Here is a 48684-nt window from a genome sequence, read left to right as displayed (position 1 = left end):
CACACCAGAACTGACTGCGGAAAAAGAGGAAGGAGATCTCGTCCTCACACCAGAACTGACTGCGGAGAAAGAGGAAGACGACCTTATCCTCACACCAGAACTGACTGCGGAAAAAGAGGAAGACCTCGTCCTCACGCCAGAGCTGACCGCGGAAAAAGAGGAAGACCTCGTCCTCACACCAGAACTGACCGCGGAAAAAGAGGAAGGAGATCTCGTCCTCACGCCAGAGCTGACCGCGGAAAAAGAGGAAGGCGATCTCGTCCTCACGCCAGAGCTGACCGCGGAGAAAGAGGAAGGAGATCTCATCCTCACGCCAGAGCTGACCGCGGAAAAAGAGGAAGACCTCGTCCTCACACCAGAACTGACTGCGGAAAAAGAGGAAGACGACCTTATCCTCACGCCAGAGCTGACCGCGGAGAAAGAGGAAGGAGATCTCGTCCTCACGCCAGAGCTGACTGCGGAGAAAGAGGAAGAGGATTCTGCGGCCTCTTTAGCAAGTGTCATCAGGGAAGAGTTCGCAAAGTTATCACCAGAGGAAGCAAAGCCTGTTAATAGTGAACCCACTGAAAAACAGACAGAAGAACTCCGGCTGATTGATGAAGCTCCTCCGAGCATCCGCGAAATATTGCTTCAGCTCTATACTGAAAAGGCGTCTTTATCTGGACTGGAAAGTAAAAATACTATAGAAAATGAGGCTCATGAAGATCGGGCTCATACCAGCAGCAATGTTGACGAACACGATCATAATATAGCTCAGGATTATAATGTAGTGCGGGACGATACAGGACAAAACTCTTTGCCTGAAAATGCTGTTCAGGAAAATACTGCAAGCGCTCTCTCTGTCTCTAAGCCACGAAATGTCAGTAAGGGCGGGGAAGAAGAGGGTGACTATGGTTCTCTGTCTATTCCGCTCAATGTTGAGACTATTGCAGATACTGACAGTTCGTTCGCTATTCTGCAAAAGACCCTTCAGGAAAAATATCTGCATGAACATGAGGAGAGAAGAGTGGCTGTGAATAATCAAGGTTCTCTGACAATTGAAGATATCGTACGTCAGGAAGTCCGGGTAATGCTCAAAAAATGGCTGGATGCTAATCTGGCCGGTATCGTTCAGGATTCTGTTAAAAAAGAAGTTGAGCGTCTCTCTCAGCGTAATCCCTGAGATTCATCTCCTCTGCATTGATATAACTGTATACGCTATTATAACATGCAGTTGTGAAACTCTCTCCTTAAAGGCGGAAGGCATTTTCATGCCTTCCGCTTTTTTCATGTGGCCTGGTTAATTATGACACTCAGCAAAACCTTTGATCCTACCTCAACAGAAAAACGTCTTTATGCCCTGTGGGAGCACAATAAAGCTTTTTCTGCCAACCCTGAAAACACGCAGAAACCACCTTTCAGCATTATGATCCCGCCGCCCAACGTCACAGGCACGTTGCATATGGGGCATGCTTTAACCATGACCTTGCAGGACACGCTGATACGCTGGAAACGCATGCAGGGGTTTGACGCGCTCTGGCAACCCGGGACTGATCATGCCGGCATTGCAACACAGATGGTAGTTGAACGCTCTCTGGCCAGTGAGGGGCTTTCGCGTCAGTCAATGGGACGCGAAGCTTTTACCAAACGGGTCTGGCAGTGGAAGGAAGAGTCTGGCGGAGGCATTACAAAGCAGCTCAGACGCCTGGGGGCATCGCTGGACTGGCCACGTGAGCGCTTTACAATGGATGAAGGCCTGTCACGGGCCGTGAAAGAAGTCTTCGTCGCTCTCTATAATCAGAAACTTATTTACCGCGACAACCGCCTGGTGAACTGGGACCCGGTCTTTAAATCAGCGATCTCGGACCTGGAAGTAGAGAACAAAGAGGTTAATGGTTCGTTATGGTATATTCGTTATCCTGTTGACGGGCTGACAGATACCACCCTGACAGTTGCAACGACACGCCCGGAGACCATGCTGGGTGACGTTGCTGTTGCCGTAAACCCTGAAGATGAACGCTATCGCCATCTTGTCGGCAAGCAGGTACGCCTGCCTTTAACCGGCCGTCTGGTTCCGGTTGTTGCTGATGCCTATTCTGATCCTGAAAAAGGAACAGGCGCCGTTAAAATCACACCTGCACATGATTTTAATGATTTTGAGGTCGGGCAGCGCCACCAGCTCCCGATGATATCGGTACTTGATGCAGAAGCACGCATCACCCTGGATGAAATTAAAGAAGATCTTCAGGCTGTTGCTGGCCTGGCTGACCCGGCCTTTGTAAACGGCCTGAACGGCCTCTCACGCGAAGACGCGCGTAAAGCCATTGTTGCAGAGCTGGACTCCCTCGGCTACCTGGAAAAAATCGAACCTCACAGACACCAGGTTCCACACGCTGAGCGTGGTGGCGCAGTGATTGAGCCTTTCCTGACCACTCAGTGGTATTGTGATGCGGCAAAGCTTGCCGGCCCTGCTGTTGAAGCTGTTGAAGACGGACGTATTACGTTTATCCCGAAACAGTGGGAAAATACCTTCTTTGCATGGATGCGTGATATTCAGCCCTGGTGTATTTCACGCCAGCTGTGGTGGGGACATCGTATTCCGGCCTGGTATGGCCCCGATGGTCATGTGTTTGTTGCTCATGATGAAGCTGAAGCACAAACTCAGGCTGATAAACATTATGGCAGTGCCGTTGTTCTGACACAGGATGAAGACGTGCTCGACACGTGGTTCTCTTCTGGTCTGTGGCCTTTTTCAACGCTTGGCTGGCCTGACAAAACGCCTGAACTTGAACGCTATTACCCAACAAGCGTGCTCGTAACCGGCTTTGACATCATTTTCTTCTGGGTTGCCAGAATGATTATGATGGGACAGCACTTCATGAATGATGTGCCGTTTAAAGATATTTTCATTCATGGCCTTGTTCGTGATGAGCGCGGACAGAAAATGTCTAAAAGCAAGGGCAACGGTATCGACCCCCTGGAGCTTATTGATGATTATGGTGCAGATGCCCTGCGCTTCACCATCTGCTCACTGACCGGGGTAGGGCGGGATGTAAAACTTGGCCGTAAAAAGGTCGAGGATTACCGCACGTTTGTAACCAAACTCTGGAATGCCGCACGCTTTTGCGAGATGAACGAAATTCGTGCGGTTGAAGGCTTTAAGCCCGAAACAGTTCAGTCTGCTCTGGGTATCTGGCTGTTGTCAGAAACATCAAAGGCGGTGGAAGACGCAACGAAGGCGCTCGAAGCCTATCGCTTTGATGAATACGCTCTGACCTGTTACCGCTTTGTCAGAGGTTGCTTCTGTGACTGGTTCCTTGAGCTCGCCAAACCTGTTTTCGCTTCAGAAAATCAGGATGAAGCCAGAGAGATCCGTCATGTAGCCGCTCATGTTCTCGGACAAATTCTTCGTCTTCTCCAGCCGGTTATGCCTTTTGTTACCGATGATCTGTGGCATGCCTTTGGTTTTGGTGAGGAGGGGTCTTTAATTTCTCAGCCCTGGCCTGAACCTGTTCAGTTATCTCAGGCAGATAATGCCCGGGCAGAATGTGAACAGATGATCAGGTTAATTTCTGAAATTCGTGCGGTACGTTCTGAAATGAATATCCCGCCCTCACAAAAAGTGCCTGTCTTCCTTAAAGATGCCAGCACTGAGATTACAGAACGGGCACAACGCTGGCAGGAGGCAATTGGTCGCCTGGCCCGCGTCTCTGAGATTGATATTCTCGAAGGTGAGCTGCCTCAGGGCTGCGCGCAGGCTATTCTTGAAGAGGCAACTCTGGTTTTACCTCTTGAAGGTATTATCGACCTGTCGACCGAAAGAAAACGCCTGCAAAAAGAGCTGACCAAAGCCGAAGAGGAAGAGGCCAAAACGGTCAAAAAACTCTCCAACGAAAACTTCATTGCCCGTGCTAATCCTGAAGTCGTGCAGGAGATGAAGGACCGTCTGGCTACGCAGAAGGAAGAATGCGCACGCCTTAAAACCGCTCTGGCGCGTATTATCTAAGATATATAAAGCATATGCAGAGCCTTCACTCTGCATATGCTTCAGCAACCGGAGTATCTTATATGTCTGATCCTGTTTATGCCGTTCTGGGGGGCGGGTGTTTCTGGTGTCTTGATGCTGTGTTGCGCGATATGAAGGGTGTAAAGTCTGTCATTCCTGGTTATGCAGGCGGGCATACTACAAACCCTACATATGAGCAGGTCTGCACAGACACGACGGGACATGCAGAAGTTGTAAAAGTTATCTTTGACCCCGAGATCATGAGCTACGATGATCTGCTCAGAATTTTCTTTACCATGCATAATCCAACAACACTCAACCGTCAGGGAGATGATATCGGCACGCAGTACCGCTCATGCATTTTCTATACAAATGATGTGCAGCAGCAATCTGCTCTGACAATTAAAAAAGAAATCGAAGAGGCTGATATCTGGGGTAACCCTCTGGTCACAGAAATTACGCCTCTGAGCACGTTCTGGCCGGCAGAGGAAAAACACCTCAACTATTACAACAATAACCCACAAACCGGTTATTGCGCTGCTGTCATTGCGCCAAAAGTTGTTAAAATGAGAAAGCTGTTCGCAGAACGCTACCGGTAATATCCGGAAGGAAGGTTAATCACCTTCCTTCTCATCCGTATAAAAACGATTACTTTCTTCATCATAATCAAAAAGCTCAGCAAAGCGGGTCCAGCCGATCAGCGTGTGTAAAGTCTGCCGGGCATAATCTGGCGACATACCGGCTTCCAGCTCGCTGAGAAAGCGTGTTGCATCTGCGCTGTGTGACGGACGTTCATCAAGAACAGCTCTGATTGTTTTAATCAGAGGCACATTATGAATAAGCGCATAGCCCATAATAGCCTTACGCTCTTCATGGTCACTCAGTACAAAATGCACCCCTTCATCTGTCAGAAAAATATCGCCATCCTCAAGCTCTGCAAGTCCCAGCAGCTCAAGAGATTCACCAAGAGGGAAAAGATCATCAAGCTCAAGCTGCAATTTTTCTGCCAGCACGGGCAGATCAGCACGGCCATTCAGAGGGGCGGCGGCGAGGGCTTCCATCATACCTGTCATCATAGCGACTGAAACCGGCGGCAAAGTCAGAACCGATGGCGCAGGTGCAGACGGTGGTTTAGGCATTATTGAGATATCAGCCTCTGAAATAACAGGGGCGCGTTGCGTCATGAGCGCATAAATATGATCAACTATCCCTCTGAATTCCTGATCTTCTCTGCTGCGCGGATGAGAAAGCGTTACAGGCAAAATATGCGCCACACGACCCGGGTTAGACGAAAACACCACGATACGATCACATATCAGCACAGCTTCTTCGATATTATGTGTCACCATCATCAGAGACTTAACCGGGAGCTTATCCTCGTTCCATAACTCCACAAAATCAGTTCGAAGGTTTTCGGCAGTCAAAATATCCAGATCAGAAAAAGGTTCATCCATACAAATCAGCTCAGGCCTGATAGCCAGCGCACGGGCCATACCAACACGCTGTTTCATGTCAGGGGCAAGTTCTTTGGGCCAGGCATTTTCATAGCCTCCCAGGCCCATAAGTTCTATGGCTGCGGTTACCTGCGTTTCTTTATCTGTTTTTGAAAGTTTCTGCCCTTTAAGGCCAAGTGCAATATTTTCTTTGACGGTCATCCAGGGGAAGAGGGCAAAAGACTGAAACACCATTGCCACATCTGGCCTGTTTTTTTCGGACTGGCGTTTCTCATTCCAGACAACTTCTCCTGAAGAGGGAGAAATAAGCCCTGCCATGATGCGAAGAAAACTTGATTTCCCTGATCCTGCACGCCCCAGAAGACCGACTATTTCACCCTCGTAAATATCGAGTGTCACATCATCAAGAACCTGCAAATCAACAGCACTATCTTTATGATAGACCTGTGAGACAGCACGGCTGCTCACCAGGACTGTTTTTGTCTCTGATATCTGGTCATTTTCAGATGAATAAGACATTCTGCAGGCAGTTCCGTCAGTTGATTTTCAGAGTACGATAGACATAACTGATCAGTGGTCGCCATAACAGAAAATTAACTACCATGGCACAAAAGACCATCATCACTATTCCCAGCATTAAACAAGACACAGAGCGCGCCTGAAATGCCTCTGCCAGATAAGACCCCACACCATAAACAAAAAACTCTGATGTATGCCCCGGCAGCCATTCAGCCGCCACAACGACGCACCATGATCTGGCTGCGGCTTCTGCCAGACCAGATAAAAAACCCGGGATGATGTATGGCAGAATGATAGTACGAATCAGAAAAAAACCACGCGTATGGAAAGTCTGAATCACATCTGAAAAACTCTCTGGAAAAGCCATCATACGATGGACAACATGCAGCAGGATGCTCCACTGCGCGCCCGCGATCAGCAGAAAAAAACACCAGCTTTCAGGCAGAAAAGAGCCAGACCAGTACAAAGCCGGGACAAAGCAACACAATATAACAACCGGAAAAAATGATAAATAACTTACTGTTTTTAAAATAAATTCTCTTCTTTTTACATGCAGCGCAAGCCATATACCAAACGGAAGCCAGAGCAATGATGCAAAAAACAGCACACAGCCAATGCGCAGAAGTGTCATGACACAGCGACACAAAACATCCAGATACTGGGTAAACTGATACAGGTGGAAGCTTACTGTAAACAGAGTAAAGCATATGACAATCGGAAGCATGACAAAGCTTATAAAAAACAATGTTGAAAGCTGCATTTTCTTCAGAAAAATATTTTTCTTAGAAAAACAACGATAAAAATATTCGGAAAATAGTCTGAGGCATTTTTCATAGAACGAATTAAAATTTAATTTTCTTTTATTTACAGGGAGATAACTCTCCTTAAAAGAAATGATCTCAGCACCATCTTCATGCGTATCCGCTCTATAATCATCAGCATAGTAGCGTGCGACCCAGCCATTAAGAGGGCGAAGCAGGATAGACTCACTCCCTGCCATCAGCAGAATAATAGCAACCAGAACACACAATGCGGGCAGAAGGTTTCCCTGAAACGCAGCTGAAGCAGCATAAGAACCCAGCCCGGGTAAGCTGCTTTCATTATGATTCACACTGATAATCTCAGCATATAAAATCACAATAAAACCACCGGACAATGCATTTCTTAAATCATGCAGAAACCCGGGAATAACTTTTGGCCAGTCAAGTATCAGAAGTTTCTGCCATGCAGTTAATTTAAAGCATCGTGTTACTTCACTCAGTTCTGATGGAATATTTTTAAGGGCATAACAAATATTTTCAGCACTTTTCTGAGCCATGGAAAAAACTGCGGAGAAAAGTACGGCGCCTTCCAGCAGGAATGTCACGCCTGGTGCGTATGCCCCAACAAGCAACATGGTCAGAAGTAATATACTGAGGGAAGGGACGAACCTTGTTACACCCAGGAGAGGCGGTAAAAAGCGTTCTCCAAACCTGGTTTTTGTCGCAGCAAAACCGTAACACACGGCAACGCAAAACGATAAAATAACAGCCGAGATCAGACGCGCCACAGTGAAGAGCGCGCACAGAAAGAACTCTCCCGGTGAATTGATTATAAAGTATTTTTTTTCAAAAAAGCCGGGGGACGTAAGCCCTGAAATATAGTTCCCCCCCAGCAGCAGCAAACCAGACAAACAAACAAAAACAGTAAACTCTACGCTCTTATAAAGTCCGCTTTCCTGTCGGATACGGTGCACCGCATAAGAAAATGTAGTGTCTGTTTGTCCTGCTTTCATGCCGACGTTGTTCCGGTACTGCCAAAACCACCTGCACCACGCTCTGTCTGCTCCACAATCTTTTCCTCATGCCACTGCACGCACATAACCGGTGCCACAACAGCCTGAGCAATACGGGTGCCACGCTCAACGATATAAGGTTCCTGCCCCATATTCATCATAATAATCCCAATTTCACCCCGGTAATCCTGATCAATGGTACCTGGTGAGTTAGGCAGGACAAGACCATGCTTCAATGCAAGACCTGAACGGGGTCTTACCTGCATCTCGTAGCCGGCAGGGAGGGCCACCTTAAGGCCTGTGGGAATCAAAACCCGTTCACCAGGCTGAAGCACCACATCTTTTTCCACGGCGGCAAGAAGATCCAGTCCGGCAGCACCAGAAGTCGCGTAGCCTGGGAGCGGGAGGTCCTGCGCATGAGGCAGACGCTCAATCTGCACAGTCAGAGCATGCACAACCGGGGATAAACTTGACATATTTTTTTTCCAGAACGCGAATTATAAAGAACGAGAAAACCAGTCAGCGATCGCCACGGCCAGTTTACGGGCGACCTCTGTTTTTGAGAGTCTGGGCCAGGCGTCAGAAGTCTGAGACGTAATCAGCATAACTTCATTTTCACTTCCGCCCATGACATCAGAATTTGCACCAACGTTATTGGCAACAATCCAGTCACATTGTTTACGTTTTAACTTTGCCTGAGCGTATTGCGCGACGTTTTCGGTTTCAGCGGCAAACCCGACAACCAGCTGAGGCCGGATAGGAGAGGGCTGAGATAATTCAGCCAGAATGTCAGGGTTCGCGGTCAGGGCAAGCGGAGGCGGAACATCATTACGTGATTGTTTTTTAAGCTTTTGTGTCGCCTGCGCAGCAGGGCGCCAGTCAGCTACAGCGGCTGTACAAACGGCAATATCCTGCTGTTTCAAAGCATGAACTGCTGCCTGCATATCACGTGCAGTTTCGCATCTGACCACCGTCATGCCCGCCGGGTTACGCAGCTGTGTGGGGCCACTCACCAGTGTTACATCAGCTCCTAAATCAGCAAGAGCTTCAGCAATAGCATACCCCTGCAAGCCTGAAGAACGGTTTGCAATATATCTCACAGGGTCAAGCGGTTCATGGGTTGGCCCGGCGGTAACCAGAGCGCGCCTGCCAGCCAGCGGAGCACGACCCTCACGCAATTTCTGCCTGAAAAACCCTACGACAGTATCACTGATATCCGCAGGTTCTGCCATACGCCCCGGACCAGACTCACCACAGGCCATCACACCGTCAACAGGAGCAATAAGCTGTACACCACGCTGCCGGAGCAACGTAACATTAGCCTGTGTCGCTGCGTGCTCCCACATACGCACATTCATTGCCGGTGCAACCATGACAGGCGTATCAGTCGCCAGCAAAAGCGTACTGGCTATATCATCTGCCAGGCCATGTGCCATTTTTGCAAGAAAATCGGCAGAGGCAGGACACACAAGCACGAGATCAGCAGAGCGGGAGAGGGCGATATGCCCCATCTCCTGCTCGGCGGTCAGAGAGAAAAGGTCGGTATGCACCCTCTCTCCGCTGAGTGCCTGTAATGTAAGAGGCGTTACAAACTCAGCCCCGCCTTTTGTCAGCACACAGCGCACTGCTATGCCCGCAGCTCTTAGCATCCTGATCAGCTCAGGCACTTTAAAAGCCGCTATACTGCCGGTAACAACCAGCAGAACAGAACGCACAGGCGGGATCTGGCTCATATCTTACAGACGCCAGCCTGAATGAATAGCTGCGATGCCGCCTGAGAGAGACTGATATTTAACATTCGACAAGCCAGCCTCACGGAACATCTCCGCCAGAGTTTCCTGGTCAGGGAACATTCTGATGCTTTCTGCCAGATACTGATAGCTTTCGCGATCTTTCGCTACGAGCCCGCCCATCACAGGCAGCACTTTAAAAGACCAGGCATCATAGACAGGTGCGAGAGCCGCGACCTGAACACGGGAAAATTCAAGGCACTGAAACTTACCGCCGGGACGAAGAACACGACGTGCTTCGCGGATAACAGCCATTTTATCGGTGCAGTTTCTCAGCCCGAACGCGATAGTGACGCGGTCGACAGACATATCTTTAAGCGGAATAGCCTCAGCATCGACCACACAAAAAGACAGGTTCGACACCAGACCTTTTTCAATAGCCCGGTCACGCCCGACTGAAAGCATGCTGGCATTAATATCCGTCATAATAGCGGGGCCACCACCACTGCGCATCCACCCGAAGGTAATATCGCCTGTGCCACCAGCCAGATCAAGCAGCTTAAGGCCTGGCGCCGGAGCAAGTTCGGTAATGAAAATACGTTTCCAGACACGATGAATGCCCAGAGACATTAAATCGTTCATTACGTCATATTTGCTCGCCACACTGTCAAAAACAGCACGCACAAGCGGCTTTTTCTCTTCTTTGGGAACAGAACGAAATCCGAAATCCGTCTCCTCAGCGCTTGCGTCATGAGAAGAAGAGGGGGGCATGGAGCTATTGTCGATCATGGCACCATTCTATACTCTGCTTTTTTGTCATGCCAGAGCTACCCGAAGTTGAAACTGTTATACGAGGAATGCAATCTGCTCTGCAGAATCGCATCATCCAGACTGCTATCGTAAAGCGACACGACCTTAGACGGCAGATTCCTGCCGATTTTACCCGTCGCGTCAAAGGTAAAACTGTTAAAAATTTTCAGCGGCGCGGAAAATACATTCTCATAAGATTATCCGGTGACCTTACGATTATCATGCATCTGGGCATGTCAGGGCGTGTTACTCTCGATTCTCAGAGCCATGACGGAAAGCACGATCACGTTGTCTTTATAACAGACGATGATAAGGCCTGTGTTTTCACAGATCCGCGCCGTTTTGGTTTTGTCGACCTCATACACACAGCAGATGAAGAGCAATATTCTTCATTTCGCACTATGGGGCCAGAACCACTTTCCTCTCAGTTTACGTGGCGAACACTTGCTGATGCTTTCAGAAATAAAAACTCACCTGTAAAAACTACGCTCCTTGACCAGGGAAACGTTGCTGGTCTGGGCAATATTTACGTCTGCGAGGCTCTGTTTTATGCGGGCATTGACCCGCGCACGCCGGCGGGGAACCTGACAGCGCAGCAGCTGCGTCCTCTCGTTACGGCTATCCGCAAGGTTCTGAACGAAGCCATAGCCGCCGGCGGATCAAGCCTGAAAGATTATGTGCGTCCTGATGGTGGGCTTGGCTATTTCCAGCATGCGTGGGCAGTGTATGGCAAAGCGGGTCAGCCGTGCCCTGCCTGCCCTGATGAAGAAGACTGCCCTGGCATACAACAGATTCAGCAAAGCGGCCGGTCGACGTTTTTTTGCTCTGAAAAGCAACATTTCTGCGAAAAAAGCTCTATTTCGTGTGATGAAGCTTGACGAGTGCCACACCTGTGGATTACAGCTCCGCTACTCTTTCTGGCTGGTCGGCCTGTCAGCCATCAGCTCCATTCTTTTATGCTGGACAACACGAAACTCATGGCAAATATTGCATCAGCCCGCAAACGTATCAGACAAACAGCAAAGCGCACTGCACGCAACACAGCTCGCAAATCTCGTATGCGTACTTTCATCAAGAAAGTTGAGCTCGCAATCACATCGGGCAACCAGGAAGAAGCACGCGAAGCTCTGCGTCTCGCTCAGCCTGAAATTCAGCGCGCTGCAAGCAAAGGTGTTGTTCACAGCAACCAGGCGTCTCGCAAAATTGCGCGCCTTTCTGCCCGCGTTAAAGCTCTTGCCACAGCCTGATTTTAAACTTTTTTAAAATCAACGCAGTGAAGACTGAAAAAGCCGGATCATCCCGAGGATGATTCGGCTTTCTTTTTCAGGAAGGCATGCCCCCGGTCTCAACTATCACGAAACTGTCTTTTTTGTTGCTCGTGCACAGGCTCTGCGTTATCGTGAGCGAAGTGTTTAACGTTAAGTTGCAAAAACCCTTCTGACAGTTTTTGCCTCATCTTTTTCGGTGCAACACTCTGAAAAGAACCCGACTGATATGCCATCATGGTGTCTCGTCAGGGGCTGATATGCTTTTTTCCGGGGCGTTTCCAAGGCCATTTATTTTGTTCAATCACCTGGGAGTGTAAATGAGTATCGGGGTGGACGATGACAAAAATACCCTTGCACCTGATGACGATGGTAAGGCTCTCGAAAAATCATGGCTGCGCATCTGCTCGCGCTTAAAGGGAGAAGTGGGCGAGGTTGAATATCATACCTGGCTGACAAAAATCGCGCTTGGCCCCGTTGATGGCAATGAAATTACGCTTTTGCTGCCAACACGTTTCCTGCGTGACTGGGTCCGTAGTCAGTATGGTGACCGGCTTAGTGAGCTCTGGAACCAGGAAGTTTCCTCTATTCGTCATGTTGAGCTTCAGGTTGCCCGCCCTGGTGACCCGGCTGCTCCGGTCATTACCAGTGAGGTTGCGGCTGTATCAGCACCGACGCCGGCTCCGCTCTCTCCCGGCCTGCCAGCTGATGCTGACGATATCGGCCGTCTTGAAAATAAAAATGATATAGCCGCGACACTCGATACCCGTTTTTCTTTTGATAATTTTGTGGTCGGCAAACCAAATGAGTTTGCCTATGCCTGCGCACGCCGCGTTGCCGAAAAACCATCAAGCGTCGGTTTTAATCCGCTCTTTCTTTATGGTGGCGTTGGCTTGGGTAAAACGCACCTGATGCACGCCATTGGCGCTGAACTGCTGCAAAGAGGCAATGTCTCTGTCGCTTATATGTCAGCCGAAAAATTTATGTATCGTTTTATCGCTGCGATCCGCTCTCAGTCGACGATGGAGTTTAAAGAGCAGCTCCGTTCAGTCGATGTGCTGATGATTGATGATCTCCAGTTCCTGATCGGGAAAGATAATACGCAGGAAGAGTTTTTTCATACATTCAATGCGCTGGTTGATGCCGGGCGTCAGATCATTGTCTCTGCCGATAAATCACCTTCTGATCTGTCAGGCCTTGAAGACAGGCTGCGCACGCGTCTTGGGTGCGGCATGGTGGCAGATATTCATGCCACGACCTTTGAGCTGCGCATTTCCATTCTGGAAGCCAAAGCTGCGGCATCAGGGGTCATTGTTCCGGCTAAGGTTCTTGAATTTCTTGCTCACAAGATTACGACCAATGTACGTGAACTTGAAGGTGCGCTGAACCGTCTTATCGCACACGCAAACCTCTTTGGCCGCCCGGTTACGCTAGAAGCCACGCAGGATGTACTGCACGATATTCTTAAAGCACATGACCGGCGCGTGACGATTGAAGAAATTCAGAAAAAAGTATCAGAACACTGGAATATCCGCCTCACAGATATGTCTTCAGCCCGCCGTGCCCGTGCAGTAGCACGCCCGCGGCAGGTTGCGATGTATCTGGCCAAACAGCTCACCAGCCGCTCTCTGCCAGAGATCGGACGGAAATTCGGCAATCGTGACCACACAACGGTCATGCATGCTGTGGCCCGCGTCGCAGAACTGATGGAACGTGATGCCGCTTTTGCTGAAGACGTTGAACTGATGCGCCGGATGCTTGAAAACTGATTTAAACTGATGCGCACTTTGTTTCTGGACCTCGTTGCAGAGCACTGTTAAACATCGTGGATAATTTTACTTCTCTGGCAGCATTAATGCTGAAGGGTCGTTCACAGAGACGAGGTATAAATGAAGTTTTCAGCTGAGCGGACAACATTGCTCAAGGCTTTGGCGCACATCCAGAGTGTAGCTGAAAAGCGTAATACTATCCCCATACTTGCCAACGTTCTGATACAGGCGCAGAAAGATCAGATCAGCCTTAAATCCACTGATATGGAAATTGAGGTTGTTGAGGTTATCCCTGCAAATGTTATGCAGGATGGAGCAACGACTGCTCCGGCCTCAGTGCTTTATGAAATCGTCAGAAAATTACCTGACAATGCAACGGTTGAGCTTGATCAGAGCGAAAACGAAGCGCCTCTCCACCTGAGAGCAGGACGATTCGCAACACGCCTGAATGTTCTGAGCGTTGATGACTTCCCATCTATGGGTGCAGGTGACTTTCCGTGCAGCTTTACGTTGCCTGTTGCAGCACTCAGGCAGCTGATCGACCGCACACGCTTTGCCATTTCAACGGAAGAAACACGCTATTACCTCAATGGCATCTTCTTTCATGCCATAACGGGTGAAGGCACGCCCGTGCTGCGTAGCGTTGCAACTGACGGCCATCGTCTTGCCCGCGCTGAAACCGCTCTCCCAGCTGGTGCAGAGGCAATGCCTGGTGTGATTATTCCACGCAAGACTGTTGCAGAACTCCGCAAACTGATTGATGAAGCACCCGAGGAAATCGGTGTTGCTCTGTCAGAAACCCGCATTCAGTTTTCTGTCGGGCCGGTAACCATCACTTCAAAGCTGATTGATGGTACATTCCCTGAATATGACCGTGTTATTCCCCGCAATAACACCCGTATTCTGCGTGTTGGCAAAAAGGACTTTGCTAACGCTGTGGCCCGTGTTGCAGCCATTAGTCAGGAACGCTCCAAGCCTGTTAAAATGATGCTTGAGCCAGGCCTGCTTACTCTCTCTGCCAGCAGCCCGGAGCAGGGTACAACCCGCGAAGAGCTGGACGATAAATACATCACCTTTGAGGAAGGTAACCTGGAAATTGGTTTCCAGGCGCGCTACCTTAATGACATCACCGATCAGGTAGAAAAAGACGTGGAGTTCGCGTTCTCTGACAGCGCATCTCCTACCATCGTGCGCGATGCTGACAGCCCGGAAGTGCTGTACGTTCTTATGCCTATGCGGGTCTGAGTTTTACACAGGCGTGGCTGAGCTGATCAACATCACATTCTTTGCGTGATCTGACAGTTTTTATGCCACGCCTTTTAAAACTCACCCTGACACTTTTCAGAAACTATCGCCATCTTACATGGCACCCCGAGAATGCACTCACCGTTCTGACCGGTGAAAATGGCAGCGGCAAAACGAATCTTCTCGAATCTCTGTCACTTTTTGCTCCGGGCAGGGGGCTGCGCAGAGCTTCTTTGTCGCAGCTGGGGCATAATGAAACATCCGGCTGGGGTGTCGCAGCACGCTTTCAGCTTAATGATGAAATAATTGATCTCGGCACGGCTATCAGCGAGACCAGCAGGGGGCAACGTCGTAACTTCCTGCTTAATGGCAAGCCATTCCCTAAAAAAGAGGGGGTTGAAGATCTGCTGTCCGTCATCTGGATAACCCCCCAGATGGACAGACTGTTTAGCGAGAATGCTTCTGGCCGGAGGCGTTTTTTTGACCGCCTGGTCATGACTGTTCTTCCTGGCCATGCCCGTGAGCTGGCAGCTTATGAACGCGCCATGACACAGCGCAACAAGCTCCTGTTAACCCGCCCGACAGAGACAAGCTGGCTGAGCGGCCTTGAAAGCACAATGGCCCGGCACGGTGTCGCTATCAGTGCGGCACGTAACGAAATCGCTTATTATCTTTCATCGTTTGCACAGACACATAAATCAGCTTTTCCTGCCTCCCACGTCACTTTTGACTGTGACCTCAGTGAGCAAATTCAGAAAAAACCTGCGCTCACCGTAGAAGACTGGTTTAAAGAAAAATTAAACCTGAGCCGCAGTGAAGACCGGCAAAGGGGCCGCACCAGTATCGGGCCACATCGCAGTGACTTTATGCTTTCTGACTGGAAAACCGGCTTACCAGCCCATACTGCAAGCACAGGCCAGCAAAAGGCTATGTTGCTGGGCTTAACACTTGCGCAGACGGCACTGGTGAGAGAATACCGCAAGGCTTCGCCTTTACTGCTGCTTGATGAACCTCTTGTGCATCTTGATCGTTACAAACGCGAAGCACTGCTGGAATATTTGCCATCATTGCAAACGACAATTCTGCTTACAGGAACAGATTCCGCGCCTTTTGAAAAAATTTCAGATATGGCCCGGTTTATCACCCTGAAAAATGGTTCTTTTCAGGTTTAAAAATAAGAAAACAAGCCCCTCTAATCTGGCGTCTCGCAGCCTGCCGTCGTATAAGATAGCAATGCAAGTTTTTTCACTCTTCCTCATCCGGAGTATCATATATTCATGACCGACAAAACTCAGTTTACGTCTGAAACCGGTGCGGAAGAAGAATACGGCGCTTCGTCTATTTCTGTCCTCAAAGGTCTTGATGCGGTCAGAAAACGCCCCGGCATGTATATTGGCGATACTGATGACGGCTCAGGTCTGCATCATATGGCTTTTGAAATCATCGATAACGCGATTGATGAAGCGCAGGCTGGTCACGCAACCTACTGCCTTGTCACCCTGAACGCTGATGGCAGCGTGAGTGTGCGTGATAACGGGCGCGGTATTCCGACCGATATGCATGAGGAAGAGGGGATCAGCGCAGCTGAGGTTGTTCTGACACGACTGCATGCCGGCGGTAAGTTTAACCAGAACTCCTACAAAGTCTCTGGTGGACTACATGGGGTTGGTGCGGCCGTCGTTAATGCCCTCTCTGAAAAAATGGAAGTGCGCATCTGGCGTGGCGGGCAGGAGCACATTATCTGCTTCCGCCATGGTGAACGAGACGCTCCCCTCGCTGTTGTCGGCACCTCATCAGAAGAGCGCGGCACGCTTGTTACGTTTAAACCAAGTAGCGAGACATTTCCTAAAACTGTTTTCGACTTCGCTATTCTTGAACGGCGCCTGCGCGAGCTGGCATTCCTGAACTCAGGTTTGCAAATCACACTGCGTGACCACCGCACTGAAGAAAAACGTGAAGAAGTTTTTCATTTTGAAGGCGGCCTTGAAGCTTTCGTCTCCTGGCTGGATCGGGCCCGTACCCCTCTGATTACACCACCCGTAAGCGGTGAAATCGAAAATGAAGACAGCGGCATTAAGGTGGAGTTTTCACTCTCCTGGAACGACAGCTACCACGAAACCATGCTGTGCTTCACCAACAACATTCCTCAGCGTGACGGCGGCTCGCATCTGGCTGGCTTCCGCCAGGCTCTGACCCGCGTTGTTGGTAAATATGCCGAAGGTATTATCAAAAAAGACTCTCTCTCTCTGACCGGTGATGACATGAGAGAGGGGCTGACGGCCGTTCTCTCAGTTAAGGTGCCTGATCCTAAATTCTCCTCTCAGACAAAAGATAAGCTGGTCTCTTCAGAAGTGCAGCCTGTGGTGCACACGGTTGTTGCTGACATGCTTGGCCACTGGTTTGAAACACACCCTAAAGAGGCAAAAATTATTGTCTCTAAGGTGCTCGATGCTGCATCAGCCCGTGAGGCAGCCCGTAAAGCCCGTGAACTGACACGCCGCAAAGGGATCCTGGATATTTCTTCGCTGCCAGGAAAACTCGCAGACTGTCAGGAACGCGATGCCTCTAAAGCTGAAATATTTATCGTTGAGGGTGATTCCGCCGGTGGTACAGCAAAACAGGGCAGGGACAGACGTTTTCAGGCAATCCTGCCTCTGAAAGGTAAAATTCTCAACGTTGAGCGTGCGCGCTTTGACAGAATGCTCGGCTCACAGGAAGTTGGCACTCTGATTACCGCACTGGGTACAGGTATCGGACGCGGGGAAGTCGATCAGGGCGGGTTCTCTATCGACAAGCTTCGTTATCATCGCATCGTCATTATGACTGACGCTGACGTTGACGGCTCGCATATCCGTACATTGCTTCTGACCTTTTTCTTCCGGCAGATGCCCGAACTGATTGAGCGAGGCTACCTGTATATTGCTCAGCCACCTCTTTACCGGGCAAAGCGTGGCAATGAAGAGCATTATCTGAAAGATGATGCTGCTCTTGAAGCTTATCTGCTCGAAAAAGCGCTCAATAAAGCCACCTTTATCTACAGCGATAAAGAAGAGCGCAGCGAAGAAGGGATTGAAGCGGACCTGCCATTTATCCAGCAGGCTACCCAGGCGATTAATCGTCTGGCAACACGCACACCACGCTGGATTATCGAACAGGCTGCTCTGGCAGGTATACTCACTGATTCACTAGCCACTCAGCGTGAAAGAGCTTCTGATCTTCAGGCCAGACTTGATGCCGCCTCAGCTGAAAATGAGCGTGGCTGGTCTGTTGACATCAGTGAGACAGGCATTGAGCTTTCACGCAAAGTCAGAGGCGTAGGGGAAACTTACCGTATTGATCCCACAGCTCTTGCTGGTGGGGACAGCCGCTGGCTTACCTTACAGCTTGCGCGCCTGCAAAAGCAGTTTGGTACGGGTGTCACCCTGCGTTATGAAACGTCAGAGACAAAATTTGCTGGTCCGGCAGGGCTTTATGCACATCTTCTGGCACAGGGGCGGCGTGGTCTTGCCATTAACCGCTTCAAAGGTCTGGGCGAAATGAATAACGAGCAGCTGTGGGAAACCACTCTGGACCCGGCCATGCGTACTTTACTCCAGGTGAAAATCGGTGACGTTGAAGAAGCCGGGCAGGTCTTTACCACTCTGATGGGCGATGTTGTTGAACCACGCCGTGATTTCATTGTCGGTAATGCGCTCAGAGTGGCAAATCTCGACGTTTAATCTGACAGGCTAAGAGCATGCGTGACCCTGCGTGTGCTCTTAGCGGCCATAACACTTCATAATCATGTTCTACTGAATAACAGTCAGGACTGATCAGGCTGCCTCTCGCGGCCTGACCATCTCTCTGGTTTTTATATTTTTGCAGATGACCTGACAAAACACAGGGTTTACAGCAAGATAGCTCGTAATACCGACATGTCAGAAATATTAAAATCGAAGTATAAAAAACCCTCTGATTTTATAAACCAGAGGGTCTTAGTTTCAGATAAACTGTTTTACCAGGCTATCCAGTTGCCTGAACTGCTCAAAAAGCCTGGGGAGTGCTGAAATTGGCAGCATATTAGGACCATCGCTGGGAGCACGATCAGGGTCCTGGTGCACTTCAATAAACAATGAAGCGACACCTGTTGCCAGAGCCGCACGGGCCAGGATCGGAGCAAACTCTCTTTGTCCACCAGATGAGGTGCCCTGACCACCAGGCTGCTGCACTGAATGGGTGGCATCAAAAACAACCGGGTAGCCAGTTTGTGCCATAATCGGCAGGCCACGCATGTCATTCACCAGTGTGTTATAACCAAAGCTGGTACCGCGCTCACACAGCATAATGCGCTTATTGCCTGTAGACGCAATTTTATGAGCAACGTGCTGCATATCCCAGGGAGCGAGAAACTGCCCTTTTTTCACGTTGACCACGGCACCGGTCTGTCCCGCTGCCAGCAACAGGTCTGTTTGACGACACAGGAAGGCGGGAATTTGCAACACATCAACAGCCTGTGCAGCAGGAGCACACTGCTCAGCAGTATGTACATCAGTCAGCACAGGTATCTGCAACGTCTCACGAATATCAGAGAGAATTTGCAGCCCCTCATTCATGCCAATGCCACGCTGCGCTGAAACACTGGTACGGTTGGCTTTATCGTATGAGCTTTTATAAATCAGCCCAAGCCCAAGAGCACCACAGATTTCCCTGAGAGCCTGCGCTGTTTCCTGAGCATGAGCTGCAGATTCTATCTGACATGGCCCGGCGATCAGCACAAAAGGTTGATCGTTGCCAATTTTCAGCTCACCGAGCTGAAAATTATGGGCTGAGTTACTCATTAACAAGCTTCTTTCTTCTGCAGGGCGGCGCCAACCAGACCTGAGAAAAGAGGATGAGGTGCAAAAGGTCTTGATTTCAGCTCAGGGTGATACTGCACCGCCATAAACCAGGGATGATCAGCATATTCAACAACTTCTGGCAAAATCCCATCGGGCGACAGACCTGAAAAAACCATTCCGGCTTTTTCAAGTTTTTCACGGTAGTGAATATTCACCTCGTAACGGTGACGATGGCGCTCGTTAATGGCCGTTGAACCATAAAGCTGTGCAATCTTTGATCCTGCGACTAACTGAGCCGGGTAAGAGCCCAGACGCATCGTGCCGCCAAGCTCTCCGCTTTCACTGCGGCGCAGACGTTCTTTGCCGCGTGCCCACTCAGTCATAATACCGACAAGAGGCTCCGGGGTGTGGCCAAATTCAGTTGATGACGCATCCGGCAGGCCTGCAAGATTACGGGCGCACTCAATAACAGCCATCTGCATCCCAAGGCAAATACCCAGGAATGGAATTTTATTTTCACGAGCATAACGGATAGCGGCAATTTTGCCCTCTGAACCGCGCTCACCAAAACCACCGGGGACCAGGATACCATCAGCCTGCGCCAGCTGTTCAAGGGCGGTGTCAGACTTTTCAAGCTTTTCAGCTTCAATCCAGTCCAGTTTCACCTTCGTGCGGTGGCTGATACCCCCATGAAGCAGCGCCTCATTGAGCGACTTATAGCTATCCAGCAGAGCGGTATACTTACCAACCACTGCAATACGCACTTCGCGTTCAGGGTGGCGAATAGCGTCTACAATTTTTTCCCAGCCGGAAAGGTCAGGTTCATCTTCAAATGGCAGACCAAAGTAACGCAGAACTTCGTTATCCATACCCTCAGCATGGTAGGAGAGGGGGCAGGCATAGATTGTATCAACGTCACGGGCAGCAATCACTGCTTCAGGTCTGACGTTACAGAAGTTCGCAATCTTGCTGCGTTCGCTTTCAGGAATAGGGCGATCGCAACGACACAAGAGAATTTGTGGCTGCAGGCCAACATTCTGCAGTTCTTTAACAGAATGCTGGGTCGGCTTCGTTTTCAGCTCACCTGCTGAGGGGATCCATGGCAGCAAAGTAAGATGGACAACCATTGTCTGGGCCATGCCCAGGTCATTACGAAGCTGACGGATCGATTCAAGGAAAGGCAGGCTTTCAATATCACCGACAGTACCGCCTATTTCAACCAGCACGAAGTCAAGATGGTCTGTATTAGCAACGACGATATTTTTAATCGCATCAGTAATATGCGGAATAACCTGAACAGTTCCACCAAGATAGTCACCGCGGCGCTCACGCGCGATCACATCAGAGTAAATTTTTCCGGTTGTTGTGTTGTCTTCCCGGGTCGCATTCACGCCGGTAAAGCGCTCATAATGGCCCAGATCAAGGTCAGTTTCGGCACCATCATCAGTGACAAAAACTTCACCATGCTGAAACGGGCTCATCGTACCAGGGTCGACGTTAAGATACGGGTCAAGTTTGCGTAAGCGAACTTTATACCCACGGGCCTGCAGCAATGCGGCAAGTGCAGCTGATGCTATTCCCTTACCAAGAGAGGAAACAACACCACCGGTAACAAATACAAAGCGAGTCATGGACAGACTTTCTACACGCACAAAGCAAAATGAGTAAAGACAGGCACAAAAAAAGGTTTTCTGTTTCCTGACAGAGCACTCTCAGCTGCCTGATACAGTATAGCGAGAGTGCTCCGGGGCTCAGTGTCCCGCCGCTGGCTGTGCAGCCTGGCCGACAGGAGCTGACGCGGGCTTAGCCGGCGCTGAAACTGATGCGGGCGAAGCCGGTGCCGCAACAGGGGCTGGCTGTGCCAGAATATCATGACCATAACCACTGACTGAGCCACGGTTCAGTACAGCAAGAACCAGAGACAGCAGCATAAACAGACCGGCAAGTACGGCTGTGCTGCGGGTCAGCAGATTGGCAGTGCCACGACCTGACATGAACGCACCCATGCCCTGGCTGTTACCAATACCAAGCCCGCCGCCTTCACTGCGCTGAATAAGCACAACGCCAATAAGAGCGATGGTCACGCAAAAATGGAGAATCAGCAGGACTGTGGTCATATTGTCTTCCGAATAGAATATACTGCTCAGGATGCTGAAGCGGCATGAATAATAGATAAAAACGCATCAGGCTTCAGGCTTGCGCCGCCAACCAGTGCACCTGCTACCTCGGGAATGGACAGAATGGAAGCCGCATTTTCATTATTAACGGAACCGCCATACAGAATTCTGACTTTTTTTCCATTTTCAGCAAACTGACGCACCAGCTCCTGACGCAGAAAAACCATTGTCTCGGCTATTTCTTCTGTCGTTGCTGCGCGACCTGTCCCGATTGCCCAGATAGGCTCGTAAGCCAGTATACCTGAAAAATCATCCGGTAACGACCCTTTAATTTGCCAGCCAAGCACATCAAAATGATCACCACTTTCACGCTGATCTTCGGTCTCGCCAATACAGACAACAGGTGTCAGCCCGGCTTTCGCCGCTGCCACGGCTTTTTCTCTTACTGTCTCATCAAGTTCACCATGCCCCTGACGACGTTCAGAATGCCCCAGAATAACGTGTGATACGCCAAGATCTGTCAGCATCGCAGGGGAGATATCTCCTGTATAAGCGCCTGACGCCGCTTTATGGCAATCCTGAGCTCCAAGCCTGACTGAAGTGCCTTCAAGCTGTGATGCCGCCAGTGAGAGCTGCGTAAATGGCGGACAGATAACAACATCAGGACCTTCAGCCTTCACACCGCCCGAAATCGCCTGAACCAGCGCCTTCGAATCACGGGTCGTTCCGTTCATTTTCCAGTTGCCAACAATTATCTGTCTGCTCATATCAGCTTTCCTTATGCAGCGATTGCCACAACCTTCAAACAGGTGCAGCTCAGCTATATTGCCGCCTAAACCATATTTTTACCATACACAGTGAGCCATCTCCGTTTCATCTGAGAAGATGAAACGGTTGTATCTGGTCAAGAGTGTCCGGGCTGTTTATATTGCCACCTTCTGAGCGGCTTTCCAAACTCTGATTTTGTTACGGATTTTCATTTATGCTTTCATCCCTGCGTCGTATTTTTGTTGAGTCATGGCTGGGCCGCGTTATGGTCATTGGCGTGTTCCTCGCCTTTATTGGCTTTGGCGCAGGTAACATCATCAACTTTATGGGTACCGGGAATGATGTTGCTGCCAAAATAGGCAGTGACGAAATCACGACCATGAGTCTTGATGAACAGCTGAGAAAAAGCCTCCCCGATATTACAAAACGGATTGGTGTCAGCAACCCTGCACAAATTCCGCCTTATGTCGGGCAGCAGGCCGCTTATCAGAGCCTGAATCAGCTTATTCAGCGTCAGGAACTTATTCTGGCCAGCCAGCATTCTGATATCAGGGTGCCTGATTCAGCTATTCGTGATGAAGTTTTTTCCGTGCCTGCATTTCATAATGCCGCAGGAACTTTTGACCGCACTCTGTTTAATTCTGTGCTGAGCAGCAATAACATGACAGAGCAGGGGTTTTTAAAGCTGGTACATAATGACCTTGCTATCCGCGCCGTTCTTCAGCCGGTAGAGCTGGGGGCTGGTTCTTCATCAACTGTTGCGCGCTACCTGGCTGATTACGGATTGCAGACACGGGTTGTTGATTTTTTGAGAATTCCTTTCTCTGATTTTCAGCCTCCTGCTCAGCCTTCAGAACCAGTCCTGCATCGTTATTACAGCAATCACCCCTGGCTGTTTCAGCTTCCTGAATATCGCCATGCCAGAATTGTTGTCATTTCGCCTGAAACGATAGCAAAAAGCATCACCGTTGAAGATAAATTGCTTCAGCGCGCCTATGACGGCCAGAAATCACATTATAATGTGCCTGAAACCCGCGATGTTCAGATCATCACACTGAACAACCAGGATGAAGCTGCAAAACTTGCTGCAATGTGGAAAAACGGCACTGACTGGGCCGGTATGCAGGCGGCATCAAAAGGCAGTGCTTCGGTCGAAATGTCTGGTATCAGACCATCTGCTATTCCGTCAGAAGCACTCGCCAGTGCTATTTTTGCATCCCCCGTTTCACAGATCGACGGTCCGGTGAAAACAGAAGCCGGCTGGGCGATTTTCAGGGTGCTGAAAATTATCCCTCCTAAAAACACATCCTTTGAACAGGCACGTGCTGAAATTCTTGAACAGTACCGCACCGCAAAGGCTCCTCAGCTGATAAGCGAACGCAGCCGTCAGCTTCAGGATGTTATTGCCAGCAATGGCCTTGATACTATTCCTTCTGATATCGGTGCCGTTGCTGCTGCCGGCAGCCTTGATGCTCAGGGCAATACACAGGATAAAGAGCCAGCCCCTCTCCCTGCATCGGATAAATTGCGCGCTGCCATTATTCAGAAAATTTTCTCTGTAAAAAAAGGAGAGCAGCCTAACCTGATCGAAGGGCCCGACAATAGCTGGTATGCCGTGCAGGTTGACGAGGTCACACCGGCCCGGCCCCGTACGTTTGAGCAGGCCCGCCAGGATGTGCTGAGCGCATGGCAGTCTGATATGATGCGACAGGCAGCCAATAAACATGCAACTGACGTTTATCTGGCAGCACAGCAGAAAGGTGGCGTTTCAGCTGCCTCAGATTCTCCTTCTGTCGTGAAAAATGCCTCTTTCTCACGCTCAGCACCAAACTCTGCCATCCCGCAGGATCTGATGGCACTGCTGATGCACATGAAAGCCGGGCAGTCTGCCATGACTGAGAATGATGACAGCTTTATCATCGCGACGGTTACAAAGGTTTATCAGCCTCAGTCAGACAAGAATGTCGTTGCTATGCAAAACATCAGACAAAGTCTGGCACGCAGCAATGCGGATGATCTTGCATCTTCTTATGTCAATGCTCTGGTCAAAAAGAGCCCTCCTCAGATCAACAATCAGGCCGTAGCAGCTGTTATTAACGCTCTTGGCTTTGGCGGAAATACACAACGATGAGTGTTATGACCCATATGCAGACCTCTCCCTCCCTGCAGGAGGTCAGAGCACGCTGGGATAATGGCCAGGCGAGTGTTGTGTTTTCTGTCGAGCCTGCCGACCTCCTTACGCCGGTCTCTGCTTATATACGCCTCAGGTCCCTTGATGCGACGTCGCAGCAGTATAGTCTGTTGCTTGAAAGTGTAGAGGGAGGGGCTGCCCGTGGTCGCTACTCTGTTATCGCTCTTAAACCTGATCTTGTCTGGACCTGCCATCAGGGCAAAGTTCTGCTTGACCGCGCACCGGAAGATGCAGACACCGCACCGGAACAGATTACCGAAGCTGCTCTGACCCATTTACGCAGCCTGATTAACGAAACTCAGCTTGATCTGCCCGATGGGCTCCCCCCCATGATAGCGGGTCTTTTTGGCTATCTCGGTTATGACATGGTGAGGCAGATGGAAAAGCTGCCGCACCCTCCTGAAGATGACCTCAACCTGCCCGAATCTGTTATGATTCGCCCCGGTTTATTTGCTGTTTTTGATACGGTCAGTGATGAGCTTATTCTTGCCGCACCAGTGCGCCCGAAGACCGGGCAGAGCTGTGAAGAAAGCTGGGAAAACGCTCAGGCACTTCTGGCTCAGGCGCGTGCCTGCCTGAATGCCGGGTTACCTGAGGAAAGCATAACCCCGCCGGTTGCTGACTTTCAGCAGCCGGGATCAACCTTCACGAAAGAGCAGTTTTGTGAGGCTGTAAAACGTATCCAGGATTATATCAGGGCAGGGGACGCCTTTCAGGTTGTGCCGAGCCAGCGCTTTTCTACACCATTTACTCTGCCTTCTCTGAGTTTATATCGCAGCCTGAGGCGTATTAACCCTGCGCCCTTCCTGTTCCATCTTGATTTTGGTCGTTTTTCACTTGTCGGGTCTTCTCCGGAAATTCTGGTGCGGCTAAGCGAAGGAAAAATGACCGTTCGCCCTCTGGCAGGCACCCGCCCAAGAGGGAAAGATATTGAGGAAGATCGTCGCCTCGAGCAGGATCTGCTCAGCGATCAGAAAGAGCTGGCAGAACACCTGATGCTCATCGACCTTGGGCGCAACGATGTCGGGCGCGTGTGCAAACCAGGCTCAGTAAAAGTCACAGAGCAGTTTGTCATTGAGCGTTTTAGCCACGTTATGCATATTTCTTCTAACGTTGAAGGCACGCTCTCTCCTGACTTTGATGCGCTTGATGCGCTGGTTGCAGCCTTTCCCGCAGGTACACTAACCGGCGCGCCCAAAATCCGCGCCATGGAAATTATTGACGAAGTCGAGCCAACCCGCCGTGCGACATATGCTGGTTGTATTGGCTATTTTGGTGCAGGCGGCGATATGGATACCTGTATCGGCCTGCGTATGGCTGTTGTAAAAGATGGCATGATGTATGTGCAGGCTGGCTGCGGTGTCGTGGCAGATAGTGTGCCTGATGCCGAATATGCCGAAACGCAACATAAAGCCCGTGCTGTTTTTAGGGCTGCTGAATCTGCCATTCTTCAGGCTCAGAAACTCTCATCCCCATCCTGAATTTGACCTCATCTCTGCACAAAGGCATCATCACGTCATGATCCTGCTTATCGACAATTACGATAGCTTTACATTCAACCTGGTTCACTATCTTGGTGAACTCGGGGAGACGTGTCGTGTCTATCGCAATGATGCCCTGAGTGCCGCTGAAGCGGTTGCTCTTGCACCTGAAGCTATTGTTCTCTCTCCCGGCCCGTGCTCACCGGACGAGGCCGGAATCTGTTGTGACCTGATTTCTCAGGCTGCCGGTAGAATCCCGGTTTTCGGGGTTTGTCTGGGGCATCAGTCTATAGGGCAGGTGTTCGGAGCAAAAGTTGTAAGAGCACCTGTGCCTATGCATGGTAAGGTCAGCCCGGTTTTTCATAATAACAATGATGTTTTTAAAGATTTGCCTGACCCGTTTAAGGCCACGCGCTACCATAGCCTGACACTGGCCCCTGACAGCATACCTGATGAACTGGAAGTTACGGCCTGGACTGAAGATAATGTTATAATGGGTGTAAGGCACCGCCATTTTCCGGTATCCGGGGTGCAGTTCCATCCTGAAAGCATTGCGTCAGAGTGCGGCCATCAGATTTTGCGCAACTTCATGACCCAGGCCCGCGCATGGGCCAGACAGACATCTCCAGCCTGAACGCATGACAATACATTCAGCGCAACCTGTACTATCAGACTATCGTTCTGTTTTTAAAGATTATCTTAATAATCTGTGTCAGGGAAAAAGACTAAGCCAGGCAGAAACAGAATATGCTTTCCGCCTGATTATGGAAGGGCACGTTCCTTCTGAGTGCATTGCAGCTTTTGCCGTTGCCCTGCGTATGCAAAAAGAAGATCTGCCTGAACTTCTGGGTGCCGTAACTGCCATGCGCAATGCCATGGTAGCTGTTCCCGGCGCACCAGCCGGAGCAATGGATGTCTGCGGCACGGGTGGCGATGGCTATAATACCCTTAATGTTTCCACGGCTACAGCTTTTGTTCTTGCCGCTCTTGGTGTGCCTGTTGCCAAGCATGGTAACAGGGCGGTTTCTTCTCAGACGGGCGCCTCTGATGTGCTTTCAGCCCTGGGTATTCCTCTGCTTAGTGACCCGGCGGCTCTTTCTGCGCAGCTGAAGACGCACAATCTGACTTTTATGGCGGCTCCTAACCATCACCCTGGAATGCGATTTGCAGCACAGGCACGAAAAGCGCTGGGCATTCGTACTCTTTTTAACCTGATAGGGCCACTCTCAAACCCCGCCGGCGTTAAACGACAGATGACCGGTGTTTTTTCAACAGAATGGCTCAGTATTATTGCTGATGTTCTGGCAACACTTGGGGCCGAGATGGCCTGGGCTGTATGCGGCATGCCTGATGGTGAAATACAGGGTATTGACGAAGTTACTCTTGCCGGCCCGACACATATTGTCAGCTGTGAGCAGGGTAAAAAAAATACCCTGTTACTTGAACCGGAGATGAGCGGCCTCATATCTGCACCGGTTTCAGCTATCAGGGGAGGAAGCCCCGGGGAGAACGCTCTGGCTCTGACAGAACTTTTGCATGGTGCAACCGGGCCGTATCGTGATACAGTTCTGCTCAATGCCGCCTGCGCCCTGCATGTTTCAGGCCGGGTATCTATTTTGAAAAATGATAGTTTTGACACGCGCGCTTTGCGGGAAGTTATTTCCGTTGTTAGTCGCCCGCTTGACGATGGCTCAGCTATGGCTTTGCTACAGGACTTACGTCTCTCATCGTCTGAATCGCACGTTTAAAACACCACAGGATAATTATGACCGAAACAACTACGCCATCAACCGCAACCCCTTCTGACATAAAAACATCAGATGAGCTGCCCGATGTGCTGGCACGTATCTGTGCACGAACGCGCCTGGAAGTTGAACATCGCTCAACCCTTGTCTCCCTCAAAGAGATCACGGCCAGAGCACAGGACGTAAAAGAAGCACCACGTGGGTTTTGTCGTGCATTAAAAGAAAAGTCGGCAGATCGCTCTGTCGGGCTCATTGCGGAGCTTAAAAAAGCCTCTCCTTCAGCCGGAATTCTGCAGGAGAATTATAATCCTGCAGCTATTGCTCAGGCTTATGAACAGGCCGGTGCAGCATGCCTTTCTGTTCTGACTGAAAGTTCATGCTTCCACGGCAGCAATGAGGATCTCCAGGCGGCACGTGCGGCAACATCTCTGCCGGTTTTGCGCAAAGACTTCATTATAGACCCGTGGCAGGTTTATGAAAGCCGCACCATTGGCGCTGACTGTATCCTGCTGATTGTTGGGATTCTGAGTGATGAAGAACTGCAGGAACTGGTTGATCACGCTAAAGGCCTGGAAATGGATGTTCTTCTCGAAGTCCATGATGAAGAGGAACTCAACCGGGCCCTGGCAATTGATGCCTTTTTGATTGGTATTAATAACCGCAATCTCAGAACGCTGATCACAGACATCGAGACGACCGTCGCCTTAACGCCTCTGGTGCCACCTGACCGGATTATTGTTTCTGAAAGCGGCATTAAAACGCATGCTGAAGTAACACGCCTGACTGATATCGGTGTGACAGGCTTCCTTGTTGGTGAATCGCTGCTGCGCCAGCCGGATCCGGGGCAGGCGGCTCGTGTACTTCTTGGTCGTGCCTGATGACAACCCGTCATTCCGGCCTGACACATCTGAATGATGCCGGCGAGGCGCGTATGGTGGATATTTCATCAAAAGCACCGACGCGCCGTAAAGCAGTTGCTAAAGGTCATATCTCTATGACGAAGGAAACCCTTGAGCTTGTCCTTTCCGGGCGGGCAGCTAAGGGGGACGTTCTTGCAACCGCACGTATCGCTGCAATTATGGCAGCAAAAAAAACATCGGATATTATTCCCCTTTGTCACCCTCTGTCATTAAGCAGCGTTGAGGTTGACCTCATCCCCGACGGCAGAGGAATTGAAATCAGGGCCTCTGTCTCCACCAGCGGGGCGACCGGTGTTGAAATGGAGGCACTTACGGCAGTGTCTGTGGCAGCACTGACGTTGTACGATATGTGCAAGGCTGCTGATCGTGGCATGTGTATTTCTGATATTCACCTGCTCCATAAAAGCGGAGGACAGTCAGGGGAGTATAACGCAGCCTGAAGGGCCGCTATCACAAAATAGAAATCTTACCTTCTCACGTAATAAACATTATTTTCAAAAAACACGCTTTATCATAACATTTCCTTAAAATGTTGCGAACGCATCTTTAAGTATGAAGGACCACCTTATGCAGGCAGAGACCCACGGCACCCTCATTTCAGGCGGGAATGGTCCCTCTCTGACCAGAGAGCAGTTTCAGCAGGCTTTTCATAATATGCTGCTGATTCGTAAATTTGAGGAAAAAGCCGGCCAGCTTTATGGCATGGGTCTTATCGGCGGTTTCTGCCACCTTTATATCGGGCAGGAAGCCGTTGTGGTAGGCGTGCAGATGGCCCTTAAAGATGGTGACAAAATCATCACCTCCTACCGCGATCACGGGCAGATGCTGGCCGCCGGCATGAGCGCACGTGGCGTTATGGCTGAGCTGACCGGGCGTGAAACAGGTTATTCACGCGGTAAAGGCGGCTCGATGCATATGTTCTCGCGTGAAAAAAATTTCTATGGCGGTCATGGCATTGTAGGCGCACAGGTTGCTTTGGGTGCAGGGCTTGCCTTTGCTAACAAATATCGTGGCACAGACGAGGTTGCTGTCGCATATTTTGGTGATGGTGCGGCTAACCAGGGTCAGGTTTATGAAAGCTTTAACCTGGCAGCACTCCATAAATTACCCTGCATCTTTATTATCGAAAATAATCTCTACGGTATGGGAACAAGCGTCGAACGTGCCTCTGCCTCGAAAGAGTTCTGGCGCAATGGCGAGCCATGGGGCATTCCCGGTCGCCGCGTTGACGGTATGGATGTTGCCGCAGTGTATGAAGCAACGGCTGAGGTCGTGGCACACTGCCGTGCAGGTAAAGGGCCTTATCTGCTCGAAATTATGACCTATCGTTATCGTGGTCACTCTGTCTCTGATCCGGCAAAATACCGTACCCGCGAAGAAGTTGAATCTGTTCGTAAAAATCGTGATCCCATTGAACATGTTCGTCATATTCTGCTCGATTCCGGTGTCACCGAAGATGAGCTCAAGAGCATTGAAAATGATGTAAAAGACACTGTTAAAGATTGTGTTGAATTTGCGCAGACCAGTCCGTTCCCTGACCCTGCCGAGCTCTACACTGACGTTCTGCAGGAAGGTTGACTGATTATGGCTACAGATATTTTAATGCCCGCGCTTTCTCCCACCATGACAGAAGGTACGCTCTCACGCTGGCTGAAGAACGAAGGTGACACCGTAGCAAGCGGCGAAATTCTGGCAGAAATCGAAACTGATAAGGCAACGATGGAAGTTGAAGCCGTTGATGAGGGCATTCTCGGTCGTATTCTGATACCGGCTGGCACGCAGGGTGTAGCAGTCAACACACCGATCGCCATTCTGGTTGAGGAAGGCGAAGCTGTTCCCGAGCATGCCTCAGCTGCTGCACCGCAGCCCTCTGCCGAGCCTGCTCAGGCAGCTGTCGCACCGGTGAGCGCACCAGCGACATATGCTGAGGGAGAAACCTATGTCGAGAAAGACTGGGGGCCGACAGCAGAAATAACGGTCAGAGAGGCACTTAATCAGGCTCTGGCTGAAGAATTACGTCATGACGAAGACGTCTTCCTGATGGGGGAAGAAGTTGGTCAGTACCAGGGGGCTTATAAAGTTTCTCAGGGGCTGCTGGCAGAGTTTGGCGAAAAACGCGTCATTGACATGCCTATCACCGAACACGGCTTTACCGGTATGGCAGTGGGTGCAGCCCTGACCGGCCTGAAACCTGTTGTTGAGTTCATGACCATGAACTTCTCCATGCAGGCAATCGACCACATTATCAACTCTGCTGCTAAAACCCTGTATATGTCAGGCGGGCAGATGGGGTGTCCCATTGTGTTCCGTGGTCCTAACGGTGCGGCAGCACGTGTGGGTGCACAGCATTCACAATGTTATGGCAGCTGGTATGCTCATGTTCCTGGCCTGAAGGTGGTTGTGCCATGGTCAGCAGCAGATGCAAAAGGCCTGCTTAAAGCAGCCATTCGTGACCCGAACCCTGTCATTTTCCTGGAAAATGAAATTCTCTACGGGCATAAATTTGAATGTCCGACCGATGAAGATTTCATTTTGCCAATAGGCAAGGCCAAAATTGAACGGGCAGGGACTGATGTAACAATCGTTGCCTTCTCCATCATGGTGGGTGAAGCTCTTGAAGCGGCTAAGGTTCTGGCCGAGCAGGGGATCAGCGCCGAAGTGATTAACCTGCGCAGTCTGCGTCCGCTCGATACCGCAACAATTGTTGAGAGCGTGAAGAAAACCAGCCGTCTGGTGACCGTTGAAGAAGGCTGGCCATTTGCAGGCATTGGCGCTGAAGTTGCTATGCAGATCACCGAACATGCATTTGACTGGCTGGATGCCCCACCGGTTCGTGTGGCTGGCGTTGATGTGCCCATGCCTTTCGCTGCCAACCTTGAAAAGCTGGCACTGCCCCACGCTGAAGATATTGTAAACGCTGTGCGTGGCATGGTCTGAGGAGAAGCAAAATGGCTACTGAAATTCTTATGCCCGCGCTCTCTCCGACAATGACTGAGGGCACACTGGCACGCTGGCTTAAAAAAGAGGGCGACACCGTTTCAAGCGGTGACGTTCTGGCTGAAATCGAAACTGATAAAGCAACGATGGAAGTCGAAGCCGTTGATGAAGGCATTCTGGGGCGTATTCTGATCGAGGCCGGAGCGCAGGGCGTTGCTGTTAACACACCGATCGCCATTCTCGTAGAAGAAGGCGAGGCTGTGCCTGATCAGGTTACAAAATCTGCGCCACCGGCACCAGCCGCTGCTCCGGCAGCTTCCGTTGCTGAACCGGCAAAAAAAGCTGCTGCAGCACCAGCCCTCACACCTGCGAAGGTCGCTCCGGCTCATGGTAAAGATCGTATCTTTGCCTCTCCACTGGCACGTCGCATTGCGAAGCAGAACAACATCGACATCTCGAAACTGAAGGGAAGCGGCCCGCACGGCCGTATTGTCCGTCGTGATGTTGAAGCTGCGGCCTCTGCACCAAAAGCACCTGTCCAGGCCGCTGTTGCAGCAGGCGAGACCCGCACTGTCCCGCATTCTACAATGCGTAAGGTCATTGCAAAACGTCTGACCGAAGCCAAAAGCACCATTCCTCACTTCTACGTTTCTGTTGATGTTGAGCTTGATGCTCTGCTGGCTCTGCGTTCACAGATTAATGCTCTGGCAGCATCTGAAGGCGAAGAATCTTTCAAAATTTCCGTTAATGACATGCTGATTAAAGCTGTCGCTGTGGCTCTGAAACGCGTACCTGCTGTCAACGCCTCTTATACCGATGAGGCGATGATTCTGTATGATGATGCCGACATTTCAGTCGCTGTTTCTATTCCTGATGGTCTGATCACGCCTATCGTCAGACAGGCTGATAAAAAAAGCCTCCGACAAATCAGCCAGGAAGCGAAAGATCTGGTCAAACGTGCCCGCGAAGGCAAGCTGAAGCCGGATGAATTCCAGGGTGGTACATTCTCCGTCTCCAACATGGGTATGTATGGCGTAAAAGATTTCTCAGCTATTATTAACCCGCCACAGGCTGCCATTCTGGCTATTGCCGCAGGTCGCAGGCAGCCTGTGATTAAGGGCAGCGAGATCGTGCCAGCAACTGTTATGACCGTGACCCTCTCAGTTGATCATCGTGTAATTGATGGCTCAACCGCAGCAGAATGGCTGTCAGCCTTCCGTTCTGTTGTTGAATCTCCTCTGAACCTTGTTATCTGACTGAGAGACTCATCATGAGCCAGACAAATTTTGATATTATCGTTGTCGGGGGCGGACCTGGCGGGTATGTGGCAGCACTGCGCGCTGCCCAGCTGGGGCTTTCTGTTGCTGTAGTTGAAGCAAATCATCTGGGCGGTATCTGCCTGAACTGGGGATGTATTCCCACCAAGGCATTGCTCAGAGCATCGGAAATTAACCATCTTCTGCATGATCTGCCTGCTTATGGTTTTAAAGCTGATAACATCAGCTTTGACTTTAAGGCTGTCGTTGCCCGCTCACGCGCTGTATCCGGTAAGCTCTCAGGCGGTATTGCTCACCTGCTTAAGAAAGCCAAAGTGCCTGTTTTTAATGGTTTTGGTAAACTTGGCGAACTGGCAAAAGACGGCACACGCAAGGTGCTGGTGCACGAGAAAGATGCGGTTACGGCAACACTGAGCGCACGCCATGTTATTCTGGCCACGGGTGCCCGGGCCCGCAAACTGCCAGGACTTGAGCCTGATGGTAAGCTGGTATGGTCCTACCGTGAAGCACTTGTGCCTGAAGAACTGCCAGCCCGCCTGCTGGTTATTGGTTCAGGTGCTATTGGCACTGAATTTGCTTCATTCTACCGTAATATGGGTTCAGAAGTCACACTGGTTGAAGTTGCGCCACGCATACTGCCGGTCGAAGATGAAGAGATCAGTGCTATTGCTCAGAAATCTTTCGAGAAACAGGGCATTAAAGTTATAACCAGTGCAAAACTGGGGGCTTTGAGCAAAACGGCCAGTGAAGTTTCTGTTCCTGTTGAAGCCGGTGGCAAAACACAGACAATCGTTGTTGACCGGGTGATTTCAGCCGTTGGTATTGTGGGTAATGTTGAAAATCTCGGTCTTGAAAACACAAAAATTGTTGTTGATCGTACCCATATTGTAACTGACTCCCTGTGCCGCACGGCTGAACCTGGTATTTATGCTATTGGCGATATTGCCGGCGCACCATGGCTTGCCCATAAAGCCAGCCACGAAGCTGTCATGTGCGTTGAAGCAATTGCCGGCAAAACCGTTCATGCTATTGATCCGACAAAAATTCCTGGCTGCACATATTGTCGCCCTCAGGTAGCTTCTGTTGGCTATACAGAAGCAAAAGCCAAAGAAGCCGGTTATAAAGTGCGGGTGGGCAAGTTCCCTCTGGCAGCAAACGGTAAAGCACTGGCCATGGGCGAGCCTGAAGGTCTGATCAAAACCGTGTTTGATGCCAAAACCGGTGAGCTGCTTGGCGCACACATGATTGGCGCCGAGGTTACGGAAATGATTCAGGGCTACGTTATTGCGCGCAGCAGTGAGCTGACGGAAGCAGAGCTGATCGAAACGATCTTCCCGCATCCGACCATCTCAGAATCAATGCATGAAGCTGTACTTGCAGCTTATGATGGTGCGCTGCATTTCTAGAGTTTACACTCTGAAATGTGTATTGTGCAGAGGTAATACCTGATCAGAGTGAAGGAGCACACTTCCTGCCTTGACGCAGAGGGCAGGAAGCTCCAGTTCTGATGATGGTTTCAGAACAGGCAGAACCAGATATATGTCCACTCGTGTATTGATCGATCACCGCAAAGGTGGCGCAGAGAAAGTCAGACATCCGGAAAAAGCACACCGGCCTGACAACCCTGTTGCCCGTAAACCGAGCTGGATCCGTGTGAAGGCTCCGGTTGATCCGGTCTATCATGAGACCCGCAACCTGATGCGCGAGAACAAACTCGTCACAGTGTGCGAAGAGGCCGCATGCCCCAATATTGGTGAATGCTGGTCACAGCGTCATGCCACCATGATGATCATGGGCGAAATCTGCACCCGTGCCTGCGCGTTCTGCAACATTACAACGGGTATGCCAAATGCGCTGGATGATGACGAACCCGCCCGTGTTGCCGATGCTGTCGCCAAACTTGGCCTGCGCCATGTCGTGATTACATCGGTTGACCGTGATGACCTGGCTGATGGCGGGGCAAAACATTTTGCACGTGTGATCACGGCTGTGCGTGCCGCATCACCAGAAACAACTATTGAAATTCTGACACCGGATTTTTTACGTAAGCAAAATACTCTTGAAGTGATTGCTGAAGCAAAACCTGATGTATTTAACCACAACCTTGAAACTGTACCACGCCTCTACCCGACGATCAGACCCGGTGCACGGTACTATCAGTCCTTAAGGCTGCTTGACCGTATCAAACAGCTTGATCCTTCCATTTTCACCAAATCAGGCCTCATGCTCGGCCTGGGTGAAGAAAAAATGGAGCTCGCACAGGTTATGGATGACCTGCGTATTGCTGATGTTGATTTTATTACCATGGGACAGTACCTTCAGCCTACCGTTAAGCACGCTGCCGTTGACCGTTTTGTTACCCCTCAGGAATTTGAGGAGTATGGCGCTATGGCCCGTGCCAAGGGTTTTTTACAGGTAAGTTCCAGCCCTCTTACCAGATCATCTTACCATGCCGACGCAGACTTCGCGGCTCTGAGGCAGGCGCGCTCAGAACGTCTGAAAGGAAGTCAGAATGCCTAAACACGCAGAAAAGCGTGTTCTTGCTTATCCGCCAGAACAGATTTTTGACCTTGTTGCTGATGTTGCACGCTATCCTGAATTTCTTCCCTGGTGTGTTTCATCGCGTATACGCACAAAGACACAAACCGAACTGGTTGCGGACCTGGCTATTGGTTTTGGCCCTTTCCGGGAAAGTTTTACCTCTCGCGTAACGCTTGAGAGACCCTCGCGCATACTTGTTCAGTATGAGCAGGGACCGTTTAAATACCTCAAAAATGTGTGGACTTTCACACCAGACCCCCGTGGTTGCCAGGTCGAATTTTTCGTCGACTTTGAATTTCGTTCTAAAATTCTGCAAGCCGCAATTGGTGTCGTGTTTGCTGAAGCTGTGCGTCGCATGGTCACAGCGTTTCTTAAACGTGCCCGTGATATTTACGGGCCACCCCAGGCAATATATCTCACACCTGGTAAAACGTCAGCAGCTTTGCAGTAATAGTGATACTCTGCGAGGCTTATGAAGTAATAATCGTCTCACGCAGGGTAATCATTTTATGAGCTTAATACGTAACGCGACTATTTTAGTGACAATCGCAGCACTGACTGCCGGCTGCAGTACACCCGACAAGCACAAAAAAGACCATCAAGCAGCTGCTCCCGTAGCAGCTAAAGCGCCTGTACAGCCGCAGCCGGTCATGATCGCTCCGGGAACGGGAACGACAGCACCACCGTTCCCTGATGCACCAGTCATGCCTTCTTTCAGTAAAGACTAAGGCGCGCTTTTACTCATCATATCCAGCGATAAGCTGTAATGCATAAAGGGCAGCCTGCCAGCGTATTTCGGTACGGCTGCCCTCAAAATTCTGACTTACGGCTTTAGTTTTTTTACCGTTCACCGCCAGACCGAACCATACAAGACCAACAGGCTTTTCATCAGACCCGCCACCTGGCCCGGCAATACCAGAGACAGAAACTGCAACTGTTGCTCTGGCTGCAGCACGCAGCGCGCCTTCAGCCATTTCTGTCACGGTCTCTGCACTCACAGCGCCAAAACGAGCCAGTGTCTCGTCCCTGACATCAAGGGCAGAGTGTTTTAGCTGGTTAGAATAAGTAACAAACGCCCCCTCAACACAGTCAGATGCACCGGCATGATGCACAAGCAAAGCCGAAACAAGACCACCAGTGCAGCTCTCTGCAGTTACAACACGCTGGCCTGACTGGCTGAGACGCTCCATGACAGCTTTTGCTGTCAGCAGACCTTCTGTCAGCAGGGCATCAGAGGGAGCGGTGAGGGAAAACATCAGATCTCAGGCCTTTTTAAAAAAGCCGGCAGCAGTACGCAGTACTTTAATGCAGAGCGCAGCCATTATACCGGCAACAACATCATCGCCCATAATGCCAACCGCATCATGGCGTCGATCCATATAGCCAACAGGCCCGGGTTTTTTAATGTCAAACAGGCGAAATAAACCAAAAGCAACTAAAGGCCACAACCAGCCGGCTGATTTCTTTTTATCGACTGCAGCACACGCCAGAAGGCTGATCCACATTCCGGCAACTTCATCAATCACAATCCAGCTGTGATCTTCACCGTCACCGGCTTTGTGTGAAGCCCACAAACCAACACCTGTTGCCGCAACAGCGCTCAGCAACAAAACCTTTGGCTTTTTAAGCAAAGGTAAACCAGCAATGAGTGCTGCCAGAGACCCGACCGTGCCAGGCGCTTTAGGTGCAAGCCCACAGCCACCAAAGGTCGCAATAATACGTGCAATCGTCATGTGTTTTTCCCCAGAACGCTATATATCGTCATATTTTCCCACACACGCTGCACGTAATTACGTGTTTCGCCGTAAGGAATGGTTTCAATCCAGTCGATCATGTCATCCTGACTGGCCTGACTTTCAGCAGGGTTGCCCTGTGCACTCAGCCAGCGCGCCAGGCGGTTTGGTCCCCCGTTATAAGATGCGGTGACATAAGGTACGACAGAGGCAAACCGCCCCTGCAGATAAGACAGATAGGCCATGCCAAGGCGCATGTTATTATCGGGGTTATGCAGCCCGCCTGCAGTTGCCGCAGAGGCAGGAAGCCCAGCAGACTGTAACATATCATGCGCGGTGCCTGTCTTAAGCTGCATCAGGCCAATTGCGTTTGAGGGACTGACAGCATCCGGGTTAAAGCTGCTTTCCTGACGGATCAGCCCCTGAACAAGAGCGGGAGAAACAGCCGTGCCTGTCGGCAGCGCATAAGGCTGTGGCCAGCCTTCACGCAGCAGGAAGAGGCCATCTCTGCCGGCATAGCGCGCAACCATAACACCTGTATCAGGAATTTGCAGACGGGTTGCCAGATGCGCAATGGCTATTTTTTCACGCAGAGACCTGGCTCTGATAAGCATCAGGCTCAGAAAATCACGGGCATGAGGCCGGTCATTCCACGACACAAGAATTTCGGCAGCACGGGCAAGATCATTCCCCCCGGGACTATCCTCCGCAGCAGAAAGAGGCATGGGGTTTTGCCATGCGCGCAGACTTCTGGTGACAGCGGCTGGTATAATATCGGGGTTAAGCAGGGTAGGGCGCTTACCATCAAGTTCAGCCGCTGCCATCTGCCCGTAAAATGTGCCTGCATACCCGGCAGCACGGGCGTAGTCTGCCTGTGCCGAAGCGGTTTGGTTCAGTCTGGCATGCGTGCGCCCCAGCCAGTAATAACCGCGGCTTTTTGTAATTAAAGAAGAGGAAGCTGCCAGGCTGCGAAACAATGGCTCTGAAATAGAGGGCATATTCAGCTTTTGCAGAGCAATCCAGCCACTCAGAAAAGCCGCATCAAGACGGTTTACACCGGTTGTTATTTTGTCATCAGCGACCCAGAACGCTTCAGTATTCTGATTATTTTGCAGGAAATCACGCGAGAGTGCATCACGTTCACGCCAGAAAGCACTCAGGTGCGTTTTTTCCTCGGCCTGTACACCGGCATTTTTCCATAAAGCCAGAGCTTCGTCATCACGCTTTTGCAGCCGCAGCCAGTGCAGCCTGTCATATACCAGTGTGGTATCAGCCTGATCAGAAGCAGAAAGTCCTGCAAGTGTCGCTTCTGCGCCAGGGTCTCCCGCTCTGAAGGCTAAACGGGCCTGAGCCAGGGCCTGCGCTGAGGGCGCAAGATAAGTAAGGGTCTGACGTGCTGCAACAAGCTTACCGCTGGTCTCTTCACGGTTAAAGCGTTTCCACGAAGTCTCGGCCGTTACCGCCTGAGGGAAGGTCTGCGCCAGTGACACCGCAGCCTGTGCGGAATCTGTGCCATTAATCCAGGCCTGACGCGCCTGGGGAAGGAGTTTGCCGGCCAGAGAGGGTATCGTCGTGACGCACTTAACCAGGGCGGGGCTATAAGTCAGCGACTGAGACGCACAGAGCTGCTGCAAAACGCTCGTATCAGTCTCTCGCGTCAGAGCCTGCTGCATACGTAACTGAAGCAAACTCCACCGTGGCCATACAGGGCGTGTCTGCAAAAAGTTTGCATATTCCTGCGCGCTGGCATGCGATGAGCCTGTCAGGCTAAGCCAGAGAGTAAGACGGTCAGCGACAGAGGTCTCTCCCGAACTGACCGCAGCAGACTGTGCAGCGGGCTGAATAGCAGGAGCATTGACCGGACCGTCATTTGAAGCTGACTGTGTTCTCCCATGAGAAGAGCAGGCCCCCAGGCACAGAACAATGAGCGGTGCTGCAACACGACCACGCAACACCGAAGACAAAACAAAAGACATTATGCCTCAATATGAATATGACATTTCGTTCACTCTGACAGGCTCACCAGGAACAATCAACCTGGCACAGGACAGGCCAGCCTGATTACGACTTAAAAAACGGAACATGCGGCCAGACTTCAGCAGAGCCTTTATAAATCAGCTCAAGGGCAACAAACAGCACGATAAGCAGCCCCACCCATGACAGCCATTTATAACGATCAAGCAGACGTGCAACATAAGATGCCGCGACCCCCATCAGAAGAACAGAGAAAACAAGCCCTGCCACAAGAATATAAGGATGCCGGGCTGCTGCTCCCGCTACAGCGAGAACATTATCAAGGCTCATAGAAAGGTCAGCCAGGAAGATACGAAAAATAATTTTACCCATACTGCCCTGAGCGGCAGCCTCAGCATTGTCATCATGCTGAACGGCGCACATCTCGCGGTACATCCGCCAGCATACCCATAGCAGCAAAATACCACCGGCAAGTGTAAGCCCTATAATTTCAAGCAATCTGGCGGCGACAAGGGCAAGGATAATACGCAGAACGGCAGCAATACCAATGCCTGCAAAAATGGCCTTTTTTCTCTCAGCAGGTGAAAGAGATTTAACAACAAGCCCGATCACAACAGCATTATCGCCCGCCAGAGTAATATCAATCAGAATAACCTGACAAAACGCGATAAGAGCCTGAAAGCTAAAGCCATCTAGTAAACTGTTCACAAAAACTCCGATTCGATAATAATCCGCGCGGGTATAATACGAAGCCCGCTCAGATTAATGCACGCATTCTGGTCAAACTTTTATGAATTTGGTGGCAGACGCACAGCACGAAATCAGCTAGAGAGGCGGCATGTTTCTGTAAACTGAAGGAGTGTTGCAGTTATGGTGCCACGTTATACCCGTCCCGTCATGGCCGCGATCTGGTCTCCTGAAAACCGCTACCGCATCTGGTTTGAGATTGAAGCCCTGGCCTGTGAAGCAATGGCTGAATACGGTGCTATCCCCAAAGATGCTGTTAAAGTGATCCGCGAGAAGGGCGACAAAGCTCTGGCTGCTTTCTCTGCTGCAGATCTCGCCAGAATTGACGAAATTGAAGCTGAGACCCGTCACGACGTTATTGCCTTCCTGACCTGGCTGGCAGAAAAAGTCGGCCCTGAAAGCCGTTTTGTTCATCTGGGAATGACCTCATCGGACATTCTCGATACCTGTCTCTCTGTCCAGCTGGTGCAGGCAACTGACCTGCTGCTGAAAGACCTTGACGAAGTTCTCTCTGCTCTGCGCGTCCGTGCATTTGAGCACAAACACACCCTTACCATTGGTCGCAGCCATGGCATTCACGCTGAGCCGACCTCTTTTGGTCTGAAGCTCGCTGGCCATTATGTGGAGTTTGAGCGCAACAAAGCCCGCCTGCTGGCTGCACGCGCTGAAATTGCAACCTGTGCGATCTCTGGTGCTGTAGGCACATATGCGCATCTTGACCCGCGTGTTGAGCATTATGTCGCTGAACGCCTTGGCCTGCAGGCAGAGCCTGTTTCAACACAGGTTATTCCCCGTGACCGTCATGCAGCCTATTTCTGCACCCTGGGTGTGATTGCAAGCGGCATTGAACGCATTGCAACCGAAATTCGTCATCTGCAACGCTCCGAAGTGCGTGAAGCTGAAGAATTCTTCCACCCTGGGCAGAAGGGGTCTTCTGCCATGCCGCATAAGCGCAACCCTGTGCTGACTGAAAATCTGACCGGGCTTGCCCGTCTGGTTCGTTCAGCTGTTGTCCCGGCACTTGAGAATGTTGCCCTGTGGCACGAGCGTGACATCAGCCATTCTTCTGTTGAACGTAATATCTGCCCTGATGCGACCATCGGCCTTGATTTTGCGCTTGCCCGTCTTTCAGGCCTGATCGGCAAACTGCTGGTTTACCCTGAACGTATGGCAGCAAACATCGAAAGCCTTGGTGGTGTTGTTCACTCAGGCGAAGTTCTGCTTGCACTTGCACGCGCTGGCCTGTCCCGTGAAGATGCCTATCGCATCGTACAGCGCAACGCGATGGAAACCTGGACAAAGCTCGGTACACCTGAAGGAAAATCCTTCCGCGAGAATCTTGATGCTGACCCCGAAATTGCCGGGCGCATTTCAGCTGATCTGCTTGATTCTGCTATGGATAGCCGTCAGCACCTTAAAGCCATCGACGCCATCTATGAAAAGGTCTTCGGTGAAGCAGGCCCCGCTGCCTGAAAGACTGTTTCTTCAACTTTAAAACCCTGTTATAGCTAACACCCAGGCAGGGCCGCACAAGCCGGCCCTGTATGCAGCGATCGCAGGGATAGACTTCCAGCAAGACAGGTAAGGACAATCATGGCCCGTCGTCGCCAGCTTTACGAAGGTAAAGCCAAAATCCTTTTTGAAGGCCCTGAACCCGGCACAGTAGTTCAGTATTTTAAAGATGATGCCACAGCAGGCAATGGTGCCAAAAGTGCTGTCATTACCGGCAAAGGTGTTCTGAATAATCGCATCAGTGAGTATCTGATGCTGCGCCTCCAGGAAATCGGTATTCCCACCCACTTCATCCGCCGCATTAATATGCGTGAGCAGCTGGTAAAAGAGGTCGAAATTATCCCTCTCGAAGTTGTTTTACGTAATATTTCAGCTGGCAGCATTGCCAAGCGTTTCGGGCTGGAGGAGGGCGAACGCCTGCCTCGCACGGTCGTTGAGTTTTATTACAAAAACGATGATTTGGGTGACCCTCTGGTTTCAGAAGATCATATCATCGCTTTTGGCTGGGCCACACCGCACGACCTGGAAGAGATTACCGCTCACGCTATGCGTGTGAATGATTTTCTGTGTGGTCTTTTCACCGGCATTGGCATTCAGCTTGTTGACTTCAAACTCGAGTTTGGCCGGGCATGGGACGGGGACGATATGACCATCGTTCTTGCTGATGAAATCTCTCCTGACAACTGCCGTCTGTGGGACAGTCAGACCAGAGAAAAACTTGATAAAGACCGTTTCCGCCGTGACATGGGCGGCGTGAAAGAAGCTTATCAGGAAGTCGCCCGTCGCCTGGGCATCCTTCCCGAGGAAGCAAACGGCACCGATACCGACCAGTAACTCTCTCTCGTTCAGTAAACAGGAATTTCAACCAATGAAAGTACGCGTAACCGTCATGCTTAAAGAAGGTGTGCTTGACCCCCAGGGTAAAGCCATCGGGCATGCCCTGCACACTCTTGGGTTTCCTGGCGTGGAAGCTGTGCGTGTCGGCAAAATTATTGATCTGGACCTGAAAAGCACCGACGCACAGGCTGCCCGCGCAGAAGCCGAAAAAATGGCCAGTGAACTGCTGGCAAACCTGGTCATCGAAGACTTCACCGTTGAGGTTCTGGGATGAAAATTTTCTCTCTCACACTTGCTGGTGCATTACTGCTCGCCTCACAGGGCGTAGCACATGCTCAGCGTGTGACGCCGATGACCGCGGGCAGGTTTGGCAAAATATGCTCAGCTGCCTCCGGTCACGCATTGTGTGATGCATATATTTCAGGCATGGCTGACTCTGTCGCCCTTGCCACGCTGAGTGCCCGTAATGAAGGGCACAATGAAGCGGCTGACTTCTGTATCCCGGTCAGTGAAGATGCAGCCTCAATGCGCAGCAAGGTAGTCGCATGGCTCAAAGGTCATACCGATACTCTCTCCCGGCCGGTTGGCGAAGGTGTCTTCCGTGCTTTGCATGACTCTTACCCCTGTAGTGCAAAAAAATGAAAGCAGCTATTGTCGTCTTTCCAGGCACCAACCGTGAACGCGATATGGCTATTGCCCTCAGACGCGTTACGGGTAAAGCGCCTGTCATGTTATGGCACCGGGACACTGAACTTCCCGATGTTGACCTTGTCGTTCTGCCAGGTGGCTTCAGTTACGGAGACTATCTGAGATGCGGTGCCATGGCCGCTCATTCTCCCATTATGTCTGAAATTCGTGCCTATGCACAAAAAGGCGGGCATATTCTCGGTGTCTGTAACGGTTTTCAGATCCTGACAGAAACCGGCCTTCTGCCAGGCGCATTGCTGCGCAATGCCGGTCTGCGCTTCCTTTCTCAGGACTGCACACTGCGCGTTGAACGTAATGACACCGCCTTTACCCATAAATGGAAAAAAGGCGATGTGTTCCGCACACCTATGGCACATGGTGACGGAAACTACACCGCTGATACCCGGACACTGGAGCAGCTTGAAGGTGAGGGGCTCGTTGCCTTTCGTTATGCTTCAGCCACCGGCCAGGCTGATGAAACTGACACTCTGACGAACCCGAATGGCAGCATGAACAGCATTGCCGGTATTTTAAGTCAGAACACCCGTATCTGTGGCATGATGCCTCACCCGGAGGATCTGGTTGACCCTCTGATGGGCGGAGAAGATGGCCTGCCATTATTTACTGGTCTTGTGGAGGCGATTGTCCGGTGAAAAAGACTGTTGATGAAGCTCTGGCGCAGGAATTTGGCCTGACGTCAGAAGAATACGCCCGTGTTGTTGATATTATGGGCCGCACCCCAAGCCTGACAGAGCTGGGTGTGTTCTCTGTCATGTGGTCAGAGCACTGCTCCTATAAATCTTCACGCAAATGGCTGCGTACGCTGCCGACTACGGCACCATGGGTTATTCATGGACCGGGTGAAAACGCAGGCGTTGTTGATATTGGCGAAGGCTATGCTGCCATTTTCAAAATGGAAAGTCATAACCATCCGTCATTCATCGAGCCTTACCAGGGGGCTGCAACCGGCGTTGGCGGCATTCTGCGTGACGTCTTTACCATGGGTGCCCGACCTGTTGCCAACCTGAACGCCCTGCGTTTTGGCAGCCCCGAAACCCCCAGAACACGTCAGATTATTGATGGCGTTGTGCGTGGTATTGGCGGTTATGGTAACTGTGTTGGCGTGCCAACAGTGGGGGGTGAAATTAACTTCCACCCGGCTTATGACGGTAACCCGCTGGTTAACGCCATGACAGTTGGTATTGCCCGCAAAGACCGCATCTTCCTTTCCGCCGCAGCTGGTATTGGCAACCCGGTCGTTTATGTCGGTTCGCGCACAGGACGTGATGGCATTCATGGTGCCACCATGTCTTCTGCCGAGTTTGACGAAAATGCACTGGCAAAACGCCCGACTGTTCAGGTTGGAGACCCCTTCATTGAGAAACTGCTCATTGAGGCCTGCCTTGAGCTGATGGCAACTGACGCAATTGTTGCTATTCAGGATATGGGGGCAGCTGGTCTGACCTCATCTTCTGTCGAAATGGCAGGCAAGGGCGGCGTTGGTATCGACCTCAACCTTGACGATGTGCCACAGCGTGAACCTGGCATGACAGCTTATGAAATGATGCTGTCTGAAAGCCAGGAGCGTATGCTCATGGTGCTCAAGCCTGAACGCACTGAAGTTGCCCGTAAAATCTTTGAAAAATGGGAACTCGATTTTGCGATTATCGGGCATCTGACAGACACAGGTCATATTGTTGTCAGGCATAAAGGTCAGGTTGAGGCTGATATTCCACTCGACCCGCTGGCTGAGCAGGCCCCGATCTATGATCGCCCGGCCACACGTACAGCACCACCCGCACCGGTAGCAGACATTCACGCTCCTCTGTCGCTTGAAGATATGCTGCTGAAACTTGTTGCCTCTCCCGACCTGGCGTCTCGTTCATGGGTATGGAACCAGTATGACAGCACCGTTGGTGGTCAGACAGTTCGTCGCCCCGGAGCGGCAGATGCTGCCATTGTCAAAATTGAAGACACCTCACTGGGTCTTGCTCTGACAACCGACTGCACGCCACGTTATTGCCAGGCTGATGCCAAAACCGGTGGTGCCCAGGCTGTAGCCGAAGCATGGAGAAATATTACAGCAGTTGGCGCACGCCCCTTAGCTGTGACAGACAACCTGAACTTTGGTAACCCTGAAAAACCTGAAATTATGGGGCAGTTTATTGCCGCTATTGAAGGTATGGGCGATGCCTGCCGTGAGCTCGACTTCCCTGTCGTGAGCGGTAACGTCTCACTCTATAACGAGACACGCCAGCCGGATGGATCAACCATGTCCATTCTGCCAACACCAGCTATTGGTGCTCTGGGCGTGCTTGAAGACGTAAACAAGGCCATTGGTCTGGCCATGCAGGATAACGCGGATATCGTTCTGATTGGCGACACCAAAGGTGAGCTGGGCCAGTCCGTCTGGCTGCGCGAAATTCTTGGGCGTGAAGAGGGGGCTCCTCCGCCGGTCGATCTGAAAACAGAAAGACGGAATGGTGATTTTGTCAGGCAGGAAATTCTGGCAGGTCATGTGCTCTCCTGTCACGACCTGGCTGACGGTGGCATTCTTGTCGCCCTGGCAGAAATGGTCATGGCTGACGGTGTTGGCTGTACTCTTGAAAGCCCGGCATCAGGTATCAGACCTGAAGCTTTCTGGTTTGGTGAAGATCAGGCCCGCTATATCGTCTGCGTTAAAAATGCGGCTGACCTGTGTGCCCGCGCTGAAAAAGCCGGGGTTCCGGCACGCGTGCTCGGGCGTTCAGGCGGCAGCGATTTGATTTTGCCAAGCGGCGTTACCATATCAGCAGCACGTCTTCGTACAGCGCATGATTCTTTCTTTCCGGCTCTTATGGCCAGCTGAGAAATACTAAATAAGGTTTTTTGACTATGGCTATGTCCGTCTCTGAGCTTGAAGGTTATCTGACCAAAGCTTTTCCTGATGCACAGATCAAAATTACTGATCTGGCAGGCGATGGTGACCATTATTCCTGCGCGATTGTCAGCGAAGCCTTTCGCGGACTTTCGCGCGTCAGGCAGCATCAGCTGGTTTATCAGGCTCTTGAAGGGCACATGGGTGGAAAACTTCATGCTCTTGCACTCCAGACCTCTACGCCTGAAGCGTAATTTTTAAAGGATCTACCATTATGTCTGATACCGCTCAGCAGATCATTCAGAAAGAAATCGACTCAAACCCGGTTGTTCTGTTCATGAAAGGCGATGCAGATTTTCCACAATGTGGATTCTCTGCCCGTGTTGTACAGATCCTGTCTCACCAGGGTGTACCATTTAAAGCCATTAATGTTCTGGCTGACCCTGCCATTCGCCAGGGGATTAAGGACTTTTCAAACTGGCCGACTATTCCTCAACTCTATGTTAACGGGGAATTTATTGGCGGATGCGACATCGTGACGGAGATGTTTCAGTCCGGGGAGCTCCAGAAACTTCTGGATGAAAAAAAAGTTAGTTAACCTGTGAAATCCTGATTTTTCGGTTGTCAGGATGATGGTGGCCCGTGTAGTTTATTTTCAGATTTCATGGGCTGCCTGAGGTAATATCATAATGCGTTTTTCGTCTGTTCGTTGTGCTCTGTTCGTTGCAGGCATGAGTGTCTGTGCAATTACAACAGGGCCCAGCGCCCATGCTGAACGCATTATCTCTGATTATGAAGCAACCAAACTGACCTTTGCTTCTTTAACAGCGCCGCCTCCGGTTATTCATGTGCGTCGCAAGGCACATGCTGTGCCTGGCTACCATCTGGCAAGCACACGCCATACATCAGCACGCAACATGGTTCATCTGGTTTCTTACCCGGTGAAACATAACAGAGTGCATGTTGTCCGCCGCCATCATACCTGATAGCTGGCTTTTCTACTCCTTCTTCAGAGAGAAAGATCCTTTTCTCTGAAGAAGAACTTTATTCCACATATTAATATTCTCTGAGAATATCTTTCACCCGATATTCGTCGCCTTTTGCGTCCGTTACGATCAGGTCAAAACGAATATTTTCATAGTGCCAGTCGGAATAAACTGACAAAAGATATTCAGCCGCTTTATACAGGCGCCTTTGCTGTTGTGGCCGAAGGCTACAGAGAGCCCCCTCTATAGTTCTGCGCTTTTTGACTTCTATAAAGCATAATAAATTTTCTTTTAAAACAACCAGATCAATCTCTCCGCAGGGTGTTCTTGCGCGCTCAAGTAAAATCTGCCACCCTGAGATAATCAGCTTCTCTTTAATATCATGTTCTGCCTGCCTGCCACTCTGATGAGCCAGAGCACCGTTCAGACGGCGCTTTTCCTTCAGATATCCCGGCGTGCTGCCTGTGATATCTTTTGATGTAAGCAATCGTTTACTCCTTATGCAAATACGAAGCCATGATCCCTTTTGATATTCTGCCTCATCTTCCGTTCATCACAGCGGCTATAATACGCTTTATACTGGTTATAACGGTTTCTTTGCATATTTTACTTACAAAAAGAAATACATCATCAGCTATAGGATGGATAGGTATTTGTATCCTTATGCCTGCCATGGGTACAATACTATATCTAATGTTTGGCATTAACCGGGTGCGCAGACTGGCCCGGAAACTGGTCGATAATTCTCAGCTCGATACGTCAGGCTCAAACCATGCATCACAATGGATACATAACCCCCAGGGAGACCTCGCTCCTCTGGCCATTATGGTGCGTAAATTAACTGATCGACCATTAACCGAACATAATAAAATTACCTGCCTGCATGATGGGGATAATACATACCCCCTGATGCTTCAGGCCATTGCAGATGCTGAGCAGAGCATTCTTATATGCTCTTATATTTTTCGCAATGATAAAACGGGCCGTGATTTTATTGAAAAATTATCTCAGGCCCACAAAAGAGGGGTGCAGGTTCGCGTGCTGGTAGACGGCATAGGAAGCGGTTATTTCCTTTCCCCGGTTTATCATCGGCTCAGGCGGGCAGGGGTTCCATGCTCACGCTTTATGCATTCTCTGCTTCCCTGGCGTATGCCTTTTATCAACCTGCGTAACCACCGAAAAATTCTCGTTGTTGATGGTAAAATCGGCTTTATGGGGGGGTTAAATATTGCAGATGAAAATCTTGTCTTACAACATCCCAAAGAGCCTGTATCAGATACGCATTTCCAGCTTGAAGGACCGATAGTCAGGCAACTGGCGGAAGTTATTGCGACCGACTGGTGTTTCTCTACCGGAGAGATACTTAAAGGCGATATTTACTTCAAAGAACATGTAGCAGATTCCAACATTGCCGCACGTATTGTCACTGCGGGCCCTGACAGTGACCTTGAAAAAATAGAATTTACAATGATGCAGGCTGTTACGCTCGCCCGCAAACAGGTCAGAATTATGACCCCTTATTTTTTGCCCGGGTCACGCGTCTTATCCGAACTGGCTCTGGCTGCCCTGCGTGGTGTTGAAGTTGATATCATTATCCCTCAGCACAGCAACCATCCGTTGATGGACTGGGCCTGTGCCGCCAACATAGGGCCTGCACTTGATGCCGGTGTGAAAGTGTGGCTGGTTAAGCCACCCTTTAATCACTCCAAACTCATGGTTGTGGATCGTAAATGGACCTTCGCTGGCAGCTCAAATATGGATATAAGAAGCCTGCGTCTGAATTTTGAAATTAATTTTGAAAGCTACGATGAAACACTGGCAGGTACTGTCGATGATTTTATGAGCAAACATAAACATATAAGACTGACGCACCATCACCTGGATCAGCGACACAATCTGATAAAAATCAGAGATGCAGCAGTGCGACTATTTATGCCTTATCTGTAGGCTCAGGACTCATTCTTTGAGATAGAAGATGAAGCTTGCTGCGATGTGGATTGCGGACA

General features: G+C 50.6%; 46 protein-coding genes. 32 read left to right on the top strand and 14 right to left on the bottom strand.

What is annotated here, in order from left to right:
• The 3 genes from HK11_RS12540 to msrA all read left to right on the top strand — a co-directional run.
• Positions 1–1162, top strand: a 1162-nt coding sequence (locus tag HK11_RS12540) for a DUF2497 domain-containing protein (protein WP_233133303.1), incomplete at its 5' end; no start/stop codon positions are given.
• Positions 1163–1285: 123 nt separating this feature from the next.
• The gene (locus HK11_RS04115; RefSeq protein ID WP_086554083.1) at positions 1286–3985 is read left to right on the top strand and encodes a valine--tRNA ligase; all 2700 of its coding nucleotides are present in this window, start codon (positions 1286–1288) and stop codon (positions 3983–3985) included.
• Positions 3986–4047: 62 nt separating this feature from the next.
• Positions 4048–4584: a peptide-methionine (S)-S-oxide reductase MsrA gene (msrA, locus tag HK11_RS04110; RefSeq protein WP_086554082.1), complete on the top strand. Its 537-nt coding sequence runs from the start codon at positions 4048–4050 to the stop codon at positions 4582–4584.
• 15 nt (positions 4585–4599) lie between these two features.
• Here the strand turns inward: msrA and HK11_RS04105 are convergent, their stop codons facing one another.
• The 5 genes from HK11_RS04105 to HK11_RS04085 are packed head-to-tail and all read right to left on the bottom strand — an operon-like array spanning position 4600 to position 10251.
• Complete coding sequence (locus HK11_RS04105; protein ID WP_086554079.1) at positions 4600–5958, bottom strand: nitrate/sulfonate/bicarbonate ABC transporter ATP-binding protein; 1359 nt, start codon at positions 5956–5958, stop codon at positions 4600–4602.
• 16 nt (positions 5959–5974) lie between these two features.
• Positions 5975–7732 carry a hypothetical protein gene (locus HK11_RS04100; RefSeq protein ID WP_086554078.1) on the bottom strand — a complete coding sequence of 586 codons (1758 nt, stop codon included), beginning with the start codon at positions 7730–7732 and terminating at the stop codon, positions 5975–5977.
• Positions 7729–8208 carry a dUTP diphosphatase gene (gene dut / locus HK11_RS04095; RefSeq protein ID WP_086554077.1) on the bottom strand — a complete coding sequence of 160 codons (480 nt, stop codon included), beginning with the start codon at positions 8206–8208 and terminating at the stop codon, positions 7729–7731. Before dut ends, HK11_RS04100 begins: the two co-directional genes overlap by 4 nt.
• A gap of 21 nt (positions 8209–8229) precedes the next feature.
• Positions 8230–9465 carry a bifunctional phosphopantothenoylcysteine decarboxylase/phosphopantothenate--cysteine ligase CoaBC gene (gene coaBC, locus HK11_RS04090; RefSeq protein WP_086554076.1) on the bottom strand — a complete coding sequence of 412 codons (1236 nt, stop codon included), beginning with the start codon at positions 9463–9465 and terminating at the stop codon, positions 8230–8232.
• 3 nt (positions 9466–9468) lie between these two features.
• Complete coding sequence (locus HK11_RS04085) at positions 9469–10251, bottom strand: class I SAM-dependent methyltransferase (protein ID WP_086554075.1); 783 nt, start codon at positions 10249–10251, stop codon at positions 9469–9471.
• 29 nt (positions 10252–10280) lie between these two features.
• On the opposite strand from HK11_RS04085, the gene mutM reads away from it, so the two are divergent.
• The 6 genes from mutM (at position 10281) to gyrB (ending at position 18270) form a co-directional block, all read left to right on the top strand.
• Entirely contained in the window at positions 10281–11150 is an 870-nt protein-coding gene (mutM, locus tag HK11_RS04080; RefSeq protein WP_086554074.1) for a bifunctional DNA-formamidopyrimidine glycosylase/DNA-(apurinic or apyrimidinic site) lyase, read from the top strand.
• A 99-nt stretch (positions 11151–11249) separates the two neighbouring features.
• Positions 11250–11519 carry a 30S ribosomal protein S20 gene (rpsT, locus tag HK11_RS04075; RefSeq protein WP_086554081.1) on the top strand — a complete coding sequence of 90 codons (270 nt, stop codon included), beginning with the start codon at positions 11250–11252 and terminating at the stop codon, positions 11517–11519.
• Positions 11520–11857: 338 nt separating this feature from the next.
• The gene (gene dnaA, locus HK11_RS04070; RefSeq protein ID WP_086554073.1) at positions 11858–13306 is read left to right on the top strand and encodes a chromosomal replication initiator protein DnaA; all 1449 of its coding nucleotides are present in this window, start codon (positions 11858–11860) and stop codon (positions 13304–13306) included.
• Positions 13307–13426: 120 nt separating this feature from the next.
• A complete protein-coding gene (gene dnaN / locus HK11_RS04065; protein WP_086554072.1) occupies positions 13427–14551 on the top strand; it encodes a DNA polymerase III subunit beta in 1125 nt (374 codons plus the stop codon).
• 62 nt (positions 14552–14613) lie between these two features.
• Positions 14614–15723 (top strand): DNA replication/repair protein RecF, encoded by a 1110-nt coding sequence (gene recF / locus HK11_RS04060; protein ID WP_086554080.1) that lies wholly within the window; start codon positions 14614–14616, stop codon positions 15721–15723.
• Positions 15724–15828: 105 nt separating this feature from the next.
• Entirely contained in the window at positions 15829–18270 is a 2442-nt protein-coding gene (gene gyrB, locus HK11_RS04055) for a DNA topoisomerase (ATP-hydrolyzing) subunit B (protein WP_086554071.1), read from the top strand.
• 261 nt (positions 18271–18531) lie between these two features.
• Here gyrB and kdsA read toward each other — a convergent pair whose 3' ends face one another.
• The 4 genes from kdsA to tpiA all read right to left on the bottom strand — a co-directional run bounded on the left by kdsA (position 18532) and on the right by tpiA (position 22252).
• Positions 18532–19368 carry a 3-deoxy-8-phosphooctulonate synthase gene (kdsA, locus tag HK11_RS04050; RefSeq protein ID WP_086554070.1) on the bottom strand — a complete coding sequence of 279 codons (837 nt, stop codon included), beginning with the start codon at positions 19366–19368 and terminating at the stop codon, positions 18532–18534.
• Positions 19368–20999, bottom strand: a complete 1632-nt coding sequence (locus tag HK11_RS04045; protein WP_086554069.1) for a CTP synthase — start codon at positions 20997–20999, stop codon at positions 19368–19370. The genes kdsA and HK11_RS04045 overlap by 1 nt, the downstream gene beginning before the upstream one ends.
• A 120-nt stretch (positions 21000–21119) precedes the next feature.
• Positions 21120–21485, bottom strand: a complete 366-nt coding sequence (gene secG / locus HK11_RS04040) for a preprotein translocase subunit SecG (protein WP_086554068.1) — start codon at positions 21483–21485, stop codon at positions 21120–21122.
• Positions 21486–21511: 26 nt separating this feature from the next.
• The gene (tpiA, locus tag HK11_RS04035) at positions 21512–22252 is read right to left on the bottom strand and encodes a triose-phosphate isomerase (RefSeq protein WP_086554067.1); all 741 of its coding nucleotides are present in this window, start codon (positions 22250–22252) and stop codon (positions 21512–21514) included.
• A 215-nt stretch (positions 22253–22467) separates the two neighbouring features.
• Here tpiA and HK11_RS04030 point away from each other — a divergent pair, with 215 nt between their 5' ends.
• The 13 genes from HK11_RS04030 (at position 22468) to HK11_RS03970 (ending at position 36073) form a co-directional block, all read left to right on the top strand.
• Positions 22468–24384 carry a peptidyl-prolyl cis-trans isomerase gene (locus HK11_RS04030; protein ID WP_086554066.1) on the top strand — a complete coding sequence of 639 codons (1917 nt, stop codon included), beginning with the start codon at positions 22468–22470 and terminating at the stop codon, positions 24382–24384.
• Positions 24381–25925 (top strand): anthranilate synthase component I, encoded by a 1545-nt coding sequence (gene trpE / locus HK11_RS04025; RefSeq protein WP_086554065.1) that lies wholly within the window; start codon positions 24381–24383, stop codon positions 25923–25925. The genes HK11_RS04030 and trpE overlap by 4 nt, the downstream gene beginning before the upstream one ends.
• Positions 25926–25962: 37 nt before the next feature.
• The gene (locus HK11_RS04020) at positions 25963–26559 is read left to right on the top strand and encodes an aminodeoxychorismate/anthranilate synthase component II (RefSeq protein ID WP_086554064.1); all 597 of its coding nucleotides are present in this window, start codon (positions 25963–25965) and stop codon (positions 26557–26559) included.
• Between the two features lie 4 nt (positions 26560–26563).
• Positions 26564–27673, top strand: coding sequence for an anthranilate phosphoribosyltransferase (trpD, locus tag HK11_RS04015; RefSeq protein ID WP_086554063.1), 1110 nt, complete (start codon positions 26564–26566; stop codon positions 27671–27673).
• 17 nt (positions 27674–27690) lie between these two features.
• Positions 27691–28548, top strand: coding sequence for an indole-3-glycerol phosphate synthase TrpC (trpC, locus tag HK11_RS04010; RefSeq protein ID WP_086554062.1), 858 nt, complete (start codon positions 27691–27693; stop codon positions 28546–28548).
• The gene (gene moaC, locus HK11_RS04005; protein ID WP_086554061.1) at positions 28548–29030 is read left to right on the top strand and encodes a cyclic pyranopterin monophosphate synthase MoaC; all 483 of its coding nucleotides are present in this window, start codon (positions 28548–28550) and stop codon (positions 29028–29030) included. Before trpC ends, moaC begins: the two co-directional genes overlap by 1 nt.
• Before the next feature lie 112 nt (positions 29031–29142).
• Entirely contained in the window at positions 29143–30168 is a 1026-nt protein-coding gene (gene pdhA / locus HK11_RS04000; RefSeq protein ID WP_233133302.1) for a pyruvate dehydrogenase (acetyl-transferring) E1 component subunit alpha, read from the top strand.
• A 6-nt stretch (positions 30169–30174) separates the two neighbouring features.
• Positions 30175–31527 carry a pyruvate dehydrogenase complex E1 component subunit beta gene (locus HK11_RS03995; protein WP_086554059.1) on the top strand — a complete coding sequence of 451 codons (1353 nt, stop codon included), beginning with the start codon at positions 30175–30177 and terminating at the stop codon, positions 31525–31527.
• Between the two features lie 11 nt (positions 31528–31538).
• Positions 31539–32783, top strand: a complete 1245-nt coding sequence (locus tag HK11_RS03990; protein WP_086554058.1) for a pyruvate dehydrogenase complex dihydrolipoamide acetyltransferase — start codon at positions 31539–31541, stop codon at positions 32781–32783.
• Positions 32784–32797: 14 nt separating this feature from the next.
• The gene (gene lpdA, locus HK11_RS03985) at positions 32798–34210 is read left to right on the top strand and encodes a dihydrolipoyl dehydrogenase (RefSeq protein ID WP_086554057.1); all 1413 of its coding nucleotides are present in this window, start codon (positions 32798–32800) and stop codon (positions 34208–34210) included.
• Between the two features lie 133 nt (positions 34211–34343).
• Complete coding sequence (lipA, locus tag HK11_RS03980; protein WP_086554056.1) at positions 34344–35324, top strand: lipoyl synthase; 981 nt, start codon at positions 34344–34346, stop codon at positions 35322–35324.
• A complete protein-coding gene (locus HK11_RS03975) occupies positions 35317–35796 on the top strand; it encodes a type II toxin-antitoxin system RatA family toxin (protein ID WP_086554055.1) in 480 nt (159 codons plus the stop codon). Before lipA ends, HK11_RS03975 begins: the two co-directional genes overlap by 8 nt.
• Before the next feature lie 58 nt (positions 35797–35854).
• The gene (locus HK11_RS03970; protein ID WP_086554054.1) at positions 35855–36073 is read left to right on the top strand and encodes a hypothetical protein; all 219 of its coding nucleotides are present in this window, start codon (positions 35855–35857) and stop codon (positions 36071–36073) included.
• A 9-nt stretch (positions 36074–36082) separates the two neighbouring features.
• On the opposite strand, the gene HK11_RS03965 is transcribed toward HK11_RS03970, so the two are convergent.
• The 4 genes from HK11_RS03965 to HK11_RS03950 form a co-directional block, all read right to left on the bottom strand.
• Positions 36083–36601: a CinA family protein gene (locus HK11_RS03965; protein ID WP_086554053.1), complete on the bottom strand. Its 519-nt coding sequence runs from the start codon at positions 36599–36601 to the stop codon at positions 36083–36085.
• A 6-nt stretch (positions 36602–36607) separates the two neighbouring features.
• A complete protein-coding gene (locus HK11_RS03960) occupies positions 36608–37078 on the bottom strand; it encodes a phosphatidylglycerophosphatase A (protein WP_086554052.1) in 471 nt (156 codons plus the stop codon).
• A complete protein-coding gene (locus tag HK11_RS03955) occupies positions 37075–39054 on the bottom strand; it encodes a lytic transglycosylase domain-containing protein (RefSeq protein WP_086554051.1) in 1980 nt (659 codons plus the stop codon). Before HK11_RS03955 ends, HK11_RS03960 begins: the two co-directional genes overlap by 4 nt.
• An 85-nt stretch (positions 39055–39139) precedes the next feature.
• Entirely contained in the window at positions 39140–39760 is a 621-nt protein-coding gene (locus HK11_RS03950; RefSeq protein WP_086554050.1) for a YjbE family putative metal transport protein, read from the bottom strand.
• Positions 39761–39922: 162 nt separating this feature from the next.
• Between HK11_RS03950 and purB the strand changes: the two genes are divergently transcribed.
• From purB to HK11_RS03905, 9 genes are all read left to right on the top strand, one after another.
• A complete protein-coding gene (gene purB / locus HK11_RS03945; RefSeq protein WP_086554049.1) occupies positions 39923–41272 on the top strand; it encodes an adenylosuccinate lyase in 1350 nt (449 codons plus the stop codon).
• Positions 41273–41392: 120 nt separating this feature from the next.
• Positions 41393–42145, top strand: a complete 753-nt coding sequence (gene purC, locus HK11_RS03940) for a phosphoribosylaminoimidazolesuccinocarboxamide synthase (protein ID WP_086554048.1) — start codon at positions 41393–41395, stop codon at positions 42143–42145.
• 34 nt (positions 42146–42179) lie between these two features.
• Positions 42180–42422 carry a phosphoribosylformylglycinamidine synthase subunit PurS gene (gene purS / locus HK11_RS03935; RefSeq protein ID WP_086554047.1) on the top strand — a complete coding sequence of 81 codons (243 nt, stop codon included), beginning with the start codon at positions 42180–42182 and terminating at the stop codon, positions 42420–42422.
• On the top strand, positions 42419–42790 hold the full coding sequence (locus HK11_RS03930) for a Rap1a/Tai family immunity protein (protein WP_086554046.1): 372 nt from the start codon (positions 42419–42421) through the stop codon (positions 42788–42790). The genes purS and HK11_RS03930 overlap by 4 nt, the downstream gene beginning before the upstream one ends.
• Positions 42787–43488: a phosphoribosylformylglycinamidine synthase subunit PurQ gene (purQ, locus tag HK11_RS03925; RefSeq protein WP_086554045.1), complete on the top strand. Its 702-nt coding sequence runs from the start codon at positions 42787–42789 to the stop codon at positions 43486–43488. The genes HK11_RS03930 and purQ overlap by 4 nt, the downstream gene beginning before the upstream one ends.
• On the top strand, positions 43485–45683 hold the full coding sequence (gene purL / locus HK11_RS03920) for a phosphoribosylformylglycinamidine synthase subunit PurL (RefSeq protein ID WP_086554044.1): 2199 nt from the start codon (positions 43485–43487) through the stop codon (positions 45681–45683). The genes purQ and purL overlap by 4 nt, the downstream gene beginning before the upstream one ends.
• A 26-nt stretch (positions 45684–45709) precedes the next feature.
• Positions 45710–45946: a BolA/IbaG family iron-sulfur metabolism protein gene (locus HK11_RS03915; protein ID WP_086554043.1), complete on the top strand. Its 237-nt coding sequence runs from the start codon at positions 45710–45712 to the stop codon at positions 45944–45946.
• Positions 45947–45966: 20 nt separating this feature from the next.
• Entirely contained in the window at positions 45967–46290 is a 324-nt protein-coding gene (gene grxD / locus HK11_RS03910; RefSeq protein WP_086554042.1) for a Grx4 family monothiol glutaredoxin, read from the top strand.
• Between the two features lie 91 nt (positions 46291–46381).
• The gene (locus HK11_RS03905; protein WP_233133300.1) at positions 46382–46678 is read left to right on the top strand and encodes a hypothetical protein; all 297 of its coding nucleotides are present in this window, start codon (positions 46382–46384) and stop codon (positions 46676–46678) included.
• A gap of 70 nt (positions 46679–46748) precedes the next feature.
• Here the strand turns inward: HK11_RS03905 and HK11_RS03900 are convergent, their stop codons facing one another.
• On the bottom strand, positions 46749–47165 hold the full coding sequence (locus HK11_RS03900; RefSeq protein WP_158092782.1) for a YraN family protein: 417 nt from the start codon (positions 47163–47165) through the stop codon (positions 46749–46751).
• A gap of 29 nt (positions 47166–47194) precedes the next feature.
• Here HK11_RS03900 and cls point away from each other — a divergent pair, with 29 nt between their 5' ends.
• Entirely contained in the window at positions 47195–48625 is a 1431-nt protein-coding gene (cls, locus tag HK11_RS03895) for a cardiolipin synthase (RefSeq protein ID WP_086554039.1), read from the top strand.
• Positions 48626–48684: the final 59 nt, after the last annotated feature.

Origin of the sequence: Acetobacter sp. DmW_043 (assembly GCF_002153485.1) — a bacterium.
Classification (GTDB): Bacteria; Pseudomonadota; Alphaproteobacteria; order Acetobacterales; family Acetobacteraceae; genus Acetobacter; species Acetobacter thailandicus.
The sequence above is the reverse complement of the archived record's forward strand: the minus strand, read 5'-3'. Positions and strand labels throughout refer to the sequence as shown.

Bases quoted from the DNA above. Each gene is read 5' to 3' on its own strand.
- HK11_RS03975 (WP_086554055.1), top strand. From the start codon at position 35,317: ATGCCTAAACACGCAGAAAAGCGTGTTCTTGCTTATCCGCCAGAACAG.
- secG (WP_086554068.1), bottom strand. From the start codon at position 21,485: ATGACCACAGTCCTGCTGATTCTCCATTTTTGCGTGACCATCGCTCTT.
- HK11_RS04030 (WP_086554066.1), top strand. From the start codon at position 22,468: ATGCTTTCATCCCTGCGTCGTATTTTTGTTGAGTCATGGCTGGGCCGC.
- trpC (WP_086554062.1), top strand. From the start codon at position 27,691: ATGACCGAAACAACTACGCCATCAACCGCAACCCCTTCTGACATAAAA.
- msrA (WP_086554082.1), top strand. From the start codon at position 4,048: ATGTCTGATCCTGTTTATGCCGTTCTGGGGGGCGGGTGTTTCTGGTGT.
- HK11_RS03995 (WP_086554059.1), top strand. From the start codon at position 30,175: ATGGCTACAGATATTTTAATGCCCGCGCTTTCTCCCACCATGACAGAA.
- HK11_RS03990 (WP_086554058.1), top strand. From the start codon at position 31,539: ATGGCTACTGAAATTCTTATGCCCGCGCTCTCTCCGACAATGACTGAG.
- trpD (WP_086554063.1), top strand. From the start codon at position 26,564: ATGACAATACATTCAGCGCAACCTGTACTATCAGACTATCGTTCTGTT.
- kdsA (WP_086554070.1), bottom strand. From the start codon at position 19,368: ATGAGTAACTCAGCCCATAATTTTCAGCTCGGTGAGCTGAAAATTGGC.
- purC (WP_086554048.1), top strand. From the start codon at position 41,393: ATGGCCCGTCGTCGCCAGCTTTACGAAGGTAAAGCCAAAATCCTTTTT.
- HK11_RS04045 (WP_086554069.1), bottom strand. From the start codon at position 20,999: ATGACTCGCTTTGTATTTGTTACCGGTGGTGTTGTTTCCTCTCTTGGT.
- lipA (WP_086554056.1), top strand. From the start codon at position 34,344: ATGTCCACTCGTGTATTGATCGATCACCGCAAAGGTGGCGCAGAGAAA.
- HK11_RS04115 (WP_086554083.1), top strand. From the start codon at position 1,286: ATGACACTCAGCAAAACCTTTGATCCTACCTCAACAGAAAAACGTCTT.
- purS (WP_086554047.1), top strand. From the start codon at position 42,180: ATGAAAGTACGCGTAACCGTCATGCTTAAAGAAGGTGTGCTTGACCCC.
- HK11_RS03955 (WP_086554051.1), bottom strand. From the start codon at position 39,054: ATGTCTTTTGTTTTGTCTTCGGTGTTGCGTGGTCGTGTTGCAGCACCG.
- rpsT (WP_086554081.1), top strand. From the start codon at position 11,250: ATGGCAAATATTGCATCAGCCCGCAAACGTATCAGACAAACAGCAAAG.
- lpdA (WP_086554057.1), top strand. From the start codon at position 32,798: ATGAGCCAGACAAATTTTGATATTATCGTTGTCGGGGGCGGACCTGGC.
- dnaN (WP_086554072.1), top strand. From the start codon at position 13,427: ATGAAGTTTTCAGCTGAGCGGACAACATTGCTCAAGGCTTTGGCGCAC.
- HK11_RS03905 (WP_233133300.1), top strand. From the start codon at position 46,382: ATGCGTTTTTCGTCTGTTCGTTGTGCTCTGTTCGTTGCAGGCATGAGT.
- HK11_RS03930 (WP_086554046.1), top strand. From the start codon at position 42,419: ATGAAAATTTTCTCTCTCACACTTGCTGGTGCATTACTGCTCGCCTCA.
- trpE (WP_086554065.1), top strand. From the start codon at position 24,381: ATGAGTGTTATGACCCATATGCAGACCTCTCCCTCCCTGCAGGAGGTC.
- moaC (WP_086554061.1), top strand. From the start codon at position 28,548: ATGACAACCCGTCATTCCGGCCTGACACATCTGAATGATGCCGGCGAG.
- HK11_RS04100 (WP_086554078.1), bottom strand. From the start codon at position 7,732: ATGAAAGCAGGACAAACAGACACTACATTTTCTTATGCGGTGCACCGT.
- pdhA (WP_233133302.1), top strand. From the start codon at position 29,143: ATGAAGGACCACCTTATGCAGGCAGAGACCCACGGCACCCTCATTTCA.
- HK11_RS04085 (WP_086554075.1), bottom strand. From the start codon at position 10,251: ATGATCGACAATAGCTCCATGCCCCCCTCTTCTTCTCATGACGCAAGC.
- HK11_RS03960 (WP_086554052.1), bottom strand. From the start codon at position 37,078: ATGACGATTGCACGTATTATTGCGACCTTTGGTGGCTGTGGGCTTGCA.
- gyrB (WP_086554071.1), top strand. From the start codon at position 15,829: ATGACCGACAAAACTCAGTTTACGTCTGAAACCGGTGCGGAAGAAGAA.
- HK11_RS03915 (WP_086554043.1), top strand. From the start codon at position 45,710: ATGGCTATGTCCGTCTCTGAGCTTGAAGGTTATCTGACCAAAGCTTTT.
- HK11_RS03970 (WP_086554054.1), top strand. From the start codon at position 35,855: ATGAGCTTAATACGTAACGCGACTATTTTAGTGACAATCGCAGCACTG.
- grxD (WP_086554042.1), top strand. From the start codon at position 45,967: ATGTCTGATACCGCTCAGCAGATCATTCAGAAAGAAATCGACTCAAAC.
- mutM (WP_086554074.1), top strand. From the start codon at position 10,281: ATGCCAGAGCTACCCGAAGTTGAAACTGTTATACGAGGAATGCAATCT.
- cls (WP_086554039.1), top strand. From the start codon at position 47,195: ATGATCCCTTTTGATATTCTGCCTCATCTTCCGTTCATCACAGCGGCT.
- purB (WP_086554049.1), top strand. From the start codon at position 39,923: ATGGTGCCACGTTATACCCGTCCCGTCATGGCCGCGATCTGGTCTCCT.
- purQ (WP_086554045.1), top strand. From the start codon at position 42,787: ATGAAAGCAGCTATTGTCGTCTTTCCAGGCACCAACCGTGAACGCGAT.
- HK11_RS03965 (WP_086554053.1), bottom strand. From the start codon at position 36,601: ATGTTTTCCCTCACCGCTCCCTCTGATGCCCTGCTGACAGAAGGTCTG.
- HK11_RS04020 (WP_086554064.1), top strand. From the start codon at position 25,963: ATGATCCTGCTTATCGACAATTACGATAGCTTTACATTCAACCTGGTT.
- dnaA (WP_086554073.1), top strand. From the start codon at position 11,858: ATGAGTATCGGGGTGGACGATGACAAAAATACCCTTGCACCTGATGAC.
- HK11_RS04105 (WP_086554079.1), bottom strand. From the start codon at position 5,958: ATGTCTTATTCATCTGAAAATGACCAGATATCAGAGACAAAAACAGTC.
- recF (WP_086554080.1), top strand. From the start codon at position 14,614: ATGCCACGCCTTTTAAAACTCACCCTGACACTTTTCAGAAACTATCGC.
- dut (WP_086554077.1), bottom strand. From the start codon at position 8,208: ATGTCAAGTTTATCCCCGGTTGTGCATGCTCTGACTGTGCAGATTGAG.
- tpiA (WP_086554067.1), bottom strand. From the start codon at position 22,252: ATGAGCAGACAGATAATTGTTGGCAACTGGAAAATGAACGGAACGACC.
- coaBC (WP_086554076.1), bottom strand. From the start codon at position 9,465: ATGAGCCAGATCCCGCCTGTGCGTTCTGTTCTGCTGGTTGTTACCGGC.